53 protein-coding genes, 7 tRNA genes and 1 riboswitch (1 of these 61 only partly in view) are annotated in these 57,198 nt (G+C 56.2%); of the genes, 36 read left to right on the top strand and 24 right to left on the bottom strand.

The genetic code is table 11. The features are described from left to right. The 15 genes from tolQ to pnuC all read left to right on the top strand — a co-directional run. Positions 1-163, top strand: partial view of a Tol-Pal system protein TolQ gene (gene tolQ / locus ACLGE8_RS06840; protein ID WP_185669329.1) — the end only. The gene continues 530 nt to the left of window position 1, outside the view; the window shows 163 of its 693 coding nt (coding positions 531-693); its start codon lies off the left edge, out of view; its stop codon occupies positions 161-163. 3 nt (positions 164-166) lie between these two features. Further along, positions 167-595: a colicin uptake protein TolR gene (gene tolR, locus ACLGE8_RS06835; protein ID WP_234503530.1), complete on the top strand. Its 429-nt coding sequence runs from the start codon at positions 167-169 to the stop codon at positions 593-595. Positions 596-692: 97 nt separating this feature from the next. Beyond that, the gene (gene tolA, locus ACLGE8_RS06830) at positions 693-1,973 is read left to right on the top strand and encodes a cell envelope integrity protein TolA (protein WP_410997415.1); all 1,281 of its coding nucleotides are present in this window, start codon (positions 693-695) and stop codon (positions 1,971-1,973) included. A gap of 132 nt (positions 1,974-2,105) precedes the next feature. After that, the gene (gene tolB, locus ACLGE8_RS06825; RefSeq protein WP_410997540.1) at positions 2,106-3,398 is read left to right on the top strand and encodes a Tol-Pal system beta propeller repeat protein TolB; all 1,293 of its coding nucleotides are present in this window, start codon (positions 2,106-2,108) and stop codon (positions 3,396-3,398) included. 34 nt (positions 3,399-3,432) lie between these two features. Continuing rightward, on the top strand, positions 3,433-3,954 hold the full coding sequence (gene pal / locus ACLGE8_RS06820) for a peptidoglycan-associated lipoprotein Pal (protein WP_185669327.1): 522 nt from the start codon (positions 3,433-3,435) through the stop codon (positions 3,952-3,954). A gap of 9 nt (positions 3,955-3,963) precedes the next feature. Beyond that, positions 3,964-4,767, top strand: a complete 804-nt coding sequence (gene cpoB / locus ACLGE8_RS06815) for a cell division protein CpoB (RefSeq protein ID WP_333495007.1) — start codon at positions 3,964-3,966, stop codon at positions 4,765-4,767. 165 nt (positions 4,768-4,932) lie between these two features. Next, positions 4,933-5,008 (top strand) — tRNA-Lys (locus ACLGE8_RS06810). Positions 5,009-5,034: 26 nt separating this feature from the next. Next, positions 5,035-5,110: transfer RNA gene (locus ACLGE8_RS06805), tRNA-Val, on the top strand. A 2-nt stretch (positions 5,111-5,112) separates the two neighbouring features. Continuing rightward, positions 5,113-5,188 (top strand) — tRNA-Lys (locus tag ACLGE8_RS06800). A 51-nt stretch (positions 5,189-5,239) separates the two neighbouring features. Further along, positions 5,240-5,315 (top strand) — tRNA-Val (locus tag ACLGE8_RS06795). Between the two features lie 3 nt (positions 5,316-5,318). Then, positions 5,319-5,394 (top strand) — tRNA-Lys (locus tag ACLGE8_RS06790). A gap of 47 nt (positions 5,395-5,441) precedes the next feature. Next, positions 5,442-5,517: transfer RNA gene (locus ACLGE8_RS06785), tRNA-Lys, on the top strand. Positions 5,518-5,552: 35 nt separating this feature from the next. Beyond that, positions 5,553-5,628: transfer RNA gene (locus ACLGE8_RS06780), tRNA-Lys, on the top strand. A gap of 282 nt (positions 5,629-5,910) precedes the next feature. Beyond that, complete coding sequence (nadA, locus tag ACLGE8_RS06775; RefSeq protein ID WP_410997538.1) at positions 5,911-6,954, top strand: quinolinate synthase NadA; 1,044 nt, start codon at positions 5,911-5,913, stop codon at positions 6,952-6,954. Between the two features lie 23 nt (positions 6,955-6,977). Continuing rightward, a complete protein-coding gene (pnuC, locus tag ACLGE8_RS06770) occupies positions 6,978-7,697 on the top strand; it encodes a nicotinamide riboside transporter PnuC (RefSeq protein ID WP_410997413.1) in 720 nt (239 codons plus the stop codon). Here pnuC and zitB read toward each other — a convergent pair. Then, positions 7,694-8,638, bottom strand: a complete 945-nt coding sequence (gene zitB, locus ACLGE8_RS06765; protein WP_410997411.1) for a CDF family zinc transporter ZitB — start codon at positions 8,636-8,638, stop codon at positions 7,694-7,696. The two genes, pnuC and zitB, sit on opposite strands and share 4 nt — an antisense overlap. A gap of 333 nt (positions 8,639-8,971) precedes the next feature. Between zitB and aroG the strand changes: the two genes are divergently transcribed. Continuing rightward, positions 8,972-10,024: a 3-deoxy-7-phosphoheptulonate synthase AroG gene (gene aroG / locus ACLGE8_RS06760; RefSeq protein ID WP_410997410.1), complete on the top strand. Its 1,053-nt coding sequence runs from the start codon at positions 8,972-8,974 to the stop codon at positions 10,022-10,024. 142 nt (positions 10,025-10,166) lie between these two features. Here aroG and gpmA read toward each other — a convergent pair whose 3' ends face one another. From gpmA to modE, 7 genes are all read right to left on the bottom strand, one after another. Then, a complete protein-coding gene (gene gpmA / locus ACLGE8_RS06755) occupies positions 10,167-10,919 on the bottom strand; it encodes a 2,3-diphosphoglycerate-dependent phosphoglycerate mutase (RefSeq protein ID WP_035892201.1) in 753 nt (250 codons plus the stop codon). 286 nt (positions 10,920-11,205) lie between these two features. Next, complete coding sequence (gene galM / locus ACLGE8_RS06750; RefSeq protein ID WP_410997409.1) at positions 11,206-12,246, bottom strand: galactose-1-epimerase; 1,041 nt, start codon at positions 12,244-12,246, stop codon at positions 11,206-11,208. Then, positions 12,240-13,388 (bottom strand): galactokinase, encoded by a 1,149-nt coding sequence (gene galK / locus ACLGE8_RS06745; RefSeq protein ID WP_410997408.1) that lies wholly within the window; start codon positions 13,386-13,388, stop codon positions 12,240-12,242. Before galK ends, galM begins: the two co-directional genes overlap by 7 nt. Before the next feature lie 2 nt (positions 13,389-13,390). Continuing rightward, complete coding sequence (gene galT / locus ACLGE8_RS06740; RefSeq protein WP_410997407.1) at positions 13,391-14,437, bottom strand: galactose-1-phosphate uridylyltransferase; 1,047 nt, start codon at positions 14,435-14,437, stop codon at positions 13,391-13,393. A gap of 10 nt (positions 14,438-14,447) precedes the next feature. Next, a complete protein-coding gene (gene galE / locus ACLGE8_RS06735; protein WP_410997406.1) occupies positions 14,448-15,464 on the bottom strand; it encodes a UDP-glucose 4-epimerase GalE in 1,017 nt (338 codons plus the stop codon). A 272-nt stretch (positions 15,465-15,736) separates the two neighbouring features. Next, complete coding sequence (gene modF / locus ACLGE8_RS06730; RefSeq protein WP_410997405.1) at positions 15,737-17,215, bottom strand: molybdate ABC transporter ATP-binding protein ModF; 1,479 nt, start codon at positions 17,213-17,215, stop codon at positions 15,737-15,739. A gap of 67 nt (positions 17,216-17,282) precedes the next feature. After that, entirely contained in the window at positions 17,283-18,071 is a 789-nt protein-coding gene (gene modE, locus ACLGE8_RS06725) for a molybdenum-dependent transcriptional regulator (RefSeq protein WP_410997404.1), read from the bottom strand. 130 nt (positions 18,072-18,201) lie between these two features. Here modE and ACLGE8_RS06720 point away from each other — a divergent pair, with 130 nt between their 5' ends. The 4 genes from ACLGE8_RS06720 to modC all read left to right on the top strand — a co-directional run bounded on the left by ACLGE8_RS06720 (position 18,202) and on the right by modC (position 21,051). After that, positions 18,202-18,351, top strand: coding sequence for an AcrZ family multidrug efflux pump-associated protein (locus tag ACLGE8_RS06720; RefSeq protein WP_185666726.1), 150 nt, complete (start codon positions 18,202-18,204; stop codon positions 18,349-18,351). A gap of 176 nt (positions 18,352-18,527) precedes the next feature. Then, entirely contained in the window at positions 18,528-19,301 is a 774-nt protein-coding gene (modA, locus tag ACLGE8_RS06715) for a molybdate ABC transporter substrate-binding protein (RefSeq protein ID WP_220438420.1), read from the top strand. Next, entirely contained in the window at positions 19,301-19,990 is a 690-nt protein-coding gene (gene modB, locus ACLGE8_RS06710; protein ID WP_410997403.1) for a molybdate ABC transporter permease subunit, read from the top strand. Before modA ends, modB begins: the two co-directional genes overlap by 1 nt. A 2-nt stretch (positions 19,991-19,992) precedes the next feature. Then, positions 19,993-21,051 (top strand): molybdenum ABC transporter ATP-binding protein ModC, encoded by a 1,059-nt coding sequence (gene modC / locus ACLGE8_RS06705; protein ID WP_410997401.1) that lies wholly within the window; start codon positions 19,993-19,995, stop codon positions 21,049-21,051. Here the strand turns inward: modC and ACLGE8_RS06700 are convergent, their stop codons facing one another. Then, positions 21,052-21,870, bottom strand: coding sequence for a pyridoxal phosphatase (locus ACLGE8_RS06700; RefSeq protein ID WP_410997399.1), 819 nt, complete (start codon positions 21,868-21,870; stop codon positions 21,052-21,054). Between the two features lie 129 nt (positions 21,871-21,999). Between ACLGE8_RS06700 and pgl the strand changes: the two genes are divergently transcribed. Further along, complete coding sequence (gene pgl, locus ACLGE8_RS06695) at positions 22,000-22,995, top strand: 6-phosphogluconolactonase (RefSeq protein WP_410997397.1); 996 nt, start codon at positions 22,000-22,002, stop codon at positions 22,993-22,995. A 113-nt stretch (positions 22,996-23,108) separates the two neighbouring features. Here pgl and ACLGE8_RS06690 read toward each other — a convergent pair whose 3' ends face one another. The 6 genes from ACLGE8_RS06690 to bioA all read right to left on the bottom strand — a co-directional run bounded on the left by ACLGE8_RS06690 (position 23,109) and on the right by bioA (position 30,814). Continuing rightward, the gene (locus ACLGE8_RS06690; RefSeq protein ID WP_410997395.1) at positions 23,109-24,392 is read right to left on the bottom strand and encodes a putative acyl-CoA thioester hydrolase; all 1,284 of its coding nucleotides are present in this window, start codon (positions 24,390-24,392) and stop codon (positions 23,109-23,111) included. A gap of 207 nt (positions 24,393-24,599) precedes the next feature. After that, on the bottom strand, positions 24,600-25,157 hold the full coding sequence (locus tag ACLGE8_RS06685) for an MltR family transcriptional regulator (RefSeq protein WP_410997536.1): 558 nt from the start codon (positions 25,155-25,157) through the stop codon (positions 24,600-24,602). Positions 25,158-25,323: 166 nt separating this feature from the next. After that, positions 25,324-26,478 (bottom strand): mannitol-1-phosphate 5-dehydrogenase, encoded by a 1,155-nt coding sequence (locus ACLGE8_RS06680; protein WP_410997393.1) that lies wholly within the window; start codon positions 26,476-26,478, stop codon positions 25,324-25,326. 54 nt (positions 26,479-26,532) lie between these two features. Further along, complete coding sequence (locus ACLGE8_RS06675) at positions 26,533-28,518, bottom strand: PTS mannitol transporter subunit IICBA (protein ID WP_410997391.1); 1,986 nt, start codon at positions 28,516-28,518, stop codon at positions 26,533-26,535. A gap of 459 nt (positions 28,519-28,977) precedes the next feature. Beyond that, complete coding sequence (locus tag ACLGE8_RS06670) at positions 28,978-29,454, bottom strand: kinase inhibitor (RefSeq protein WP_410997389.1); 477 nt, start codon at positions 29,452-29,454, stop codon at positions 28,978-28,980. Positions 29,455-29,524: 70 nt separating this feature from the next. Continuing rightward, positions 29,525-30,814, bottom strand: a complete 1,290-nt coding sequence (bioA, locus tag ACLGE8_RS06665; RefSeq protein ID WP_410997387.1) for an adenosylmethionine--8-amino-7-oxononanoate transaminase — start codon at positions 30,812-30,814, stop codon at positions 29,525-29,527. 83 nt (positions 30,815-30,897) lie between these two features. Between bioA and bioB the strand changes: the two genes are divergently transcribed. The 5 genes from bioB to uvrB all read left to right on the top strand — a co-directional run bounded on the left by bioB (position 30,898) and on the right by uvrB (position 37,153). Next, positions 30,898-31,938: a biotin synthase BioB gene (bioB, locus tag ACLGE8_RS06660; RefSeq protein WP_410997385.1), complete on the top strand. Its 1,041-nt coding sequence runs from the start codon at positions 30,898-30,900 to the stop codon at positions 31,936-31,938. Continuing rightward, complete coding sequence (gene bioF / locus ACLGE8_RS06655; protein WP_410997383.1) at positions 31,935-33,092, top strand: 8-amino-7-oxononanoate synthase; 1,158 nt, start codon at positions 31,935-31,937, stop codon at positions 33,090-33,092. The genes bioB and bioF overlap by 4 nt, the downstream gene beginning before the upstream one ends. Continuing rightward, on the top strand, positions 33,076-33,831 hold the full coding sequence (gene bioC, locus ACLGE8_RS06650) for a malonyl-ACP O-methyltransferase BioC (RefSeq protein ID WP_410997381.1): 756 nt from the start codon (positions 33,076-33,078) through the stop codon (positions 33,829-33,831). Before bioF ends, bioC begins: the two co-directional genes overlap by 17 nt. Continuing rightward, the gene (gene bioD, locus ACLGE8_RS06645) at positions 33,824-34,501 is read left to right on the top strand and encodes a dethiobiotin synthase (protein ID WP_410997379.1); all 678 of its coding nucleotides are present in this window, start codon (positions 33,824-33,826) and stop codon (positions 34,499-34,501) included. The genes bioC and bioD overlap by 8 nt, the downstream gene beginning before the upstream one ends. A 627-nt stretch (positions 34,502-35,128) precedes the next feature. Further along, complete coding sequence (gene uvrB, locus ACLGE8_RS06640; RefSeq protein ID WP_220438402.1) at positions 35,129-37,153, top strand: excinuclease ABC subunit UvrB; 2,025 nt, start codon at positions 35,129-35,131, stop codon at positions 37,151-37,153. 358 nt (positions 37,154-37,511) lie between these two features. On the opposite strand, the gene pmrB is transcribed toward uvrB, so the two are convergent. From pmrB to yvcK, 4 genes are read right to left on the bottom strand one after another with little or no spacing between them, the layout of a single operon-like run. Then, the gene (pmrB, locus tag ACLGE8_RS06635; RefSeq protein ID WP_410997377.1) at positions 37,512-38,591 is read right to left on the bottom strand and encodes a two-component system sensor histidine kinase PmrB; all 1,080 of its coding nucleotides are present in this window, start codon (positions 38,589-38,591) and stop codon (positions 37,512-37,514) included. Positions 38,592-38,594: 3 nt separating this feature from the next. Continuing rightward, entirely contained in the window at positions 38,595-39,269 is a 675-nt protein-coding gene (pmrA, locus tag ACLGE8_RS06630) for a two-component system response regulator PmrA (protein ID WP_410997375.1), read from the bottom strand. Positions 39,270-39,279: 10 nt separating this feature from the next. Continuing rightward, positions 39,280-40,911: a phosphoethanolamine transferase EptA gene (eptA, locus tag ACLGE8_RS06625; protein ID WP_410997373.1), complete on the bottom strand. Its 1,632-nt coding sequence runs from the start codon at positions 40,909-40,911 to the stop codon at positions 39,280-39,282. Between the two features lie 59 nt (positions 40,912-40,970). Next, positions 40,971-41,894 (bottom strand): uridine diphosphate-N-acetylglucosamine-binding protein YvcK, encoded by a 924-nt coding sequence (gene yvcK, locus ACLGE8_RS06620; protein ID WP_410997371.1) that lies wholly within the window; start codon positions 41,892-41,894, stop codon positions 40,971-40,973. Between the two features lie 240 nt (positions 41,895-42,134). Continuing rightward, a riboswitch (molybdenum cofactor riboswitch) is annotated at positions 42,135-42,271 on the top strand. Here yvcK and moaA point away from each other — a divergent pair. From moaA to ACLGE8_RS06585, 7 genes are all read left to right on the top strand, one after another. Then, positions 42,259-43,248: a GTP 3',8-cyclase MoaA gene (gene moaA, locus ACLGE8_RS06615; RefSeq protein ID WP_333500148.1), complete on the top strand. Its 990-nt coding sequence runs from the start codon at positions 42,259-42,261 to the stop codon at positions 43,246-43,248. (Overlaps the previous riboswitch by 13 nt.) 22 nt (positions 43,249-43,270) lie before the next feature. After that, complete coding sequence (gene moaB / locus ACLGE8_RS06610) at positions 43,271-43,783, top strand: molybdenum cofactor biosynthesis protein B (RefSeq protein WP_035892242.1); 513 nt, start codon at positions 43,271-43,273, stop codon at positions 43,781-43,783. Between the two features lie 3 nt (positions 43,784-43,786). After that, positions 43,787-44,272 carry a cyclic pyranopterin monophosphate synthase MoaC gene (gene moaC, locus ACLGE8_RS06605; RefSeq protein WP_333500147.1) on the top strand — a complete coding sequence of 162 codons (486 nt, stop codon included), beginning with the start codon at positions 43,787-43,789 and terminating at the stop codon, positions 44,270-44,272. After that, on the top strand, positions 44,265-44,510 hold the full coding sequence (gene moaD / locus ACLGE8_RS06600) for a molybdopterin synthase sulfur carrier subunit (protein WP_410997369.1): 246 nt from the start codon (positions 44,265-44,267) through the stop codon (positions 44,508-44,510). The genes moaC and moaD overlap by 8 nt, the downstream gene beginning before the upstream one ends. 1 nt (position 44,511) lies before the next feature. After that, entirely contained in the window at positions 44,512-44,964 is a 453-nt protein-coding gene (moaE, locus tag ACLGE8_RS06595) for a molybdopterin synthase catalytic subunit MoaE (protein WP_035892247.1), read from the top strand. A gap of 53 nt (positions 44,965-45,017) precedes the next feature. Next, positions 45,018-45,722 carry a Bax inhibitor-1 family protein gene (locus ACLGE8_RS06590; RefSeq protein WP_035892249.1) on the top strand — a complete coding sequence of 235 codons (705 nt, stop codon included), beginning with the start codon at positions 45,018-45,020 and terminating at the stop codon, positions 45,720-45,722. 310 nt (positions 45,723-46,032) lie between these two features. Further along, on the top strand, positions 46,033-46,443 hold the full coding sequence (locus ACLGE8_RS06585; RefSeq protein ID WP_035892252.1) for a YbhQ family protein: 411 nt from the start codon (positions 46,033-46,035) through the stop codon (positions 46,441-46,443). Here ACLGE8_RS06585 and ACLGE8_RS06580 read toward each other — a convergent pair. The 5 genes from ACLGE8_RS06580 to cecR form a co-directional block, all read right to left on the bottom strand. Then, a complete protein-coding gene (locus tag ACLGE8_RS06580; RefSeq protein WP_410997366.1) occupies positions 46,405-47,511 on the bottom strand; it encodes an ABC transporter permease in 1,107 nt (368 codons plus the stop codon). The genes ACLGE8_RS06585 and ACLGE8_RS06580 overlap by 39 nt on opposite strands. 99 nt (positions 47,512-47,610) lie before the next feature. Continuing rightward, complete coding sequence (locus ACLGE8_RS06575) at positions 47,611-48,744, bottom strand: ABC transporter permease (RefSeq protein WP_410997364.1); 1,134 nt, start codon at positions 48,742-48,744, stop codon at positions 47,611-47,613. After that, positions 48,734-50,473 (bottom strand): ATP-binding cassette domain-containing protein, encoded by a 1,740-nt coding sequence (locus tag ACLGE8_RS06570; RefSeq protein ID WP_410997362.1) that lies wholly within the window; start codon positions 50,471-50,473, stop codon positions 48,734-48,736. The genes ACLGE8_RS06575 and ACLGE8_RS06570 overlap by 11 nt, the downstream gene beginning before the upstream one ends. Then, positions 50,466-51,461: a secretion protein HlyD gene (gene hlyD, locus ACLGE8_RS06565; RefSeq protein WP_410997360.1), complete on the bottom strand. Its 996-nt coding sequence runs from the start codon at positions 51,459-51,461 to the stop codon at positions 50,466-50,468. The genes ACLGE8_RS06570 and hlyD overlap by 8 nt, the downstream gene beginning before the upstream one ends. Continuing rightward, positions 51,458-52,135 (bottom strand): transcriptional regulator CecR, encoded by a 678-nt coding sequence (gene cecR, locus ACLGE8_RS06560; protein WP_410997358.1) that lies wholly within the window; start codon positions 52,133-52,135, stop codon positions 51,458-51,460. Before cecR ends, hlyD begins: the two co-directional genes overlap by 4 nt. Positions 52,136-52,364: 229 nt before the next feature. Between cecR and rhlE the strand changes: the two genes are divergently transcribed. The 3 genes from rhlE (at position 52,365) to ybiB (ending at position 57,031) form a co-directional block, all read left to right on the top strand. Beyond that, positions 52,365-53,750 (top strand): ATP-dependent RNA helicase RhlE, encoded by a 1,386-nt coding sequence (gene rhlE, locus ACLGE8_RS06555; RefSeq protein WP_410997356.1) that lies wholly within the window; start codon positions 52,365-52,367, stop codon positions 53,748-53,750. 96 nt (positions 53,751-53,846) lie between these two features. Continuing rightward, the gene (gene dinG / locus ACLGE8_RS06550) at positions 53,847-56,000 is read left to right on the top strand and encodes an ATP-dependent DNA helicase DinG (RefSeq protein ID WP_410997354.1); all 2,154 of its coding nucleotides are present in this window, start codon (positions 53,847-53,849) and stop codon (positions 55,998-56,000) included. 62 nt (positions 56,001-56,062) lie between these two features. Beyond that, on the top strand, positions 56,063-57,031 hold the full coding sequence (gene ybiB / locus ACLGE8_RS06545) for a DNA-binding protein YbiB (protein ID WP_410997352.1): 969 nt from the start codon (positions 56,063-56,065) through the stop codon (positions 57,029-57,031). Positions 57,032-57,198: the final 167 nt, after the last annotated feature.

Here is a 57,198-nt window from a genome sequence, read left to right as displayed (position 1 = left end):
CACCGCGATTGGTCTGTTTGCGGCAATTCCAGCGGTTATGGCGTACAACCGCCTGAACCAACGCGTGAATAAACTGGAACTGAACTACGACAACTTTATGGAAGAGTTCACCGCCATTCTGCACCGTCAGGCTTTTACCGTCAGCGAGAGCAACAAGGGGTAAGCCATGGCCAGAGCACGTGGACGCGGGCGTCGCGAACTGAAGTCCGAAATTAACATCGTTCCGCTGCTGGATGTGTTGTTGGTACTGCTGCTGATCTTTATGGCGACAGCGCCGATCATTACGCAGAGCGTGGAAGTGGATCTTCCTGATGCAACTGAATCGCAGGCGGTGAGCAGTAACGATGAACCGCCGGTTATCGTTGAAGTGTCCGGTGTCGGACAGTACAGCGTGAACGTCGGTCAGGAGAAGATGCCGCAACTGCCACCTGAACAGGTTGTTGCAGAAGCGCAGCGCCGGTTAGAGGCGAATCCGAAAACGGTCTTCTTAATTGGGGGCGCGAAAGACGTGCCTTACGATGAAATAATTAAAGCGCTTAACCTGTTACACAGCGCCGGGGTGAAATCGGTCGGGTTAATGACTCAGCCAATTTAACCTGCGATATGCCGCGCAAACGCGCAGGGTGACAGGCCGCCTCCGGCCTGTTACGCGCGTTGCTAAGTAACGGGTGAACAGTTTTTGGGAACCGAGAGTGTCAAAGGCAACCGAACAAAACGACAAGCTTAAACGAGCGATAATTATTTCAGCAGTGCTGCACGTCATTCTATTTGCGGCGCTGATCTGGAGCTCGTTCGATGAGCATATAGAGGCTTCTGCGGGCGGCGGTGGCGGTTCGTCCATCGACGCCGTCATGGTCGATCCCGGCGCGGTCGTTGAGAACTATAATCGTCAACAGCAGCAGCAATCCAGCTCGAAACGTGCGCAAGAGCAACGTGAAAAGCAGGCTCAGCAGCAGGCTGAAGAGTTACGTGAAAAACAGGCTGCCGAACAGGAACGTTTAAAAGCGCTGGAAAAAGAGCGTTTACAGGCTCAGGAAGCGGCCAAAGAAGCACAACAGCAGCAGAAGCAGGCTGAAGAGGCTGCAGCGAAAGCCGCGGCCGATGCAAAAGCGAAGGCAGATGCCCAGGCGAAAGCCGCCGCTGATGCGGCGGTGAAAGCGGCCGCTGATGCTAAAGCAAAAGCGGATGCTCAGGCAAAAGTGGCAGCGGAAGCTGCGAAAAAAGCCGCTGCCGATGCGCAGAAAAAAGCAGAAGCGGAAGCGGCGAAAGCTGCAGCCGATGCTAAAAAGGTCGCCGAAGCTGCCGCCGCGAAAGCGGCTGCGGATGCCGAGAAGAAAGCGGCAGCTGAAGCCGCGAAGAAAGCAGCTGCTGAAAAAGCTGCGGAAGAGAAAGCCGCCGCAGCCGCCGAGAAGGCTGCTGCTGCCGCTGAAAAAGCTGCTGCTGATAAGGCCGCCGCTGCTGCTAAAGCGGCTGCAGATAAGAAAGCTGCCGCTGCTGAAAAAGCCGCGGCGGACAAGAAAGCTGCAGCTGATAAAGCAGCAGCCGCGAAGAAAGCTGCCGCTGAGAAAGCCGCTGCTTCTTCCGGCGTTGACGACCTGCTGGGCGACCTCAGTTCTGGTAAGAATGCACCGAAAACCGGCGGCGGAGCGAAAGGTAACAATGCTTCCGCAGCAGGGAGTGGTAATACTAAAAATAATGGCGCGTCAGGCGCGGATATCAGCAACTATGCTGGGCAGATTAAATCTGCTATTGAGAGCAAGTTCTACGACGCTTCGTCCTATGCAGGCAAAACCTGTACGTTGCGTATAAAACTCGCCTCTGACGGCCTGTTGCTGGACATTCAGTCTGAGGGTGGCGATCCCGCACTTTGTCAGGCCGCACTTGCTGCAGCCCGTCAGGCGAAGATTCCAAAACCACCGAGCCAGGCAGTATATGAAGTGTTTAAAAATGCACCGCTGGACTTCAAGCCGTAAGCATAATTTTCCCCGCTCCGGCGGGGGAAAAGTATCTTCGGACGCCGGTGGGTTTTGGTAGTTTTGTGTATTTTAGTTTGTTAACATTCTGCTAAATTATCGTGGGCTTTCCGCCTGGATAAGGGAGAAATGATGAAGCAGGCATTACGAGTTGCGTTTGGTTTTCTGATGCTGTGGGCAGCCGTGCTGCACGCAGAAGTACGTATCGAGATCACCCAGGGGGTGGACTCGGCACGCCCAATTGGCGTTGTTCCTTTCCAGTGGGCGGGGCCAGGTGCTGCGCCTGAAGATATCGGCGGCATTGTGGGCGCCGACCTGCGTAACAGCGGGAAATTTAACCCATTAGATCGTTCACGTCTGCCACAGCAGCCGGGCAGCGCTCAGGAAGTTCAGCCAGCCGCATGGTCTGCGCTGGGCATTGATGCCGTTGTTGTGGGCCAGGTAAGCCCTAACGCTGACGGCAGCTATAATGTCTCTTATCAGCTGGTGGATACCGGCGGTGCCCCAGGTACCGTGCTGGCACAGAACACCTATAAAGTTAACAAGCAGTGGCTGCGCTATGCCGGTCATACTGCCAGTGACGAAGTGTTCGAGAAGCTGACGGGCATCAAAGGCGCTTTCCGTACCCGTATCGCTTACGTTGTTCAGACCAACGGCGGTCAGTTCCCGTATGAGCTGCGCGTTTCTGACTACGACGGCTACAACCAGTTCGTGGTTCACCGTTCTCCGCAGCCGCTGATGTCTCCAGCATGGTCTCCAGACGGTTCTAAAGTGGCTTACGTGACATTCGAAAGCGGTCGCTCAGCGCTGGTGGTGCAGACCCTGGCTAACGGCGCGGTGCGTCAGATTGCCTCGTTCCCGCAGCACAACGGTGCGCCAGCGTTCTCGCCTGATGGTTCTAAACTGGCGTTCGCACTGTCGAAAACCGGTAGCCTGAACCTGTACGTGATGGACCTGGGCTCTGGCCAGATTCGTCAAGTGACCAACGGTCGCAGCAACAACACCGAACCAACCTGGTTCCCGGACAGCCAGAACCTGGCCTTCACCTCTGACCTGGCAGGTCGTCCGCAGGTGTATAAAGTTAACGTCAACGGCGGTGCTCCGCAGCGTATTACCTGGGAAGGTTCACAGAACCAGGATGCTGATGTCAGCAGCGACGGCAAGTTTATGGTAATGGTCAGCTCGGCTAACGGCCAGCAGCACATTGCTAAGCAGGATCTGGTAGCGGGTGGCGTACAAGTACTGTCGTCAACGTTCCTGGACGAAACGCCAAGTCTGGCACCTAACGGCACTATGGTTATCTACAGCTCTTCTCAGGGGATGGGATCCGTGCTGAATCTGGTTTCTACAGATGGGCGTTTCAAAGCGCGTCTTCCGGCAACTGATGGACAGGTCAAATTCCCTGCCTGGTCGCCGTATCTGTAATAATAATTAATTGATTACTAAAGGAATCATAGAAATGCAACTGAACAAAGTGCTGAAAGGGCTGATGATCGCTCTGCCTGTTATGGCAATCGCGGCATGTTCTTCTAACAAGAACGCTAGCAATGACCAGAGCGGCGAAGGCATGCTGGGTGCCGGCACTGGTATGGATGCGAACGGTAGCGGCAACATGTCTTCTGAAGAGCAAGCTCGCCTTCAGATGCAGCAGCTGCAGCAGAACAACATCGTTTACTTCGATCTGGACAAGTACGATATCCGTTCTGACTTCGCTGCGATGCTGGATGCTCACGCTAACTTCCTGCGTAGCAACCCATCTTACAAAGTCACCGTAGAAGGTCACGCGGACGAACGTGGTACTCCTGAGTACAACATCTCCCTGGGTGAACGTCGTGCAAACGCTGTTAAAATGTACCTGCAGGGTAAAGGCGTTTCTGCTGACCAGATCTCCATCGTTTCTTACGGTAAAGAAAAACCTGCAGTACTGGGTCACGACGAAGCGGCTTACTCCAAAAACCGTCGTGCCGTACTGGTTTACTAAGAGAATTGCATGAGCAGTAACTTCAGACATCACATGTTGAGTCTGTCGTTACTGGTTGGCATAGCGGCCCCTTGGGCCGCTTTTGCTCAGGCGCCAATCAGTAGTGTCGGCTCAGGCTCGGTCGAAGACCGTGTCACCCAACTCGAGCGTATTTCTAACGCTCACAGTCAGCTTTTAACCCAACTCCAGCAGCAACTCTCCGATAATCAGACTGATATTGACGCTCTCCGCGGACAGATCCAGGAAAGTCAGTACCAGCTGAATCAGGTCGTCGATCGTCAAAAGCAGATTATGCTGCAGATTGACAGCCTGAACGGCGGCGGCAGTGCGGCTCCAGCAACGGGCGACCAGAGCGGTGCAGCGCCTGCAGCGGCGGCTCCAGCAGCATCTGCGGGCGGTAATGCCCCTGCAGCAGCTTCTGGTGTGCCGGTACAGACGGGTGATGCCAATACCGATTACAACGCGGCTATCGCCCTGGTGAAGGATAACGCTCGCCAGGATGATGCCATTGCTGCGTTTCAGAACTTCGTCAAAAAATACCCTGATTCAACCTATCAGCCGAACGCAAATTATTGGCTGGGCCAGTTGAATTACAACAAGGGTAAAAAAGATGATGCGGCGTACTATTTTGCGTCGGTGGTGAAAAACTATCCGAAGTCGCCAAAGGCGGCAGACGCCATGTTTAAGGTCGGGGTCATCATGCAGGACAAGGGTGATACTGCAAAAGCGAAAGCGGTATACCAGCAGGTTGTCAGCAAATACCCTGGCACTGACGGTGCAAAGCAGGCGCAAAAACGTCTTAGTGGGCTGTAATGCGCGAAGTAAGACCAGAAATTGTTTTATTTCTGGTCTTGCCGCATGAAACATAAGCAGTTAAGTGATCTTTGTCGAAATATTTGTTGCGCTGAATTCTGAATTCAGTAATATATGCCGCCGTTGCCAAGGGATATCAAACATCCTGAAAGTGGCGAAAAAAGTGGGTCGTTAGCTCAGTTGGTAGAGCAGTTGACTTTTAATCAATTGGTCGCAGGTTCGAATCCTGCACGACCCACCACTTAAAGCAGTATCCAGCGTAGTATCGGGTGATTAGCTCAGCTGGGAGAGCACCTCCCTTACAAGGAGGGGGTCGGCGGTTCGATCCCGTCATCACCCACCACCGGGGCGTTAGCTCAGTTGGTAGAGCAGTTGACTTTTAATCAATTGGTCGCAGGTTCGAATCCTGCACGCCCCACCATCATTTATGGTGGGCACGGTGAAAGCAGTAGGTAGTATCCAGCGCAGTATCGGGTGATTAGCTCAGCTGGGAGAGCACCTCCCTTACAAGGAGGGGGTCGGCGGTTCGATCCCGTCATCACCCACCACTCGGGGCGTTAGCTCAGTTGGTAGAGCAGTTGACTTTTAATCAATTGGTCGCAGGTTCGAATCCTGCACGCCCCACCATCTTAATGGTGGTCTCGAGTAAAAAATCTTTCAGGCGGCACCCTAATGGGGCGTTAGCTCAGTTGGTAGAGCAGTTGACTTTTAATCAATTGGTCGCAGGTTCGAATCCTGCACGCCCCACCATCCTGAAAAGATTTACGCAGTAACCCTTACCCAAGGGGTCGTTAGCTCAGTTGGTAGAGCAGTTGACTTTTAATCAATTGGTCGCAGGTTCGAATCCTGCACGACCCACCAATGTAAAAAAGCGCCCTAAAGGCGCTTTTTTGCTATCTACGATTTGATACCTGTCTTAATTTAAATTTTAGCGTCGCTGATGCTCGGTCGGGCTACGGTTGCGTTTGTCTGTAGCCCGGCCGAGGTGCAACTTACCGACTCCGGGGAAGGGCGCAAAATTCACCACGACTTTTCTCATGGAATCGGCTATCTTGTTTAGCATATAAAACATATTGCCGTGGTAACGGCGAATCTTCGCCGAATAACCGTTTATTTCGTTAAGCCAGTAAAACGAGAAGCATGATGAGCGTGATGTTTGACCCAGAAGCCGCAATTTATCCGTTCCCGACGAAGCCTGTTCCGTTAAGTTTCGATGAGAAGCAATTTTATCGCGAGAAAATCAAGCGGTTGCTTAAAGAACGTGATGCCGTCATGGTGGCACACTACTACACCGATCCCGAAATCCAACAACTGGCGGAAGAGACCGGCGGCTGTATTTCTGATTCATTGGAGATGGCGCGCTTCGGGGCAAAACACCCGGCCTCAACGCTTCTGGTGGCAGGCGTCCGTTTTATGGGCGAAACCGCAAAAATTCTCAGCCCGGAAAAAACGGTTCTGATGCCGACGCTGAATGCTGAATGTTCGCTCGACCTGGGCTGTCCTATTGACGAGTTCAATGCTTTCTGCGATGCCCATCCTGACCGCACCGTGGTGGTCTATGCCAACACCTCGGCGGCGGTGAAAGCACGTGCTGACTGGGTGGTGACCTCAAGTATCGCCGTTGAGCTTATCGAACACCTCGATAGCCTGGGTGAGAAAATTATCTGGGCACCTGATCGCCATCTGGGCCGTTACGTGCAAAAACAGACTGGTGCAGACGTGCTGTGCTGGCAGGGGGCGTGTATCGTCCATGACGAGTTTAAAACCCAGGCGTTGAGCCGTATGAAATCGCTGTATCCGCAGGCAGCGGTGCTGGTACATCCGGAGTCCCCGCAGGCGATTGTTGATATGGCCGATGCCGTCGGTTCGACCAGCCAGTTGATTAATGCCGCCAAAACGCTGCCGCACCAGCAGCTTATCGTGGCAACCGATCGCGGTATCTTCTACAAAATGCAGCAGGCCGTGCCGGATAAAGAGCTGTTCGAAGCGCCAACCGCCGGTGAAGGGGCAACCTGCCGCACCTGTGCACACTGCCCGTGGATGGCGATGAACGGCCTGAAGGCCATTGCTGAAGGTCTGGAGAACGGCGGCCATGCCCATGAGATCCACGTCGATGAACAACTGCGTCAGGGCGCACTGGTTCCGCTGAACCGGATGCTGGATTTTGCGGCTACACTACGAGGGTAAACCTCTAACGCGCTGGAGTTAAAATGGATTTCTTTAGTACGCAAAACATTCTGGTTCATATACCGCTGGGCGCGGGAGGCTACGACCTCTCGTGGATAGAAGCGGTAGGGACGGTTGCCGGGCTGCTCTGTATCTGGTTGGCAAGCCTTGAAAAGATCGTGAACTACCTGTTTGGCCTGATCAACGTCACGCTGTTTGCGATCATCTTTTTCCAGATTCAGCTCTACGCTAGTCTGCTGTTGCAGCTGTTCTTTTTTGCGGCCAACCTTTACGGCTGGTACGCGTGGTCGCGTCAGACCAGCCAGAATGAAGCTGAGCTACAAATCCGCTGGCTGCCATTGCCGAAGGCTCTGGGCTGGCTGGCAGCGTGCGTAGTCGCGATTGCGCTGATGACGCTCTACATTGACCCCGTTTTCGCCGTGCTCACGCGGGTTGCGGTTAACGTGATGCAGGGAATGGGCATGAATGTGGTGATGCCAACGCTGCAGCCGGATGCGTTCCCGTTCTGGGACTCCAGCATGATGGTGCTGTCGATTGCCGCGATGGTGCTGATGACCCGCAAATACGTCGAGAACTGGCTGCTGTGGGTGATCATTAACGTTATCAGCGTGGCGATTTTTGCCTTGCAAGGGGTTTACGCTATGGCGCTGGAATATCTGATCCTGACCTTCATCGCGCTCAACGGCAGCCGGATGTGGATGAATAGCGCACGTGAACGGGGTTCTCGCGCGCTGTCCCATTAATGGTGGTAATGATGCCCGTGTTCGGAATGCGCCTCGTTAAGGTGGCATTCCGGGCCGCTACAGGGCTGGTATTCCATCTGCACCGTTGCATGATCGATTTGATAGTGCTCTTCGAGAAAATGATGAATACGATCCAGCAGTGCATCATGATCGTGTGGCGGTACCACCTGAACGTGTAGCGTCATCAGCGGTTTTTCACCGACCAGCCAGACGTGTACATGGTGCACGTCGCGCACTTCAGGCAGTGAACGGCGCATATTACGCTTTAACGCCGCCACGTCGATTGACTGCGGCGCCCCCTCCAGCAGTTCGTTCATACTCTCTTTCAGCAACGACCAGGCGCTACGTAGTACCAGGCAGGAGACCAGCACCGAGAGAATCGGATCGATGGGCGTCCAGCCGGTGGTCATGATAACCACTGCCGCCACAATCGCACCCACTGAACCCAGTAAATCCCCCATCACATGCAGCGCCGCTGCGCGCACGTTCAGGTTTTTCTCTTCGCTACCGCGATGCAAAATCCAGAAGGCCAGAATATTTGCCAGCAGGCCTGCGACCGCAATGACCATCATGGTGACGCCTGCTACCGGTTGCGGATGATAGAAGCGCTGCACGGCCTCCCAGACAATCAGGATGATGATAAACAGCAGGGCGATGGCGTTGACGAAGGCGGCGAGGGTGGTGAGACGCAGCCAGCCGAAGGTGTGACGCCCGCTCGGTGGCCGGCTGGCAAAGCGCACTGCCAGCAGCGCGAACAATAACGCGGCTGAATCGGTCAGCATATGCCCGGCATCGGCGAGCAGCGCCAGCGACCCGGAGACAATCCCGCCAATCGCCTCGACGACCATAAAACCAGCGGTTACCCCAAAAGCCAGCAATAAACGATGGGCGTTGCCATCATTCTGCGTACTGTGCGAGTGTGAATCATGCCTATGCGCCATGACGCTCATCCTTCCCTATTTGAGTGTGACTATCTGACATCATTGCAGATCTTTTCTTTTTCCGCACAGAAATACGCAACGAAATCCCACGGGCAAAAATAGCGTCTGATGCGATATGTGATATTGAAATATATTGTTTTTAAATTAATTTGCAGTTTATTAATTTGATAATTGCCGTTGAAACGCCTATTAGGTGCTATTAAATTCTAAATTGTAGGGTTTTTTTAGTTATTATCCGGCTAAAGTGTAAAAGCCAGTTTACACTTTTTGGCTGACGATATAGATTGAAGGGATTGCACTCAATTGTATAAGTATGGCAACACTGGAACAGTCATGAATTATCAGAACGACGATTTACGCATTAAAGAGATCAACGAGTTATTACCTCCTGTAGCACTCCTTGAAAAATTCCCAGCCACTGAAAATGCCGCCAATACGGTGTCTCATGCCCGTAAGGCGATCCATCAGATCCTGAAAGGGGATGACGATCGTCTACTGGTCGTGATTGGTCCTTGCTCGATTCACGATCCGGCTGCTGCCAAAGAGTATGCACAGCGCCTGCTGAAAATTCGTGAGGAACTGCAGGGCGAGCTGGAAATCGTCATGCGCGTCTATTTTGAAAAGCCGCGGACCACCGTTGGCTGGAAAGGGCTGATTAACGATCCGCATATGGATAACAGCTTCCAGATTAACGACGGCCTGCGTATCGCACGTAAGCTGCTGCTCGATATTAACGACAGCGGCCTGCCAGCGGCGGGCGAGTTCCTGGATATGATCACCCCGCAGTACCTGGCAGATCTCATGAGCTGGGGCGCGATCGGTGCGCGTACCACCGAATCTCAGGTTCACCGCGAGCTGGCGTCTGGTCTGTCTTGCCCGGTTGGTTTCAAAAACGGTACCGATGGCACCATTAAAGTGGCCATTGATGCCATCAATGCTGCCGGTGCGCCGCACTGTTTCCTGTCCGTGACCAAATGGGGCCACTCAGCGATTGTGAACACCAGCGGTAACGGCGATTGCCATATCATCCTGCGCGGCGGTAAAGAGCCAAACTATAGCGCCTCCCACGTGGCCGCGGTGAAAGAGGGTCTGGCGAAAGCAGGTCTGCCGGCGCAAATCATGATTGATTTCAGCCACGCTAACTCCAGCAAGCAGTTCAAAAAGCAGATGGAAGTTGGCACTGATGTTTGCAACCAGATTGCCAACGGCGAGAAAGCCATTATGGGCGTGATGATTGAAAGCCACCTGGTGGAAGGTAATCAGAACCCGGACAGCGGCGAACCGCTGGTGTATGGCAAGAGCATCACCGATGCCTGCATTAACTGGGAAGATACCGATACTGTCCTGCGCCAGTTAGCGAACGCGGTTAAGGCACGCCGCGGTTAATTTGTTCCCCGGGGTCGGTGCTACGCATCTCGCTCGGGCTACGTTTAGAAAGTAGCCCGGCCAAGCGAAGCGCCGCCGGGAATGCAGCAGAAATAAAAAAAGCGTGGAATATTCCACGCTTTTTTTTTACCGGTCAGCGAAATTATTTCGCTTTACCCTGGTTTGCTACCGCCGCCGCTTTTGCAGCGATTTCGTCAGCGTTACCCAGGTAGTAATGTTTGATTGGCTTGAAGTTCTCGTCGAACTCATAAACCAGCGGTACGCCGGTTGGGATGTTCAGTTCGAGGATCTCGTCTTCGCCCATGTTGTCCAGGTATTTCACCAGCGCACGCAGAGAGTTACCGTGAGCCGCGATGATCACGCGCTCACCGCTTTTCAGGCGTGGCAGAATGGTTTCATTCCAGTATGGGACAACGCGTTCGATGGTCAGCGCCAGGCTTTCGGTGGTTGGCAGCTCTTTATCGGTCAGCTTCGCGTAGCGCGGGTCGTGGCCCGGATAGCGCTCGTCATCTTTGGTCAGCTCTGGTGGGGTTACCGCGAAGCCGCGACGCCACTGTTTAACCTGCTCGTCACCGTATTTTTCAGCGGTTTCCGCTTTGTTCAGACCCTGCAGCGCACCGTAGTGACGCTCGTTCAGCTTCCAGGATTTCTCAACCGGCAGCCAGGCCTGATCCAGTTCATCCAGCACGTTCCACAGAGTGTGGATGGCACGTTTCAGCACGGAGGTATAAGCAAAATCAAAGCTGAAGCCTTCAGCCTTCAGCAGTTTACCTGCCGCTTTTGCTTCGCTAACGCCTTTCTCAGACAGATCAACGTCGTACCAACCGGTGAAGCGGTTTTCGTTGTTCCACTGACTTTCACCGTGACGAACCAGTACCAGCTTAGTTACAGCCATACTCTCACTCCTCAAGCTTTATTGAATGATAACAATTCTCATTATATTGCCGCGATAGGCTCGACGGCAACGCTTATGCATAACCATAGCGAAAATAGTGTCCCAGTGTAAGGTGCATGTGAACCAGGCGTTATGATTTTGTCTTTGCGTGACGTAATTTTCAGCGATATGGCTAAAACTTCGACGAGGTAGAGAAAGGGAGTCGCCCGGTTGCGCGAAGTGACGCCGGGGAAAACCCGGAGTCGGTGCTATCGCATCTCGTCCGGGCTACGTGTAAGTCACGTGATTAGAGGGCGGTAAACTGATATTCCGTCAGGCTGACGTACTCTTCGCCTGGGCGCAGCACGCAGTCCGGCTGCGGCCACTCTGGATGATTCGGGCTATCCGGCAGGAACTCGCTTTCCAGTGCCAGGCCTTGCCAGGCGGCGTAAGGCTGCGGGCTGCGGGACAGCGTACCGTCCAGATAATTACCGGAGTAGAACTGAATGGCCGGTGCGGAGGTGTAGACCGTCATCCGCAGTTTTTCATCCTGTGACCAGACATAGCCGACTGGCTGAGTCGCATCGCCTTTTGCCTGCAGCAAGAACGCGTGGTCGTAGCCTTTCACCTTTTTCTGGTCATCGTCGCTCAGGAAATCCTGCGCCACGCTTTTCGGTTCACGGAAATCAAAGCTGGTGTTGGCAACGTCTTTCAGCCCATCGTGTGGGATCCCGCTCTCATCAACCGGCAGATATGTATCTGCCAGCAGTTGGAGCTTGTGGTTGCGCACATCTGTCTGATCGCCGTCGAGGTTGAAATAGACGTGGTTCGTCAGATTCACCGGACAGGCTTTATCGACGGTTGCGCGATACTCAATGGCGATGCGGTTATCTTCGGTCAGGCGATAGATAGCCGTCGCCTGAAGCTCGCCCGGGTATCCCTGGTCGCCATCAGGCGAAGTGAGGGTGAAAACGGCCTCTGTTGGGTTCTGCGTGGCAATCGCCCAGCGACGTTTGTCGAAGCCTTCTGGCCCGCCGTGCAGTTGGTGTTTGCCCTGGCTTGGCGCGAGTTCAACCGTCTGCCCATCGAGCGTATAGCGGCTGTTGGCGATGCGGTTGGCGTAACGGCCAATCGATGCGCCGAGGAACGCCGCCTGCTCGGTGTACTGCTCCGGTGAAGCGCAGCCCAGCAGCGCTTCACGCACGCTGCCGTCTTTCATTGGGATGCGCGCAGATAACAGCGTCGCGCCCCAGTCCATTAACGTCACCACCACGCCATTGGCGTTGCGTAACGTAATCAGTCGATACGGCTGGCCATCTGCGGCCAGCGCAGGCGTTTCTCTTAGCACTGTCCTGCTCCTTGTGACGGTTTGCAGACGTAGAACGTCTCTTTAATGCCAGTTTTGGCTTCGTACTGCTCGGCCACGGCCTGTTTCACCGCAGGTACCAGTGCTTCTGGGATCAGCGCCACGATGCAACCGCCGAAGCCGCCACCGGTCATGCGCACGCCGCCCTGGTCGCCGATGGTCGCTTTCACGATCTCAACCAGCGTATCAATTTGCGGCACGGTGATTTCGAAATCATCACGCATGGAAGCGTGGGATTCTGCCATCAACTGGCCCATGCGCAGCAGATCGCCTTTTTCCAGCGCCGCCGCGGCTTCAACGGTACGCGCGTTCTCGGTCAGCACGTGACGTACGCGCTTCGCGACAATTGGGTCCAGTTCGTGGGCCACGGCGTTGAATTCATTGATGGTCACGTCACGCAGCGCCGGGCGCTGGAAGAAGCGCGCACCGGTTTCACACTGCTCGCGGCGGGTGTTGTACTCGCTGCCGACCAGAGTGCGTTTAAAGTTGCTGTTGATGATCACCACCGCGACGCCTTCCGGCATGGAGACGGCTTTGGTGCCAAGCGAACGACAGTCGATCAGCAGCGCGTGATCTTTCTTGCCGAGCGCGGAGATCAGCTGGTCCATAATGCCGCAGTTACAGCCGACAAACTGGTTTTCCGCTTCCTGACCGTTCAGCGCAATCTGTGCGCCATCCAGCGGCAGATGATACAGCTGCTGGAAGACGGTACCGACCGCGACTTCCAGAGATGCCGATGAGCTCAGGCCCGCACCCTGCGGCACGTTGCCGCTGATAACAAGGTCTGCGCCGCCAAAGGCGTTATTGCGTTTTTGCAGATGCTTCACCACGCCGCGCACATAGTTGGACCACTGCTGGGTATCGTGACTCACAATCGGCGCATCGAGAGAGAACTCGTCGCTTTGGTTATTGTAGTCGGCTGCAATCACCCGAACCAGGCGGTCATCACGCGGCGAGCAGCTGATCACCGTCTGGTAATCAATGGCGCATGGCAGAACGAAACCGTCGTTGTAGTCGGTGTGTTCACCAATCAGGTTAACGCGGCCCGGAGCCTGAATGACGTGGGTAGCAGGGTAGCCGAATTTATCAGCGAACAGGGTTTGGGTTTTATCTTTCAGACTCATTGTTATTCTCCGGACTCGCGAAAGTGGATGTCGCTGACCGCACGCAGGCGCTCAGCCGCTTGTTCTGCCGTCAGGTCGCGCTGGGTTTCTGCCAGCATTTCATAACCAACCATAAATTTGCGCACGGTAGCGGAGCGCAGCAGCGGCGGATAGAAATGAGCATGCAGCTGCCAGTGTGCGTTTTCTTCGCCGTTAAACGGTGCGCCGTGCCAGCCCATAGAGTAGGGGAAGGAGCACTGGAACAGGTTGTCGTAACGGCTGGTCAGTTTTTTCAGCGCCAGCGCTAAATCGTCGCGCTGGGCCTTGGTTAAATCGGTAATCCGCAGCACGTGCGCTTTTGGTAGCAGCAGCGTTTCGAACGGCCACGCCGCCCAGTACGGTACCACCGCCAGCCAGTGCTCGGTTTCTACTACGGTACGGCTGCCATCAGCCAGCTCACGGTTAACGTAGTCGACCAGCATTGGCGATTTCTGCTCGGCGTAGTACTCGCGCATCAGGCGGTCTTCACGCTCGATTTCGTTCGGCAGGAAGCTGTTAGCCCAGACCTGTCCGTGCGGGTGCGGGTTGGAGCAGCCCATCGCCGCGCCTTTGTTTTCGAACACCTGTACCCACGGATACTGCTGGCCGAGCTCAGCGGTTTGCTCTTGCCAGGTTTTCACCACGGCTTTCAGTGCATCGACGCTCAGTTCCGGCAGCGTTTTGCTGTGATCAGGCGAGAAGCAAATCACCCGGCTGGTACCGCGCGCGCTTTGACAGCGCATCAGAGGATCGTCGCTTTCCGGCGCGTCCGGCGTGTCGGTCATCAGCGCGGCAAAGTCATTGGTAAAAACATATGTGCTGGTGTAGTCGGGGTTTTTATCGCCCGTCACCCGAGTATTACCCGGGCATAAAAAACAATCCGGATCGTGCGCGGGCAGCGTCTGTTTTGCTGGTGTCTCTTGCGCCCCTTGCCATGGGCGCTTTGCACGATGCGGTGATACAAGGATCCACTGGCCGGTTAACGGATTAAAACGGCGGTGTGGATGGTCGACGGGGTTAAATTGCGTCATGACAAAATCCTTAGTCTGGATATCCCTGAGGATGACGGGACTGCCAGTTCCAGGTGTCCTGCGCCATTTCGTCAAGGTTACGGGTTACGCGCCAGTTCAGCTCTTTGTCGGCTTTGGTTGCATCGGCCCAGTAAGCGGGGAGATCGCCATCGCGACGTGGAGCAAAATGGTAGTTAATCGGTTTGCCACAGGCTTTGCTGAACGCGTTGACCACGTCCAGCACGCTGCTGCCGACGCCTGCGCCCAGGTTGTAAATATGCACGCCGGCTTTGTTCGCCAGTTTTTCCATCGCGGCAACGTGGCCGTCAGCGAGATCCATCACGTGGATGTAGTCGCGCACGCCGGTACCGTCAGGCGTTGGGTAGTCATTACCGAAGATGGCCAGCGATTCGCGGCGGCCCACGGCAACCTGCGCAATATACGGCATCAGGTTGTTCGGGATGCCCTGCGGGTCTTCACCCATATCGCCCGACTGATGCGCGCCTACTGGGTTGAAATAGCGCAGCAGCGCAATGCTCCACTCCGGCTGCGCTTTTTGCAGGTCGGTCAGGATCTGTTCAACCATCAGTTTGCTCTTGCCATACGGGCTTTGCGGTGTACCGGTTGGGAAGCTTTCGACGTAAGGGATTTTCGGCTGATCGCCATAGACGGTTGCGGAGGAGCTGAAGATGAAGTTTTTGACGTTGGCAGTGCGCATGGCGGCAACCAGACGCAGGGTACCGTTGACGTTGTTGTCATAGTACTCCAGCGGCTTTTGCACGGACTCGCCCACGGCTTTCAGGCCCGCGAAGTGAATCACCGCTTCAATGGCGTGTTCCTTGAGGATCTCAACCATCAGCGCTTCGTTACGAATATCGCCTTCGACGAAGCTCGGCTGTTTGCCGCCCAGGCGGGCAATGACCGGTACAACGCTGTGCTTGCTGTTGCACAGGTTATCGAGGATGACGACATCGTGGCCCTGTTGCAGCAGTTGCACACATGTGTGGCTTCCAATGTAACCGCTACCACCTGTAACCAATACTTTCATTTTTAGCTCCGTTAAGCTTATGGCATGGAATAACCTTAGCATAACAGAGAAGCCAAAAGTGTGACATGGGCTAAATTAGTGGAATCGCTTACACTACTTGAATTAGTGCAATAACCTGAGCAGATTGCATTATAAATCAAAGGGGTTAGCGGAGTGGGGTGAAAAAAGTCTGAAAAAGGTGAGGTGATAATGGGGGGCATGTTGTGTAAACCCGGCGGCGCTTTGCCTGGCCGGGCTACATTCCGAGAGTAGGCCTGATAAGCGAAGCGCTATCAGGCAATAGTGATGGGTCCAACTTCGTAACGATAACTATCGCCGTCAGCAACAAACTCAAGCCGATGGGTGATGCACTCCGGCGCGTCTTCCGCATGGTGCGATACGAACAGTAACTGCGTTTTACCTTCGCTAATCAGCACGTCCACAAAGCGGCGAACCACCTGGCGGTTAAGCGGGTCCAGCCCTTGCAGCGGTTCATCGAGAATCAGCAGCGTCGGGTGCTTCACCAGCGCGCGCACGATCAGCGCTAGCCGCTGTTGCCCCCAGGAAAGGCTGTGGAACGGCGCGTCGGCGGTGTGCGGGTCCATGCCGAGGATTTGCAGCCACTTATCGACCAGCTTGCGCTGTTTATCCGAAACCGCCTGATAAATGCCGATGGAGTCGAAGTAGCCAGAGAGGATCACGTTGCGCAGTGTGGTGCTCACCCGGTAATCCAGATGCAGGCTGCTGCTGACGTAGCCGATATGTTTTTTAATATCCCAGATGGTTTCACCACTGCCGCGACGGCGACCAAACAGCGTCAGATCGTTGCTGTAGCCCTGCGGATGATCGCCGGTGACCAGGCTCAGCAGCGTTGATTTACCCGCGCCATTCGGGCCGACAATTTGCCAGTGTTCGTCTGGGGCGACCGTCCAGCTTAAATGGTCGATGATCGCGCGATCGTTATAGGAGACCACGCCGTCGTTCAGCACGATGCGCGGTAGATCGTCGGCAATGGACAACCGCGCGGACGGCGCATCTGGCTCTGGCAGGGTCATGCCGGAGAGTTTTTCGCTGTGTGCCAGTTGCGCAATCAGCGTTTGCGCAAGCAGCGCTTTTTTTTCACCGGTTTCCGTCAGGGTACAGTCGGCCAGTACTCCGGCAAACGGTACAAACTCAGGAATATCATCAAAACGGTTAAGTACCAGCACCAGCGTATAACACGCTTTATGCAACTCTGCCAGATGTTCCGCGAGCTGGCGGCGAGAGGCCACGTCCAGGCCGTCAAAGGGCTCATCAAGGATCAACAGATCCGGCTGCGCCATCAGCGCCTGACAGAGCAGAGTTTTACGGGTTTCACCGGTGGAGAGGTATTTAAAGCGGCGATCCAGAAGATGACTGATGCCAAACTGCGCGGCAAGCCGAGCACACAAGGCCGCGTCTTTCACTTCATCCTGGATGATTTGCTCGGTGGTACGCCCGGTATCGTCTTCGTCAGCGCTCAGCATATCGGTGTTGTTGCGCTGCCACTCGTCGCTGACCAGCTTTTGCAACTGCTCGAAGGAGAGGCGAGCAATGCGGGTGAAGGTAGCGTCACGGCTGCCAGAAAGCAGCGGCAGCTCGCCTGCCAGCGCGCGGGCCAGCGCCGATTTGCCGCTGCCGTTGCTGCCGACAAAAGCCCAGCTCTCCCCGGCATGCAGCGTCAGATGCTCAACTTTTAATGTTTTTGTGTCGCTAAGACGAAACGTGCCTTGCGAAATTTGCAATGATGACATGATGTATCCCGTTTTTTGCAGCATTATGCATCAGGGATACGTCTTCCTCAGCGCAAAGTCAATGCCATCAGCACAACGTGGCAAGAATGATGCGATCGGCGTTAAAGAATGCTGTGACGTCAGCACCTTCTTCCAGCCCTGCGGCCTCAGCCAGCGGCAGAGTCGCACAAAGTGTCTGCCCATCCGGCAGCGCCATCAGCACTTCGCACTGCTCTTCGCCACGTTGGATATGGCTGATACGGCACGCAAGCTGGTTGTCTGCCGCTGCGGCAACCTGCGGATCGCGGGTGACGCTGACCCACGGCGCTTTCAGCAATACCAGCACCTCTTTGCCTTCATCCAGCCCTAAACGCTCGCCGCTCTGGGCTGTGATGGCAACTTTGAGGCGCGTACTGCCGTCGGCCAGCAGAATATCCACGTGCTGTTGCACCTGCTGGTGGTCGCGTTGGGTCACCGTACCAAACCACTGGTTGCGGGCGCTGGTTTGCAGGGAGAAGCGCGAAATGGCGGCGAGCAGGCTGTCTAACGGCAGCGCATCGTCGTCGCTCAGCACATCAAAGGCTTTTTGCTGGATCTGCGCCAACAGGTCGTAGAGTTGAATCAGGCGCTGACCGTAGCGGGTGAGCACCGCGCCGCCGCCGCCTTTGCCGCCAGTCGCCCGGTCAACCAGCGATTGCTCGCTAAGCTGGTTCATTTCATTAATTGCATCCCATGCGCTCTTATAACTGATGCCCGCATTTTTTGCTCCCTGGCTGATGGAGCCGGTCTGTGCTATTTGTTTGAGGAGTGAAATGCGGCGCGGATCGGCGAACAGGCGCTGCTGGAGCTTGAGGGTAAGAAGGATTTCAGCCTGCATAAGAGTATCCTGGCAATAAAAAGGGTATTTTGACCCAAATGTTAGCAAGCGGAAAGCACACCGCACAAAAGGGAGTGTATTTCTGCGATATCCGGTTACAATAACCGCATCACAATGTCTGGAGTAAACCATGTTAGAGCTGTTGAAAAGTCTGGTTTTTGCCGTAATCATGGTACCCGTAGTGATGGCTATCATCCTGGGGTTAATTTACGGTCTGGGTGAAGTGTTTAACATTTTCTCCGGTGTCGGTCATAAAAACGGCAACCAGCAAAATCACTGATTTCCCCCAAACGCCCGGTTTAACCGGGCGTTTTGCTATGAAGTTCTTCACACTCCTGCCGATAACACCCCGTAAACACAGCAATAATTCATGTATCTGTAATGCATTAATCTAAGAAAGCCCCTATACTCTGCGCTGTATTTTTCGATATACAACGGCACACACAGGAGTTTCAAATGACAGGTTCATGGTTACGTTTGTTTGCAGGAGCGACTTTAACGCTTTCCGTTGCAGGTCACGCGCTGGCGGACGAAAGCAAAATCACCGTATTTGCGGCAGCATCGCTGACCAACGCAATGCAGGATATCGCGAAAGAGTATAAAAAAGAGAAGAACGTTGATGTGGTTTCTTCCTTTGCTTCCTCTTCTACTCTGGCCCGCCAGATTGAAGCTGGCGCCCCGGCTGACCTGTTTATCTCCGCAGACCAGAAATGGATGGACTACGCGGTAGATAAGAAAGCCATCGACACCGCGTCTCGTGAAACCCTGCTGGGCAATAGCCTGGTCGTCGTGGCGCCAAAAGCTAGCGCACAGGGCGACATCACCATTGATGCGAAAACCAACTGGACCAGCCTGCTGAAAGGCGGCCGTCTGGCGGTTGGCGACCCGGACCACGTACCGGCGGGCATCTATGCGAAAGAAGCGCTGCAGAAGCTGGGCGCATGGGACACCCTGTCACCGAAACTGGCTCCGGCTGAAGACGTGCGCGGTGCGCTGGCGCTGGTTGAACGTAATGAAGCCCCGCTGGGTATCGTTTACGGTTCCGACGCAGTCGCAAGCAAAGGTGTTAAAGTGGTTGGCACCTTCCCGGAAGACTCGCACAAGAAAGTGGAATACCCAATTGCCATTATCGATGGCCATAAAAACGCAACCGTCTCGGCATTCTACGACTACCTGAAAGGGCCGCAGGCATCCGAAATCTTTAAACGTTACGGATTTACTACGCACTAATGATATTGACCGATCCCGAATGGCAGGCGGTTCTGCTGAGCCTTAAAGTGTCATCCCTGGCCGTGGTGTTGAGTTTGCCGTTTGGGATCTTCTTCGCCTGGCTGCTGGTCCGCCGCAGCTTCCCCGGTAAAGCGCTGCTCGATGGTCTTATTCATCTGCCGCTGGTGCTGCCGCCGGTAGTGGTGGGGTACCTGCTGTTGATTGCGCTGGGGCGTCGAGGGTTAATCGGCTCCTGGCTGTATGATTGGTTCGGCCTGACCTTCGCGTTTAGCTGGCGCGGCGCGGTGATTGCCGCAGCGGTGATGTCGTTCCCGCTGATGGTTCGCGCCATCCGCCTGGCGCTGGAAGGGGTAGACGTCAAGCTGGAGCAAGCGGCTCGTACGCTCGGCGCAGGGCGCTGGCGAGTGTTTTGCACCATAACGCTACCGCTGATGCTGCCCGGTATTATCGTCGGCACCGTTCTGGCCTTTGCCCGTTCGCTTGGTGAGTTTGGCGCGACCATTACCTTCGTATCCAATATTCCTGGTGAAACCCGCACCATTCCTTCCGCGATGTATACCCTGATCCAGACTCCTGGCGGCGAAAGCGCGGCGGCGCGTCTGTGTCTGATTTCCATCGTACTGGCGCTGATTTCCCTGATGATCTCTGAATGGCTGGCCAGCATTAGCCGTCGTCGGATGGGGGCGTAACCATGCTGGAGCTGAATTTTAGCCAGACGCTCGGTACGCACTGTCTGCAAATTGATGAATCGCTGCCGGCTTCCGGTATCACCGCCGTATTTGGCGTCTCCGGGGCGGGAAAAACCTCGCTGATTAACGCCATCAGCGGCCTGACCAAGCCGCAGCAGGGGCGCATTGTGCTCAATGGTCGCGTGCTGAACGATGCGGAACAGGGCGTCTGCCTGGCGCCGGAAAAACGCCGCGTCGGTTACGTGTTCCAGGATGCGCGGCTGTTCCCGCACTACAAGGTGCGCGGCAATCTGCGTTACGGTATGGCGAAAAGCATGGCCGACCAGTTCGATAAACTGGTGGCGCTGCTGGGTATTGAACCTCTGCTCGATAGGCTGCCGGGCAGTCTCTCCGGCGGTGAAAAACAGCGCGTGGCGATTGGCCGTGCGTTGCTAACCGCCCCTGAGTTGCTGCTGCTTGATGAACCGCTGGCCTCGCTTGATATCCCACGTAAACGTGAGCTGCTGCCTTATCTGCAGCGCCTGGCGCGGGAAATTAATATTCCGATGCTCTACGTTAGCCACTCGCTGGATGAAATTCTCCATCTGGCGGATAACGTGCTGGTGCTGGAAAACGGCAAGGTGAAAGCCTTTGGCCCTCTGGAAGAGGTATGGGGCAGCAGCGTGATGCACCCGTGGCTGCCGCAGGATCAGCAGAGCAGCATTCTGCGCGTGACGGTGCTAGAGCATCATCCGCATTACGCCATGACCGCGCTAGCGCTGGGCGACCAGCATATCTGGGTCAATAAGCTGGATAAGCCGCTGCAGAGCGCGGTGCGGGTGCGTATACAGGCCACCGATGTGTCGCTGGTGCTGCAACCATCGTTACACACCAGTATCCGTAACGTGCTGCACGCGAAAGTGGTGCAGTGCTACGACGATAACGGGCAGGTGGAAGTACAGCTGGACGTTAGCGGACGCACGCTGTGGGCGCGCGTCAGCCCGTGGGCTCGCGATGACCTGGCGATTAAACCAGGCCTGTGGCTCTATGCTCAGGTGAAAAGCGTGTCGATCACCGCCTGATTACAGCAGGTGTTTATTGATGTAGTCGGCGATGGCATCGGTGGTGTTGTCGCCAATCACCACGTTGGCGCGGGCTTTTACCGCGTCATCGGCATTGCCCATCGCCACGCCGGTTCCGGCAGCTTCCAGCATACTGATATCATTAAAGTTATCGCCAAACGCCACTACGTCCTGCATCGACCAGCCCTGGTCGGTGATAAACTGGGTCAGGCGTTTGCCTTTGCTGTTCCCCTGACGGGCGATATCAACCTGATCGTGCCACGACCATTCGCACTCCAGCTGCAGCGTTTTTTCGACATGCTCGGCGAATTCGCGCAGCTTCTGCCCATTTTCGTCGGTCAGCGCAAACTTCCAGACGTTCTCCACTTCGTGAGCGGCCTGCGACAGTGAATCAACCTGGGTGAACGATGGGCGCTGGGCTTCCGGCAGGCTCTGCGCCCAGTTGCTGGTGCGTACCACGTGGCCGGTTGGGTACTGATACATCATGGTATCGTCGACGTACATCAGGCCATGCACCTGATGTTCATCCAGCAGCGTAATCAGTTGTTGGGCTTTTTCGACCGGCATTGGGTCGGCGGTCAGTACTTTTTTATTTTGATAATCATAAAGATAAGTACCATTACAACAAATTGCAGGTGTATCTAACGCCAGTGCCTGATAAAAAGGATGAATGGCAACGTGATGTCGACCGGTAACAATCATTAATTGATAGCCAGCCGCTCTGGCACGATTCAGCGCTTCAAGTGAAGAGGGAAGCAGAGTTTTCTTTGGCGTCAGGAGCGTTCCGTCCAGATCCAGGGCAATCACACGTGCAGTCATAGTGTTGTCTCGAGTTAAAGAGAAAATTCGCTGTTCAGGATGGTACACCGAGATACCTGTTCGGCAAAATTGTGTGGACCAGGCTGCGACTCGTCGCCGCCAATTCAATGTTTTCAGAAAGGAGTAGTCATGAAACAGACCGTTTATACCGCCAGCCCGGAGAGCCAGCAGATCCACGTCTGGACGCTGAACCATGACGGCAGCCTGACGCTGGTTCAGGTGGTGGATGTCCCGGGTCAGGTACAGCCAATGGTTGTCAGTCCTGATAAACGCTTTCTGTACGTCGGCGTACGCCCTGAATTCCGCGTGCTGGCTTACCGCATTGCCCCGGACGACGGTGCACTGACCTTTGAAGCCGAAGCGCCGCTGCCGGGTAGCCCAACCCATATCTCTACCGATCGTAAAGGCAATTTTGTCTTTAGCGCCTCCTACAACCAGGCCAACGTCAGCGTCATTCGTCTGGAAGATGGCCTGCCGCGTGACACCGTGACGGTTGTAGAAGGGCTGGACGGCTGCCACTCAGCGAACATCTCCCCGGATAACCGAACCCTGTGGGTACCGGCGCTGAAGCAGGATCGTATCTGCCTGTTCACGCTGAGCGATGACGGTTTCCTGTCCGCGCAGACTCCGGCGGAAGTGACCACCGTAGAAGGCGCAGGCCCGCGTCATATGGTGTTCCACCCGAACGAACAGTATGGTTACTGCGTCAACGAACTCAACGGTTCTGTCGATGTGTGGGAGCTGAAAGATCCGTACGGCAAAATTGAGTGTGTGCAGACGCTGGACATGATGCCTGCTGATTTCACCGATACCCGTTGGGCGGCAGATATTCATATCACCCCAGACGGTCGTCACCTGTACACCTGTGACCGTACCTCTAGCCTGATTACCATCTTCAGCGTGTCAGAAGACGGTAGCGTGCTGTCACTGGAAGGCTTCCAGCCAACCGAAACGCAGCCGCGCGGCTTTAACGTCGATCACAGCGGGAAATACCTGATTGCCGCCGGGCAGAAATCGCACCACGTTGCGGTGTATGAAATTGCCGGTGAGCAGGGGCTGTTGCAGGAGAAAGGGCGTTACGCGGTAGGCCTGGGCCCAATGTGGGTGGTGGTTAACGCGTATTAATCGACGTCGCCATTCGGCAATGTCGGCATAATGCCTGATGGCGCTACGCTTATCAGGCCTACGTGATAAAAAAAGGCCCATGATCTCATGGGCCTTTTTCACATCATCATTAATTACTTCTTAGGTTCAGCCACTACGTGACTTCCCACGCCGCGGTTGTTGAACTCCCACATGCGGTTGAAGTTACGGTCGTTCAGATCGCGTTTCAGCTGACCTTTCTCGTCCTGTGCGCCGGTATTACCGCTGAATGGGCGTTTAGATACCGCGGCATCAGCCCACGGTTTCGCCACGTTGAAGCCTTCGTTAATCACGCTATCGCGAATAACGACCTGACCGTTGGTATTGCCATCTACATCCAGAGAACGACCCAGTTGCGCCACGCCGTCACCGGTTGCGGTGAAGCGGCTGTCGGTCGCCAGGAAGCCGAAGTTGATGGTGGACAGGGTCGCTGGTGCGAATACGTAACCCTCCTGCTGGGTGCGGGAGTTCACCACGCGGAAGTCGGTGTTCTCAAACACCACCGCGCCGCGGCCGGAAACGATATCCACGTCGCCTTCCAGATAGCTGTCGGTGACCTGCGTACGGGTCTGACGGTTGTTCTGCAGACGGTTATCGACGCCGCTGTTGGTCACGAAGAAGGTGTTCTGACGACCCAGGATGTTCACTTTGTTAATCTGGGTTTTATCGCCATCGGTACGCAGGGCAACCGCTTGATGCGTACCAGCATCTACGCTGTCACCGAGACTGTTTTCGATGGTCAGATTCTGCAACTGCAGACCGTTGTTCTGCGACCAGACAACGGCAGAACACATCACGCCGACGGTGGCGGCACGTTTGCTCTGACAGCTGTCAAACATATACCACGCCGGTTTGCCAGGCATGTATTTGCCGCCTGGGTTCACCTGGCGACGCCAGCTGGTTGGGTCCATTTCGGAGTCGATAGCCAGACCGATTTTCACGTCGATCGCTTTCTCGCCGGTACCGTAAATGGTCACGCTGCCTGGAGCTGCAGGAATATAAACGGTGCCCTGGTATTCACCCGGCAGAACCGCGATATACAGACGTGAGCTGCTGTGGCGAGCAATGGCGGCGTCAACCGCAGCCTGAATGGTGGTGTGGGTAACGCCCTGCGTACCCGCAGGCCCGACGACGAAGTCGGCTTTGGCCGGAACGGCGATGGAAGACGGAGACCAGGCGGCAGCGTTAGGATCGAGCGATGAGAAATAACGCGCGGCGACAAAGTTCTGCGCTTCATCAGCTGACAGCACCGGACGAGAAGCCGTACCAGGGGCTGCCTGGTCAGAAGGACGTTGATCCGCTGGGGTTGAGCTGCAAGCCGTCAGTGTCACGCCAAAAGCCAATGCCAGCGCCAGACGAGAAACCGAGAAAGTGTTCATGTTGCTCCAGGCTAATTTAAGTGAATGTGAATCCCGTAAAAGCAGCCTTTTTATACTAAGTTGAGCGAAACGGGAAGATGTGCTGGCAAAAAAATCGCCTGTTTTTTTGCCGACTTACCGTTCTGGAAGGAAAGGGGAGGTCTCTGGCGGAGGTGACCGCCATTTGCCAGACGCGTTCATATAGACAATGTAAATACCATTGCCCTGCTAGAATGCTTTTTTGTGGGTCAGACGAGTAATTAAATCAGTAATGCTCAATACCAGCGCCGAACGCACCATTTGCTGATAGCGCTGCTCCTGCATGGTTCTTAGCGCATCATCCACCACGTCCTCCGGCATATGCAGCGTTGGAGGGGGCGGCAGCGCCGTCATGCTGTGCAGCATGCTAATCGGGCCGAGGATTTCATCATCGGTAAAGCTGTAAACGGTCTTCTCCTGCTCCAGCTCGTTGTTCAGCGCTACCAGCAACTCAACGTCTTCGTATTCATCGCGGCTGATCACGCCGAGCGCGTAAATGAGCTTGAGACGGACTGACAGGTTCGCCAACGGGCCGCTCCCTTCGAGCAGCGGTTCAACGGCGTACTTAACGGCATAATCGTCTTTACGAAAGGCCTGAAGAATCAGATGATCGACCGCTTCAGCCAGCAGCAAGACGGCGGTCTGGATAAAACCGCTGAGCGTCTGGCGCGCATTGAGCTTTTCCAGCACGCGGTTCTCTGCGGCCTGGTTTTTATAAAGGTCAGATTCGTCCATTGTCGCCATCATGGTGGTTTCATTGACCGGAGAGCGCGCCTTTAGCGGCGTCGGCTCCTTCGGATGATGTCCTTGTATCTCTGGTTGCGTTGTTAAACGCAGTCGATTTTGTTTCATCTTACCTTCTTATTCTGGAGCTGCTGTCGGGACAGCAGCTCCAACCCTATGGGCAACAACATTATTTCCGTTGCATGGCGTTATACACATTCGCAATCTGGGCGACAAGCGTTGGCTGGTCCTGCAGGCCGCAGACCTGAGTCACGGTGTGGGTGACGCCATTTTCGCTCAACAGGGTTGCCATTTCTTGCGCCTGCGGGTCATCGCCGCTGCGATAGCTTAACGCTGCCGCAATGCCCATCACCAGGTTGTTATGAGGCAGGCCGTATTCCAGCGTGCCGCGCAGCGGCTTGATCAGACGGTCGCCGTCGCTGAGCTTACGCAGCGGCTGACGGCCCACGCGCTCCACGTCATCGTGCAGGTACGGGTTCTCAAAGCGGGTTAGGATCTTCTCGATATAGGCCGCATGCTGCTCGGCATTAAAGCCGTAGCGTTTGATCAGCACATCGCCGCTTTCTACCATCGCCCCTTTCACCACATCGCGAATGGCCGGGTCGAGAATGGCATCGCGGATCGTTTTATGCCCGGCTAGTTGACCAAGATAAGCGGTAATGGCGTGACCGGTATTGAGGGTAAACAGCTTACGCTCGATATAGGCCATCAGATTGCTGGTGGACTCCATACCGGCAATGTCCGGTAACGCACCTTTAAACTGCGTGCTGTCGACAATCCACTCGCTAAAGGTTTCCACGGTCACCTCCAGCGGATCGTCGTTCGCCGCTGAGCCCGGCGGTACGATACGGTCAACCGCGGAATCGACAAAACCGATATGCTCTTCCACCCAGCCGTGCAGCTCGGCGGGCATCGCTTGCAACACGTGCTGCTTGAGCTGGCTGGTACCGCGCACCATATTTTCGCAGGCGATGATGTTCATCGGTTGATGATTACCGTTGTCATGACGGGCAATCAGCCCTTGCGCCAGCGTACTGGCGATTTTGCTCAATACCTGCGGGCCAACGGCGGTGGTGATGATGTCGGCTTCAGCAATCTGCTGGATGGCATCCGGGCTGTTGCTGTGGATGGCACTGACGCGGTTAACCTGCTCGATGCGGGCGTTTTCGCCCACCACGTTGACCTGATAGTGCTGCTGATGCGCCAGCTGATCGACCAGCGGCTGATTAACATCGGCAAAGGTTAACTCCGCCTGCGCGTCGGCCAGCAGTTTACCAATGAAACCCCGACCAATATTCCCTGCACCAAAATGAATCGCTTTCATAAATCTGACCTCGAGAAAAACTTTCCATGTCAGGGGCGGCTCGCCCCTGAAGCCTTAAGCTGCTTGTTCGCCGGACAGGATTTGTAGAATTTCCTGCACGCTGCTGGTCTGCGTCAGACGGTCAATCACGTCTTTATCATCCAGGGCGTTCGCTAAGCGGGCGATAACCTGTACGTGCTCGTTGTTGCGGGCAGCAATGCCGATAACCAGGCGGGCGATATCGTCCGGCTCATCGCCGAATCGAACGCCTTCGGGGTATTGGCAAATGACAATCCCGGTGCGCAGCACGCGGTCTTTGGCTTCTACGGTACCGTGCGGCACCGCAATGGATTCTCCCAGGTAAGTGGTGGTGAGCGCTTCACGCGCCAGCATGGCATCAACGTAGTCCGGCTCAACGTAGCCGCCGGAGACCAGCATCTCACCGGCAAAGCGAATAGCCTGAGCTTTATTCTCTGCGGTCAGGTTGAGGAAGATGTTGTCCGCGCTGAGCTTAAACAGATTCTCATCGCGCTCGGTATCGTCAAAAGCGTCATCGTTCGCCGCAATAATCGTCTGGTTGATGAGACGACTGTCGTTCGCGGCGGCAGGCAGTTTAGCCGCCAGCAGACGGGTGGTCAGGTCGGTATACAGGCCGCTGTCGAGGAAGTTGGAGAGCGACATATGCATCGCCTGCGGCGCAAAGCGCATGGCGCGTTCGGTTAAGTCCTGATGGGTAATCACCAGGTCAACGTCGTCAGGCAGGCTGTTAATGGCGCAGTTGCTCACCGAAATGTGGGTCAGCCCAGCATCTTTAACCTTTTTACGCAGTACGCCTGCGCCGAGTGCGCTGGAGCCCATACCTGCATCACACGCCACGATGATTTTACGCACGTGGTGCAGATCTTTAGACAGGTCGAGCGTTTCGCTGCGCATCGCTGGCTGCGGCAGTTCGCCGGAGGATTTGCCGCCGGATTTAGACTGCTGCTTCAGGCTCTGCATGCGACGGGTGGCTTCCGCCAGGCCGTTGCTCTCTTCATCGCCAACGCGAACGCGTTTCAGCAACATGGAGGCGGTCAGGAAGGAGACCAGCGTTGAGGCCAGAATCGACAGCACCACGCCAATAATAGAGGCCTTCGGCGTCATCAGCAGTACGGCAAAGATAGAGCCAGGAGATGCCGGGGAGACCAGGCCTGCGTTGAACAACGTCAGGGTAAAGACGCCGGTCATGCCGCCCAGAATCACCGCCAGCAGCAGGCGTGGGTTCATCAGCACGTACGGGAAGTAGATTTCGTGGATACCGCCGAAGAAGTGAATAATCGCCGCACCGCCCGCAGACTGTTTAGCGCTTCCTTTACCAAAGAACATGTACGCCAGCAGCACGCCGAGGCCTGGGCCTGGGTTCGCTTCAATCAGGAAGAAGATAGACTTACCGGTTTCGGTGGCCTGCTGAATGCCCAGCGGTGAGAAGATACCGTGGTTGATGGCATTGTTGAGGAACAGAATTTTTGCCGGTTCAACAAAGATAGAGGTCAGCGGCAGCAGGTTGTTCTGCACCATGACGTTAACGCCGGTCGCCAGCGCTTTAGAGAGCAACTCAACCATCGGGCCAATCGCCAGGAAAGCAAGCATCGCTAACAGCATGCCGATGATACCGGCGGAGAAGTTGTTCACCAGCATCTCAAAGCCGCTTTTGATTTTACCGTCAACCCAACGGTCGAAGCGCTTAATCGCCCACCCGCCCAGCGTACCCGCAATCATCGCGCCCATAAACATTGGCATATCGGCGCCTACGATAACGCCCATGGTAGTGATGGCACCGACCACGCCGCCGCGCTCGCCGCCGATAAGACGGCCGCCGGTATAACCGATTAACAGCGGCAGCAGGTAGGTGATCATCGGGCCGACCAGTTTGGCTAACGTCTCGTTAGGCAGCCATCCGGTGGGAATAAACAGTGCAGTAATCAAACCCCAGGCAATGAATGCGCCAATATTGGGCATCACCATATTGCTGAGGAAGCGGCCAAAATTCTGTACCTTGACCTTGATATCTGGTGATAACATAAAAACACCCCTCGTGGTGCGCGTCTTAGATGCTGCGCGTCGTCATAGTTGTGATGGTTTCGCCAAAAACCATCCAGTCGTTCAGTATGCAAAATCGACTCTATCACGGCGTTTTCGTCTCGCGTACCCCGAGGGGTGTTTGTGATCTTGATCACTCTCACCACCCCATCAATAGGTCACTTTTGGTGATCGTTATCACATAAAATGGCTGTAAGTCGGCTACAAAGCGAAAATATGTCCATTCCTGACCTCTTTTTTGTGATTTAAATCACCTTTTGTATTGGCGTGTTTGTTTTTAAATTGTGATCAATTTCACAAGATAAATTTACATTCCCCTCACACTCCTGCGCTTTCCTGTTATGCGCTGGCGTTTACGTTAGAAAATTACAGCGCTTCGTATCAGCCACAAAAAAGCCCTGCGAGGTTTCCCTGGCAGGGCGTGAACGGATTAGGGTGCGATTAGCTGAACAGGGCGGTGATGGATGCGCTGCCGAGGCTATGGAAGTGCACGTTGAAGCCGACCATTGCGCCGCTGGCACCTTCATCAACCTCAATGCTCTCAACGTCCATCGCATGGACGGTGAAGATATAACGGTGGGTTTCGCCTTTCGGCGGAGCCGCGCCGCCGTAGCCCGCTTTACCAAAGTCAGTACGGGTTTGCAGCGCGCCGGCCGGTAACCCGACCAGACCTGAACCCGCTCCGGTTGGCAGTTCGCGGGTGTCGGCTGGAATGTTGGCAACAATCCAGTGCCACCAGCCGGAGCCGGTTGGGGCATCCGGGTCGTAGCAGGTTATGACAAAACTTTTGGTGCCCGCAGGAACGTCATCCCAGGCCAGATGGGGAGAAAGGTTTTCGCCATCGTAGCCCATGCCGTTGAACACCTGGCGATGAGGGAGCTTTTCACCGTCACGCAGGTCGTGGCTGACTAATTTCATCAACTGCCTCCTTTGTTAATCAACTGATTAACAAAGGAGTGTAGCGGTAACGTGGGGAGATTACCGCAGCTTATTGGATAAAAAATGTTTCCTGCTCGACGGCAAGACATACCGCTCGGGTCAAGCGCGTCAGCTGCTGCGGGGTAATCGGGTATGGCGGCATCAGATAAATCAGGCGGCCAAACGGACGGATCCACACCCCTTGTTCGACGAAGAAACGTTGGAGCAGTGCCGGGTTCACCGGGTAGCGCGTCTCAACGACGCCAATGGCTCCCAGCACGCGAACATCGGCGACCAGCGGCGCGTCGGCGGCCGGGGCGAGTTCGCGCTTAAGCTGACGTTCAATCGCCGCCACCTGCGTTTGCCACTCGCCGCTCTCCAGCAGCGCCAGGCTTTCTGTCGCTACGGCGCAGGCCAGCGGGTTACCCATAAAGGTCGGGCCGTGCATAAAGCAGCCCGCTTCACCGTTGCTGATGGTCTCGGCCACCTCACGGGTGGTGATAGCGGCGGAGAGGGTCATGGTGCCGCCGGTCAACGCTTTGCCAAGGCACAGAATATCGGCGCTGATACCCGCATGATCGCAGGCAAAGAGCTTGCCGGTACGGCCAAAACCGGTGGCAATTTCATCGGCAATCAGCAAAATTCCTTCACGATCGCACATCTTACGGATCCGTTTGAGCCACTCCGGGTGATACATCCGCATGCCGCCCGCACCCTGAACCACGGGCTCAAGAATAACGGCGGCAATTTCGTGGCGATGCGCGGCCATCAGGCGGGCAAAGGCCACCATATCGTACTCGTCAAATTCCCCATCAAAGCGGCTATGCGGCGCGGGGGCGAAGAGGTTCTCCGGCAGGTAGCCCTTCCATAGGCTGTGCATCGAGTTATCCGGGTCGCATACCGACATCGCGCCAAAGGTGTCGCCGTGGTAGCCGTTGCGGAAGGTCAGGAAACGCTGGCGCGACTCGCCTTTGGCCTGCCAGTACTGCAACGCCATTTTCATCGCCACCTCCACCGCTACCGAACCGGAGTCGGCAAGGAATACGCACTCCAGCGGCTCCGGGGTCATCGCCACCAGTTTACGGCACAGCGCTACGGCGGAAGGGTGGGTGATTCCGCCAAACATCACGTGCGACATCTGATCGATTTGCGTCTTCATCGCCGCGTTCAGGCGCGGGTGGTTGTAGCCATGAATGGCCGCCCACCACGAGGACATGCCGTCCACCAGATGTTCGCCGCTGGCGAGGTGCAGCTCGCAGCCCTCGGCGGAAACTACCGGGTAGACCGGCAGCGGTTTGGTCATTGAGGTATAGGGATGCCAGATATGGCGGCTATCGAAGGCAAGATCGTCCGTTGTCATAATCGACTTGTAAACCATTTTGAAAAGTTTTAGGTTTACGAGTATAAACCGAACCGAAAATTAACAAAACCCCGGAGAAGCCAATGGCTAACCCTTTACGCTGGACAATGTCGCAGGTCACCGCTCTTTTCGATAAACCGCTGCTCGATTTACTGTTCGAAGCTCAACAGGTTCACCGCCAGCACTTCGACCCTCAGCAGGTGCAGGTGAGCACGCTGCTGTCGATCAAAACCGGCGCATGCCCGGAAGACTGTAAATACTGTCCGCAGAGTTCGCGCTACAAAACCGGGCTGGAAACTGAACGCCTGATGGAAGTCGAGCAGGTGCTGGACTCAGCGCGCAAAGCCAAGCTGGCGGGCTCGACCCGTTTCTGCATGGGCGCGGCGTGGAAAAACCCGAACGACCGCGATATGCCGTACCTGGAACAGATGGTTCAGGGTGTGAAAGAGATGGGGCTGGAAGCCTGTATGACGCTGGGCACGCTGTCCGATAGCCAGGCGAGTCGTTTGGCGACGGCGGGTCTGGATTACTACAACCACAACCTCGACACCTCGCCGGAGTTCTACGGCAATATCATCACCACCCGCAGCTACCAGGAACGCCTGGACACGCTGGACAAAGTGCGCGAAGCCGGGATTAAAGTCTGCTCCGGCGGCATTGTTGGCCTCGGTGAAACCGTCACCGACCGTGCCGGGCTGTTGCTGCAGCTCGCCAACCTGCCAACGCCGCCGGAAAGCGTGCCGATTAACATGCTGGTGAAGGTCAAAGGCACGCCGCTGGCGGATAACGACGATGTCGATGCCTTTGATTTTATTCGCACCATCGCCGTGGCGCGCATCATGATGCCAACCTCTCACGTGCGTCTCTCTGCAGGCCGTGAGCAGATGAACGAGCAGACCCAGGCAATGTGCTTTATGGCCGGTGCAAACTCGATTTTCTACGGCTGCAAACTGCTGACGACGCCAAACCCGGAAGAGGACAAAGACCTGCAGCTGTTCCGCAAACTCGGTCTCAACCCGCAGCAGACCACGGTCACGGCGGGTGATAACGAACAGCAGCAGCGTCTGGAACAGGTGCTGATGACGCCGGACACTGAGGATTATTACAACGCGGCGGCGGTATGAGCTGGCAGCAGCGCATTGAACAGGCATTAAGCGAACGTCGGGAGGCCCAGGCCTTCCGTTCTCGCCAACCGTTAGCGCAGGGTGCGGGCCGCTGGCTGGTGCGCGATGAGCGTCGTTACTGCAACTTTTCCAGCAACGACTATCTCGGCCTCAGCCAGCACCCGCAGGTGATCCACGCCTGGCAGCAGGGCGCGCAGCTGTATGGCGTGGGCAGCGGTGGCTCCGGACATGTCACCGGCTACCACCACGCGCACCAACGCCTTGAAGAGCAGCTGGCTGACTGGCTGGGCTATGACCGCGCGCTGCTGTTTATCTCCGGTTTTGCCGCCAATCAGGCGACGATCGCCGCACTGGCCGGGCGTGAAGACCGGATCGTCGCCGATCGTCTCAGCCACGCGTCGTTGCTTGAAGCCGCCACGCTAAGCTCGGCGCAGTTGCGGCGCTTTCAGCACAACGACAGCCAGCATCTCTCCAGGCTGTTGGCTACTCCTATCGACGGCCAGCAGCTGGTGGTGACGGAAGGGGTGTTCAGCATGGATGGCGACAGCGCTCCGCTGGCGGATATCGCTGCGACCGCGCGCGAAGCTAACGCCTGGCTGATGGTCGATGATGCGCACGGCATTGGCGTTAATGGCGAAAGCGGACGGGGAAGCTGTCAGCAGCAGGGCGTTCATCCTGAGCTGCTGGTGGTGACCTTTGGCAAAGCGTTTGGCCTGAGCGGTGCGGCGGTGTTGTGCAGCCATGACGTGGCGGATTACTTTGTGCAGTTCGCTCGCCATCTGATTTACAGCACCGCCATGCCACCCGCCCAGGCGGTTGCGCTACAGGCGGCGCTGGCGGTGATTCAGAGCGATGATGGACAGCAGCGACGCGAAGAGCTGGCGCAGCACGTGGCCGCGTTTCGCCGCGGTGCGCAGGGGCTGGATTTTGCATTGACAGATTCACAAAGCGCGATTCAGCCGCTGATTGTTGGCGAGAACCAGCAGACGCTCGTTCTGGCAGAACAACTGCGTGAGCAGGGCTGCTGGGTGACGGCAATTCGTCCGCCGACGGTGCCAGCGGGGACAGCGCGTTTACGCTTAACGCTGACCGCCGCGCATGAAGCGCAGGATATCGACTTATTGCTGGAGGTGCTGCATGGCAACCGTCAATAAACAGGCGGTGGCGGCGGCGTTTGGCCGCGCGGCGGCGCACTATCATCAGCACGACGAGTTACAGCGCCTGAGTGCACGACAGCTGCTGTCTCAGCTGCCGGCGCAGGCGTTTGACCGAGTGCTGGATGCGGGCTGTGGACCGGGCAGCTACAGCCGCTACTGGCGCGACAAAGGGAGCCATGTGACGGCACTGGATCTCTCGGCGGAAATGCTTGAGCAGGCGCAGCGTCAGCAGGCGGCAGACCGTTATCTTCAGGCCGATATTGAAGCGATTCCACTGCCCGCAGGGGGCTTCGATCTGGTGTGGAGCAATCTGGCTATTCAGTGGTGTAGCGACCTCCACGTAGCGCTGGAGGGGCTGCATCGCCAGCTTAGCCCCGGCGGCACGCTGGCCTTTACCACCTTAACGGCAGGTTCGTTGCCAGAGCTGAATCAGGCCTGGCGTGCCGTTGACCAGCGCCCACACGCCAACCGTTTTCTTCCCGAGACGGCGCTGCAGGAGGCGCTAGTTGGCTACCACAGCCGCAGCATTGCCACCTCCATCACGCTAGCTTTTCCCGATGCGCTGAGCGCCATGCGTTCCCTGAAAGGCATTGGTGCGACGCATCTTCATGAGGGGCGCAGCCAGCAACCGCTGACGCGCAGCAGGCTACAGCAGCTTCAACTGGCGTGGCCGTCTCAGGCGGGAGTATTCCCGCTGACTTACCATCTTTTTACAGGAGTGATCTCGCGTGACTGAACGCTTTTATGTAACCGGCACCGATACCGAAGTCGGAAAAACCGTTGCCAGCACCGCGCTGCTTCAGGCGGCTGGTTCGCTTGGGCGGCGTACGGCGGGGTACAAACCGGTTGCTTCCGGCAGCAAAATGACCGTCGACGGTTTGCGCAACAGCGACGCACTGGCGCTGCAACGCAACAGCGTGCTGCCGTTACGCTATGAGCAAGTGAACCCGTATACCTTTGCCGAGCCGACCTCTCCGCATATCGTCAGCGCCGACGAACAGCGGCCTATTGAGGCCAGCGTGCTCTCTGCCGGGCTGCGTGTGCTGGAGGCTGAAGCCGACTGGGTGCTGGTGGAAGGTGCCGGTGGCTGGTTTACGCCGCTCTCCCCGACGCTGACCCTGGCGGATTGGGTGCAGACAGAACAGCTGCCGGTCATCCTGGTAGTGGGCGTGAAGCTTGGCTGCATCAACCATGCGGTGTTGACCGCGCAGGCAGTTCAACAGGCGGGGCTGCGGCTGGCAGGCTGGATTGCCAACGATGTGACGCCGCCGGGGCGTCGCCATAAAGAATACCTCAGCACGCTCCAGCGAATGCTTCCCGCACCGCTGCTCGGGGAGATCCCGTGGCTGGGTGATGAGGTTGAATCCCAGCCGCTTGGGCAATACCTTGACCTGAGCGCTCTGTAAGTCGTTTTTCTGGCACGCCTTTTCCTTCTTCATTCGTAAGCACTAACCCGCAGATAACGTAAGGAAATCGCCCATGTTGATGGACAAAATGGGCGTGCTTTTTCGCTGATAAATATCAAAATCGGCAATAAAATATTTTTTTGCATTCACGTTGACACGCTGTTGCGCAAATCGCCGGGTGGCGGGGGATAGGGGCTAGCGGCAGTTATCCACTATTCCTGTGGATAACCCTGTGCATTAGAGTTAGAAAACCTGCGGTAAACGAGAGAACATGCGGCCTGCGCCTGAATTGATGCGAAACGCGGCTTTTCGATGTTTTTTATAAAATTCAACAAGATAAATAAAAGCAATGGCGTAACAAAAAGTGCTGCGGATTGCCATAAAACTTTCATGACCTATATTGACAAATGTTAAAAGAGAAAAAATTCTGGGGATAACCTTATCAGGCTGGTGTTTTATCTGGTCAGAGGATAAATTTCAGCCGCTCTTGCTTGCCGTTGCCCCAGGAACACGAAATACAGTAAGTGATTACTGTTTTTATATCCAGTATTTTTTATTGGCAATTCGGCAGGCGGCGAGTAGAATTAATCTCCAGCCCGGCCCATTCGTCATCAGGTAGCGTTGTCCATGAGTAAACCCTTCAAATTGCATTCTGCGTTTAGTCCTTCAGGCGACCAGCCTGCTGCCATTTCACGCCTGAAAGAGGGGCTGGAAGACGGCCTGGCGCACCAGACGCTTCTGGGCGTGACCGGGTCGGGGAAAACCTTTACCGTCGCCAACGTCATCGCTGACCTTCAGCGCCCGACGATGGTGCTGGCACCGAACAAAACGCTGGCCGCTCAGCTATACGGCGAAATGAAAGCGTTCTTCCCGGAAAACGCGGTGGAGTACTTCGTCTCCTACTACGACTACTACCAGCCGGAAGCGTATGTTCCAAGCTCGGATACCTTTATCGAAAAAGATGCCTCGGTGAACGAACATATCGAACAGATGCGTTTGTCCGCCACCAAAGCGCTGCTCGAACGCCGCGACGTAGTGGTGGTGGCCTCGGTGTCCGCTATCTACGGTCTGGGCGACCCTGACCTGTACCTCAAAATGATGCTGCACCTGACGGTGGGTATGATTATCGATCAGCGCTCCATTCTGCGCCGTCTGGCTGAATTGCAGTACACCCGTAACGATCAGGCGTTTCAGCGCGCGACCTTCCGCGTGCGCGGCGAGGTTATCGACATCTTCCCGGCCGAATCTGACGATCTGGCACTGCGCGTTGAGCTGTTTGACGAAGAGGTGGAACGCCTCTCGCTGTTTGACCCGCTGACCGGCCACGTTGATTCGACCATCCAGCGCTTTACCATCTACCCGAAATCGCACTACGTGACGCCACGCGAGCGTATTGTGCAGGCGATGGAAGAGATCAAAGTGGAGCTGGCAGACCGCCGCAAGGTGCTGCTGGCGAATAACAAACTGCTGGAAGAGCAGCGCCTGAGCCAGCGTACCCAGTTTGACCTCGAAATGATGAACGAGCTGGGCTACTGCTCCGGCATCGAAAACTACTCGCGCTTCCTCTCCGGACGCGGGCCGGGCGAGCCGCCGCCGACGCTCTTTGACTACCTGCCGGCGGACGGCCTGCTGGTGATCGACGAATCACACGTCACCATTCCCCAGATTGGCGGCATGTACCGTGGCGACCGCGCGCGTAAAGAGACGCTGGTGGAGTACGGCTTCCGCCTGCCGTCCGCGCTCGACAACCGTCCGCTGAAGTTTGAAGAGTTTGAAGCACTGGCACCGCAGACTATTTACGTCTCGGCGACGCCGGGCAATTACGAGCTGGAAAAATCCGGCGGTGATGTGATTGATCAGGTGGTGCGTCCAACCGGGCTGCTCGATCCGCTGATTGAAGTGCGTCCTGTTGGCACGCAGGTAGACGACCTGCTGTCGGAAATTCGTAAACGTTCGGTGATTAACGAGCGTGTGCTGGTGACTACGCTGACCAAACGTATGGCGGAAGACCTGACGGAATATCTGGAAGAGCACGGTGAGCGGGTGCGCTACCTGCACTCTGATATCGATACCGTGGAACGTATGGAGATCATCCGCGACCTGCGTCTGGGCGAGTTTGACGTGCTGGTGGGGATCAACCTGCTGCGTGAAGGCCTCGATATGCCGGAAGTCTCACTGGTGGCGATTCTGGACGCCGACAAAGAGGGCTTCCTGCGTTCCGAGCGCTCGCTGATTCAGACCATCGGTCGTGCGGCGCGTAACATCAATGGTAAAGCGATTCTCTATGGGGACAAAATTACCCCGTCGATGGCGAAAGCGATTGGTGAAACCGAGCGTCGTCGCGAGAAACAGCAGCGCTATAACGAAGAGCACGGCATCGTGCCGCAGGGGCTGGTGAAAGACGTTGTTGATATTCTGGCGATGGGCGAGGGGCTGGCGAAAACCAGGGCTAAAGGTCGCGGTAAGTCGAAAAATGCGGTCACCATCGTCGAGCCGGATGTTCAGGCGCTGACGCCAAAAGCGCTGCAGCAACAGATTACGTCGCTGGAAGCGCAAATGCTCAAACACGCGCAGAACCTGGAGTTCGAAGAAGCGGCAGAGATTCGCGACCGGCTGCACCAGCTGCGCGAGCTGTTTATCGCCACGTCATAAGTGGGTGCCGCCCCGGCGGCGCTTCGCTTGGCCGGGCTACAGTCTGGCGCGTGAAAATTAAGTAGGCCTGATAAGCGCAGCGCCATCAGGCATGTGTGTAGCCCGGGTGAGGCGTTTACGCCGACCCCGGGGCGGCACGAACGCCTCCCCGGGCACAATTTCTCTGAATTGAGGCAGCCATCACGGGCCGGGAACCAGCCTTAAGGTTCGCTTAATATAATCTACTGATACTATCCGTAAAATCATTGAGGGTAGTGTTATGTCGAATCTGAACGTCCAACAGCTGTTCACCGTGCTTGTCTCTGTTGCCATAGTAGCCTGCTTTGTTTGCCACTGGATGCTCACCTTCTGAAGCGCCTTAGCGCTTCGTCGGTTGAAACTCTACCCATGCCCGCGTCCCGGTTTTGGTGTCGCGGTTTTGTAAAAAGAACGCCGCCTCATGCAGCTGGGCGATGCGCGTAACGATACTCAACCCCAGACCAATACCGCCATACCGGCTGTCCATGCGCACAAACGCCTGGCTCAGCTCGCCCACCTTCGACTCATCGATCCCCGGACCTTCATCTTCCACGACCAGCATCGGCCGCGCATCCTGAACCAGCGACAGCGTAATCGCTGACGTTTTTGGACTATAACGATGGGCATTCTCAACCAGATTGCGCAGCAGCAGGCGCAGCAGCGTGGCGTCGCCCGAAACGGTCACCGTTGGCGTTGGTTCGGCAATCACCAGCGTTTGCGCACGCGTTTCCAGCATCGTTTCCAGCTCGCCCTTCAGTGGCTCAATCACGTCGCTCAACAGATTCACCTGCTGATAGCTCCCCGCGGAGAACGATTGGCCGACGCGGGCGAGCAGCAGCAGTTGCGCCACGCTATCGGTCATTTGATCCAGGCGTTGTACTAACGGGGACAGGTTGAGCTTCTGGGTTTTCTCCAGCAGCTCAAGGTGCAGCTTTAATCCCGCCAGCGGCGTGCGCAGCTCGTGGGCGACGTCGGCGGTAAACAAGCGCTCTCGGTTAAGCGTCTGCGTCAGGTTATCAACAAGCTGGTTGATAGCGTTGGTCACCGCCTCGACTTCCACGGTGGTCTGCTGAAGAAAGATTGGCTGCAAATTCCCCGGCGTACGCGAATCCAGCTCTTGTTGCAGGTCGGCCAGCGGACGGGTGATCCGCTTCACTGCCTGCAGGCAGAGGAAGAGCGCAAGGCCAATAATCAGCATGCTGGGTACCAGCAGGCTGGCAATCGCTTCACGCACCTCGTGGCGGATGTGCTTGGCGTTGTTGTGGTTATGCATCAGCATCGCGACTTCCAGCTCAATCTGCTCTTTGCTCTCATGCCAGAGCCAGAACACGCTAATGAGCTGGAACACCACCAGAATCACGCCGATGGCGAGCAGCAACTGATGGCGCATCGGCCACTTGCGGATGGAAAATAGCGCCATGCCTTACTCCGCTTTGTTTATCGCGTTAACCAACTGGTAGCCAAACCCGCGTACGGTGCGGATCCGCGCTTTACCTACCTTGTCACGCAGGTTGTGGATATGCACTTCCAGCGTATTGGTCGCCGGTTCGTTATCCCAGTTGTAGATATCGTTGTAGAGGATTTCGCGGTGCACCGGGCTGCCCGCTTTCAGCATCAGGCGTGAAAGCAGGGCATACTCTTTCGGCGTCAGTTCCAGCAACTCTTCATTGAGCCAGACCTGACGACGGGTGACGTTAAGGCGCAGATTCTCAACCGTAATTTCGTTATCGCCCTGGTTGAGGTTACGTCGCAGCAGGGCGCGAATGCGGGCATTCAACTCTTCCAGCGCGAACGGCTTCACCAGATAGTCATCTGCACCGGTATCCAGCCCCATCACGCGATCTTCCAGCGTATCGCGGGCGGTCAGAATCAGCACCGGCACGCTTATTTTTTCCTGACGCATACGGTTTAAGAAGTGCAGACCGTCTTCGTCTGGCAGACCTAAATCCAGTACTACCAGGCTGTAATGTCCGTTAGCCAGGCTCAGCGCCGCCTGCTGCGCGGTTTCTACACCATCACAGGCGTATCCTTCGCTCTGCATTGCCAGAATCAGCCCCTGTAATAATAGGGTGTCATCTTCCACGACTAATATTTTCATCTGCTGGCCTCTATTTACAGGTGGCTAATATATCATCCGCTGCGCGATATTCCTGGGTCTCTACGCCGGTTAATCCCAGCATTGTAGAGAACAGATTATCCTGCGAGTAGTCATTTTCTTTGGCCTTTTGCTGCAGGCAGGCGTAATTAACGCCATAGCGTTTCTGATAATCATCAGATAACCATAACAGCATTGGTACATGTTTTTGCGTTTCCGGAGCAATGGAATAAGGCAGTCCGTGTAAATAAACGCCATTTTCACCCAAAGATTCACCGTGGTCGGAAAGGTAAACCAGGCTGGTGGTGAATTTATCCTGTTTGGATTGCAGCAACTTTATTGCTTTATCGACAATATGGTCGACGTACAAAATTGTGTTGTCGTAGCTATTTTTCAGCTGTTCCTGGCTACAGGACTGAATTTCGCTGGTGTCGCAGGTTGGCGTGAAGCGACGGAATTCCGGCGGATAACGGTTGTAATAGGTCGGGCCGTGGCTGCCAATGGTGTGCAATACGATGACGCCATCACCCTGCATGTTATCAATGGTCTTTTCAAGGTCATGGAACAGTACGTCATCGTAGCATTCACCGTCGATGCACTGCCCTGGCAGGTTCAGCGCGGTGACATCCTGGTGCGGCACGCGGTCACAGGCGCCTTTACAGCCGCCATCGTTATCATTCCACTGCACCTGAATCCCGGCGCGCTGAATAATATCCAGCAGCCCTTCCTGGTGGTGCGCTAACGACTCGTCATAACCAGTGCGCGGCATATTAGAGAACATGCACGGAACCGAGACCGCCGTAGCTGTCCCGCAGGAGGCCGTTTTTGGGAAATAGACGACGTTATCTTTTGCCAGCAATGGGTTGGTTTCACGTTCGTAGCCGCCCAGTGAGAAGTTAGCGGCGCGTGACGTTTCGCCGACGATTAATATCGTCAGATTTTTACGCGGGCCGTTTTTCATCACCGCTTTTTGTTTGGCATCTTCGCCAATTTTCACCAGCGGCAAGTTATCCATCTCATGGTGAAAATACCAGGAGTTCATGGCCACAATGCTGTTAGACGGGTTAAGCGATTTCACCAGCTCTTTATTATTGCGGAACAGCGACGCGTAATCTTTATAGAACAGGCCGGCGACCAGAAGGATTAACAGCGCCGATACGAGAACGGTGCCCGCACGCATTATTGTGCCGCGCCACATGCTTGCTGCCGGTTTAATTTTGATCCACCAGGCTAGCGCAATAGCGAGCAGGGCGGTAAAGGCAAATACCATAATCATCTGCCCGGAGAGCAGAGCGTAGCTTTCCGCAGGGGTCGTATCGAGAATATTGGTAATCATCGAACGGTCGACAATGATGCCAAAGTTCATCATGAAATACTGCGCGCTGGCGCTGAGCAAAATAAACAGCGTCGTGGCGACTTTCTCTAAGCGAATCACCGAAGCCAGGGTCAGCAAAATAGCCATCACCGCGAAGGCGACTACCGGCATGGACATGAACACCAGCGCGTTGTGCAGGCCATCGACCGGCAGCAGCGTAAAAGCCTGGCGATAGAAAACGATGTTCAGCGCCAGAGCGATGTACAGCGAAAACAGGATGATGTAGGTCAGTCGACTGACGGCAGGACGATGGCGAAACAGGCGAAGCATAGCGTTGAACCCAAAGAGATTGATGCTCGCTATGCTGCCTGACGTTTTTTAAGACAACCTTAAGATTTTAAGGAAACGCGACCAAAAGCCTGAAGCGCCTCTTCTAGTGCAGCACGTAACAGATGGCGATCGTGGCGATACGGAATGTCGCTGGCCTCCAGCGGTTGCTGAATCACCAATTTCCCTTCTACGCCGCTGACGTCCGTTTTGGGGCCAGCAATCACGGCATCGATAACGGGTTTACCAATGTAGTGCTCCAGCAGCGCAAGGCGGTCGCTGAGGGTCAAGTGGCCTGCAGGGCTATGCTCCCGGCCGAGGTTTTCAATGTAAACCATTTGCGCCGGGGTGCGGCGCAGCGCCTGGGCAATCTCCGGCAGCAGCAGAATGGGCAGCAGGCTGGTGTAAAAACTGCCGGGGCCAATCAAAATCAGATCCGCTTCAGCGATGGCCTGCACCGCCTCGCGGGTGGCGGAAACTGACGGCGTTAACATCAGCTCCTGCGGCGGCAGCGCAAGCTGATCGATATTTACTTCGCCGTAGATTTCATGCCCCTCGCTATCGATCGCCATTAAATCGACCGGCTGCTCGGACATGGGAATCAGTGAAGCCTCAACTTTCAATAGATTTCTTATTAAATTGATAGCCTCTAAAGGCCGCACGCTCAGGTGATCAAGAGCCTTTAACATCAAATTTCCGAGGTTATGCCCAGAAAGTTCACCGTTACCGCCAAAACGATACTCAAACATCGTCGAAGCAACGCTGGGTTCGGTAATTAATTGATTAAGACAGTTGCGCATATCGCCCCAGGCGATGCCGCCTTCCGAGCGGCGGATACGCCCAGTTGAGCCGCCGTTATCGGTGGTGGTGACAATGCCGGTCAGGCGAGAACCAAGGGTGGAGAGAGACGACATCACGCGTCCAAGTCCGTGCCCGCCGCCGAGCGCCACAACGCGGTCGAGATCGGCAAAAGTGCGATTGCGCATACAACTTCCTTATGTCTGAAAAACCTGCTTACATTAGCCTAACTACCTCTAAAAGACGATGCTCCACCCCCAGCAAAATGACGTATATCAATGCAAAAACGTGATTTTTACGTATTCTGTAGGGAAAGTGCACGATAGGCTCGCTATATATAAGTTTATATAGCGTCAGCGAAAATGGCGAAACCTTTATTCTCGCGCTACTATTCGGCATAACATGGTTCAGTCATCCTGCCATGCAGGTTGAACAACACACTCTAGCCTCTGCGCCTAAGTTGAAAAATACGGCGCTTTGGCCGCAACGGCAAACGCTGTTGCCAGGGCGAAGGAAGAAATGATCTCGCCTCCCGTATTTGGAAAGGTGTCTATGGCTTCACAACTCACTGATGCGTATGCACGCAGCTTCTACTATCTGCGTTTGTCGATTACCGACGTATGCAATTTTCGCTGCACCTACTGCCTGCCAAACGGCTACCAGCCTAATGGGGTCACTAATAACGGATTTCTGTCTCTGGACGAAATTCGCCGGGTGACGCGCGCCTTTTCGGCGCTGGGTACGGAAAAAGTACGTCTGACCGGCGGGGAACCCTCTCTGCGTCGCGACTTTACCGACGTCATCGCCGCCGTGAGAGAGAATGCCGCTATCCGCCAGATTGCCGTGACCACCAACGGTTATCGTATGGCGCGTGACGTGGCGGGCTGGCGTGATGCGGGTTTAACCGCGATAAACGTCAGCGTCGACAGTCTGGACGCGCGCCAGTTTCATGCCATCACTGGCCAGGATAAATTCCGCCAGGTAATGGACGGCATCGATGCCGCCTTTACCGCGGGCTTTGAAAAAGTGAAGGTCAACACCGTGCTGATGCGCGATGTGAACCATCACCAGCTCGACACCTTTCTGGCGTGGATCAAACCGCGCCGCATTCAACTCCGCTTTATTGAACTGATGGAAACCGGCGAAAGCAGCGAGCTGTTCCGCAAGCACCATATCTCTGGCATGGTGCTGCGCGATCAACTGCTCAAGCGCGGCTGGATCCATCAAATCCGTCAACGCAGCGACGGCCCGGCGCAGGTATTTTGTCATCCCGACTACGAAGGGGAAATCGGCTTAATTATGCCGTATGAGAAAGACTTCTGCGCCAGCTGTAACCGTCTGCGCGTATCGTCCATTGGGAAGCTGCATCTGTGCCTGTTTGGCGACGGCGGCGTTGACCTGCGTGAACTGCTGGCGGATGACGCTCAGCAGCAGGCGCTGGAAGCACGCATCGCTGAAGCGTTAACCCACAAAAAGCAGACCCACTTCCTGCATCAGGGCAATACCGGAATTACGCAGAATTTGTCCTATATTGGTGGATAATTCCAAATCAAGGAGCACGTAAATGAGTCAGGTGAGCGCTGAATTTATCCCGACACGCATTGCTATTCTTACTATTTCCAACCGTCGCGGCGAAGAGGACGATACCTCCGGTCACTTTCTGCGCGACTCCGCCCAGGAAGCTGGGCATCAGATTGTTGATAAGGCCATCGTCAAAGAGAACCGCTATCAGATTCGCGCCCAGGTTTCCGCCTGGATTGCCCGCGACGACGTACAGGTGGTGCTGATCACCGGCGGTACCGGTCTGACCGATGGCGACCAGGCCCCGGAAGCGCTGCTGCCGCTGTTTGACCGCGAAATTGAAGGCTTTGGCGAAGTGTTCCGCATGCTCTCCTTTGAAGAGATTGGCACCGCGACGCTGCAATCCCGCGCCGTCGCCGGGATGGCGAACCGGACGCTGATTTTCGCGATGCCGGGTTCAACCAAAGCCTGCCGTACCGCGTGGGACAACATTATCGCCCCGCAGCTGGATGCCCGTACGCGTCCGTGCAACTTCCACCCACATCTGAAGAAATAAACCATGTCGCAACTGACCCATATCAACGCGGCGGGTGAAGCCCATATGGTGGATGTCTCCGCCAAGGCGGAAACCGTCCGCGAAGCGCGCGCTGAAGCGTTTGTTACCATGCAGCCGGAAACTCTGGCGATGATTATCGAAGGCAGCCACCACAAAGGCGACGTGTTCGCCACGGCGCGTATCGCCGGTATTCAGGCGGCCAAGCGTACCTGGGATCTTATCCCGCTGTGCCACCCGCTGATGCTGAGTAAGGTGGAAGTTAATCTGCAGGCCGAGCCGGAACACAATCGCGTGCGCATTGAATCGCTCTGTCGCCTGACCGGGAAAACCGGCGTTGAGATGGAAGCGCTGACGGCCGCCTCGGTCGCCGCGCTGACGATTTACGACATGTGCAAAGCGGTGCAAAAAGATATGGTCATTGGCCCGGTTCGCCTGCTGGCGAAAAGCGGCGGCAAATCGGGCGATTTCAAGGCGGATTCCTATGATTAATGTGCTGTTTTTTGCTCAGGTCCGCGAGCTGGTGGGCACCGACTCGCTGGCGCTGGCGCCTGAGTTTGCAACGGTTGAAGCCGTTCGCCAGCATCTGGCGGCGCAGGAAGGGCGCTGGTCTCTGGCGCTGGAAGAGGGCAAGCTGCTGGCGGCGGTTAATCAGACGCTGGTGAGCTTCGACCATCCGGTTACAGACGGCGACGAAGTGGCGTTTTTCCCACCGGTAACAGGAGGCTAAAATGAGCGAGACCCGAATTATCGTCCGCCATGAGCGCTTCAGCGTTGGCGACGAGTACCCGTGGCTTGCCGAGCGCGATGAAGATGGTGCGGTCGTGACCTTTACCGGCAAGGTGCGTAATCACAACCTGGGCGATAGCGTTAAAGCGCTGACCCTGGAGCACTATCCGGGCATGACTGAAAAAGCGCTGGCGGAGATCGTTGATGCCGCGCGCGAACGCTGGCCGCTCGGCCGCGTGACGGTCATCCACCGTATTGGTGAAATGTGGCCTGGCGAAGAGATTGTATTTGTAGGCGTCACCAGCGCGCACCGCAGCAGCGCGTTTGACGCTGGCGAATTTATCATGGATTACCTGAAAACCCGCGCGCCGTTCTGGAAACGTGAAGCCACGCCGGAAGGCGAGCGCTGGGTGGAAGCCCGCGACAGCGATAAACACGCCGCCGAGCGCTGGTAAGCCGTGAATGTGATACGCTTAGAATAAGTTCTACTCACACTCAGGAGAAAGTCATGGAACGATTCCCTCGGTCCGACTCAATTGTGCAGGCACGTAGTGGTCTGCAAACCTATATGGCGCAGGTATACGGCTGGATGACCTGCGGGTTGCTGCTGACGGCGTTTATCGCCTGGTATGCGGCGAATACTCCCGCGGTAATGATGTTCGTCTTTTCCAGCAAAATTACCTTCTTTGGTCTGATCATTGCACAGTTAGCGTTGGTATTCGTGCTCTCGGGCATGGTGCAGCGTTTGAGCGCAGGCATGGCGACTACGCTGTTTATGCTCTACTCAGCGCTCACCGGGCTGACGCTATCGAGTATTTTCATCGTCTATACCTATTCGTCCATCGCCAGCACCTTCGTGGTGACCGGCGGGATGTTCGGTATTATGAGCCTGTACGGCTACACCACGAAGCGTGACCTGAGCGGCTTTGGCAACATGCTGTTTATGGCGCTGATCGGTATTGTGCTGGCGTCACTGGTGAACTTCTGGCTGAAAAGCGATGCGCTGATGTGGGCCATCACCTACATCGGGGTGATTGTGTTCGTTGGCCTGACCGCTTACGACACCCAGAAGCTGAAAAATATCGGCGAGCAGATTGACGTGCGCGATTCGTCGAACCTGCGTAAATACGCCATTCTTGGCGCGCTAACGCTGTATCTCGACTTCATCAACCTGTTCCTGATGCTGCTGCGTATTTTCGGCAACCGCCGCTAACGTGGCATTGAACGTGTAGGCCGGATAAGGCTTTTACGCCGCCATCCGGCAATGCGCGTCGGGGTACCTGATGGCGCTGCGCTTATCAGGCCTACAGGCGCGAATTAGTAGCCCGGCCGAGCGCAGCGACGCCGGGAATCTCACCTAATCCCCTGCATTTTCCTCTTCGTTAAATGAATGTTTAGGCACAATTCATCACCCTGTTGGTGAAAATAGTGACAACAGCGTCACAAAAAGCACCACTATTACGGAATTTTCCGTAGACTTGGGTACTCTGAATAAGCGAATAAAATTCTTCAGGAGAGAAGCCATGAAGTGGCAACAACGAATTCGTGTCGCAACAGGACTGAGTTGCTGGCAGATTATGTTGCATTTACTGGTCGTCGCCGCACTGGTGATGGGCTGGATGGGCGGCGCGCTGGTGCGCGTAGGCCTTGGGCTCTGCGTGCTGTATGCCGTGACCGTCGTATTGATGCTGGCGCTGCAGCGCCACCCTGAGCAGCGCTGGCGTGCCTTCGCCGACGTGCTCGAAGAGTTAACCACCACCTGGTATTTTGGCGCGGCGATGATTGCCGTCTGGTTGCTGTCACGCGTACTGCACAACAATTACCTGCTGGCGCTGGCCGGGCTCGCTATCCTTGCAGGCCCTGCCGTGTTCTCACTGCTGGTAAAAGAGAAAGCCTCAGGCGATCTTGCGGCGAAACATCGCGTACGCCACTGATCCCGTCGTGGCCGCTATAAACAGTAGCGGCCACAAACTTCCCCAGATAATCGACAAACTCGCATCCTTCAAATAGATCTGCTTGGTGATATCGGTAAAGTGCCGAATTGGGTTTATCCACGTCAGATGCTGCAACCACACCGGCATGTTCTCAACCGGCGACACGTAACCCGACAGCAGAATGGCGGGCATCATAAAGACGAATACCCCAATAAATGCCTGCTGCTGCGTTGAACACAGCGATGAGATAAGCAGCCCGAAGCCCACCAGCGACAGCCCGTAAATCACCATCGTAAAGTAGAACAACGCCAGCGACCCGGCGAAGGGGATCTGATAGGCCCATATCCCGACCGCCAGCACGATGCTTGCCTGGAAGGTTGCCACAATCAGCGCAGGCACCGCCTTGCCAACGAAAATTTGCCAGGTGGCCAGCGGGGAGACCAGCAGCTGGTCGAGCGTGCCCTGTTCGCGTTCGCGTGCCACCGACAGCGAGGTAACGATCATCACCCCGATGGTGGTGATCATGGCGATCAGCGACGGCACCACGAACCATTTGTAATCGAGATTAGGGTTGTACCAGTTACGCACCACCAGCTCGCTGTTATTGGGTTTTGCTTTTCCCTCCAGCAGCTCCTGCTGATAGTTTTTGACGATCTGCTGCAGATAGTTAGCGGCAATCTGGGCGCTGTTCGAGTTACGCCCGTCGAGCAAGAGCTGCATCGGTGCGGTCTGGAAGGTATCGAGATTACGCGAGAAATCAGCCGGGAAGCGCACCAGCAGCAGCGCCTTCTGGGTGTCGATGGTTGGCTGGATCTCCTGCGGGCTTTGCAGCAGCAGAACGTGGGTAAACGCTTTGGCGCGAGCGAAGCGCTGGGTCAGCTCTACCGAATGCTTGCCGTTATCTTCGTTATAGACGGCGATGGTGGCGTTGGTCACCTCGAGCGTGGCGGCAAAGGGGAACAGCAGCACCTGGATCAGCACTGGCATTATCAAAATGGCGCGTGTCTGCGGTTCGCGCAGCAGCGACTGTAGCTCTTTGCGGATAAGCGTCCATAAGCGGTAAAACATAGTGCCGTCCTCATGTCGGGTGGCGCTGCGCTAACCCGACCTACCAGGCTCGTAGGCCCGGTAAGCGCAGCGCCACCGGGCAATATGCGAGCACGAAAATTAATCCAATCGACGTTTGGTCTTCATCCACGTCAGGCCAATAAACATCACCGCTGAGGCAATCAAAAACAGCGTGTTGACCATTAGCACTACCGGAATATTCCCCGCCAGAAACAGGCTTTGCAGGGTGCTGACGAAATAGCGCGCAGGGATGATATAGGTCACCACGCGGATGGCCGCTGGCATACTGTCTATCTGGAAAATAAACCCGGACAGCATAATCGACGGCAGAAACGCGGCGTTCAGCGCCACCTGGGCGGCGTTAAACTGGTTGCGGGTGATGGTCGAAATCAGCAACCCCATTCCCAGCGTGCTGAGCAAAAACAGACTGGTGATGAAAAACAGAATCACCAGCGAACCGCGATACGGCACGCCGAGCACAAACACCGACACCAGCATACAGAGCAGCATCGCCAGCATGCCGAGGAAGTAGTAGGGGATAAGCTTACACAGCAGCAGCTCGACGCGGGTCACTTCGGTGGAGAGCAGCGCTTCCATGGTGCCGCGCTCCCATTCGCGGGCGATCACCAGCGACGTCAGGATCGCGCCGATAACCGTCATAATGATGGTTATCGCCCCCGGAATAATAAAGTGCTGGCTGATGGCCGCCGGGTTAAACCAGTAGCGGGTCTGCACGTCGATTAACGGTTCGAAGCTCTGGCCGTTATCTTCCGCGCGCTGTTTTTGCCACAGCTGCCAGATCCCCTCGACGTAGCCCTGCACAAAGTTAGCGGTATTAGGCTCGCTGCCGTCGGTGATCACCTGAATCGGCGCATCGTCGCCGGGGCGGGCCATTTTCTTATCAAAATCCACCGGCACCACCACCAGGCCGCGAATGCGCCCGGCCTGCATCATCTCGATCAGTTGCTGGCGATTGTCGCTAATGGTGGCGTCGATATAGGGCGAGCCGGTGAGGATATGGGTGAAGTCCAGCGCCTCTTTGCTCTGCTGTTCGAGCAGCACGCCAACCCGCAGCTTGCTGGAGTCGAGGTTGATGCCATAGCCGAAAATAAACAGCAGCATCAGCGGGATCACCACCGCAATCAGCCAACTGCTGGGATCGCGAACGATCTGCCGCGTCTCCTTCACGCACAGCGCGCGCACGCGCCGCCACGATAGCCCTTTAGCGCTCATCGGCATGCTCCTTATCCCAGTCGCGAATGAGGGTGATAAACGCCTGCTCCATGGTCGGGTCGGGCTGTTGCTCATCCGCGGCTTTGGCTTTTAAATCGTCCGGCGTGCCGCTGGCAATCAGCTTGCCGCGATAGACCAGACCGATACGGTCGCAGTATTCAGCTTCATCCATAAAGTGGGTGGTCACCATCACGGTGACCCCTTTCTCCACCATGCTGTTGATGTGCAGCCAGAATTCACGGCGGGTGATGGGATCGACGCCGGAGGTCGGTTCATCGAGAAACAGAATATCCGGCTCGTGCATCAGCGAGCAGGCCAACGCCAGACGCTGCTTAAAGCCCAGCGGTAATGCGTCGGTGGTGTGACGAGCGATTTCCTTCAGGCCAAACGCCTCGCTCATGCGCTCAATTTTGTCGTTCTGTACCCGCCCGCGCAGGCCATATACGCCGGAGAAGAAACGCAGGTTCTGTTCGACGGTCAGGTTACCGTAGAGGGAAAATTTCTGTGCCATATAGCCCAAATGCTGGCGGGCTTTGCCGGAACCGGTTTTCAGATCCATATCCAGCACTAACGCGTTGCCGGAGGTAGGAACCAGCAGGCCGCACATCATCTTGAAGGTGGTGGACTTGCCTGCGCCGTTGGGCCCGAGCAGGCCGAAAATCTCGCCGCGTTTGACGGCGAAGTTTACGTGGTCAGTGGCGGCGAAATCGCCGAATTTCTTGGTGAGCTCTCGGGCTTCTATAACCGTCTCATCCGCTGAACCTTCAACGGTGTGCAAAATCGCTCCCAGCGGGGATTCAGACGTGCCCGCGCCGCCGAGCAGGTCGATAAACGCATCTTCAAAGCGTGGCGTGGTCTCTTCAATGACCAGCTCCGGTATGCCCGGCGCGCGTTTGAGATCGTCCGCCGTTGCCGATTTCTTCAGAATAACCCGCACCGAGCGGCCCTGAATCATCCCGTCGCTGACCATCTCCTGCTTCAGCGCGTGCTGTAACAGTCGGCGGTTGTTCTCTACCGGGCTATGCATTAAAAAGCTGCGCCCGGCCATGGTGCGGGTGAGGGCGGTGGGTTCGCCCTGATAGAGCAGCTCGCCTTCGTTCATCAGCAGCACGTCCTGGCACTGCTCGGCTTCATCGAGATAGGAGGTGCTCCAGAGGATCAGCATCCCGTCGCCTGCTAATTCATGCACCATCTGCCACAGTTCGCGGCGGGAGATGGGGTCTACGCCGACGCCGGGCTCGTCGAGCAACAGCACCTTCGGTTCGCCAACCAGCGTACAGGCGAGCCCCAGCTTCTGCTTCATGCCGCCGGAGAGTTTACCGGCCAGACGTGAGGTAAACGGGCCGAGCGCGGTAAATTCCAGCAGGCGAGCGAAGGTTTTCTCGCGCGCTTCGCCGGTGACGCTGCGCAGGTCGGCGTAGAGGTTGAGGTTCTCCATTACCGTAAGGTCTTCGTAAAGGCCGAACTTCTGTGGCATATAGCCCATCACTGAGTGCAGGGCGCTATCGTCACGAATTGGGTCAAGCCCCAACACCACGGCGCTGCCGTCGTCGGGTTTTAATAAACCCGCCAGCATGCGCATCAGCGTGGTTTTCCCCGCACCGTCCGGGCCGACCAGCCCGGTGACGTAGCCGGCGTTAATCGTGCAGTCCAGCTTCGCCACCGCTGGTTTGTTCATGCCGGCGAACTGTTTAACCAGCCCGTGCAGCTGAATCTGCTGTTCACTCATGGCGCGGCTCATCGCTAAAGTGCAGCGTGACCGGCATCCCCTGACGCAGGCTAGCGTCGGCATCGGTCACGATAATGCGCAGACGATAGACCAGGTCGGTACGCAGGTCGGGTGTTTCAACGGTTTTTGGGGTGAATTCCGCGGTTGGCGACACAAAACCAATTTTACCGTGGTACGGCTTATCCGGGCGACCGTCGGTATAGAGCAGAATCTCGCGACCCGGCTGCGCCTGGCTGAGATTTTTTTCATCCACATAGGCACGAACCCACACCGGATGGGTCAGGGAGAGCGTCAACACCGTGCTGCCCGCGCTAAGCATGCTGCCCGGCTCCACGGCGCGGGTGAGCAGCGTACCGTCCGAAGGGGCGGTGAGTACGGTGTCCTGTAAATCGAGTGTAGATTGTGCCAGCTGCGCCTGAGCCTGTTCCAGATTAGCTTTGGCCTGGGCGATTTCCTGTGGACGGTTGCCGGCGCGGTACTGACTCAGTTTATCCTGCGCGGATTTCAGCGTCGCCAGCGCCTGGTCACGAGAGGATTTCGCGTTTTCCAGATCGTTTGCCGACAACAGCCGTTTGCTCCACAGCCCCTGCTGGCGCTGCAAGAAGCTCTGCGCGTAGTCATAGGCGGCCTGCGCTTGTTTGACCGCCGCCGCCGCCTGCGCAATCTCTTCGGCCCGGTAGCCTGCCATCATCAGGTCGTACTGCGCCTGGGCGGTGGCGACGTTGGCTTTTGCCTGCATCAGCGCGTTTTCAAATGGCGCTTTATCCAGTTCGCCCAGCGACTGCCCCTGCTTAATGGCATCCCCCTCGTCAACCGCCAGCGACTGCAGGCGCCCGCCGACACGGAAGCTCATATTAACGGTGCGAATATCGACGTTTCCATATAGGGTCAGGCCGTTATTTTGCCGACTCTGATACCACCATGTTCCGCCGCCAATCAGGGCGACGATGACCACCACGACCAGAATAAGCGCTACCGGTTTTTTCATGACTTCAGGCTCCTTTGCGTCAGTCCTTGCAAAATCAAATCGATGTGGCAGGTCACCACCTGGAAAATCTGCTCGGCCTTATCGGCGTCAAACTGCGACCAGCCGGTGCGCATCAGGATGGTTTCCCGCCCGAGGCGAAAGGCCAGCACTTCGCCGAGCAGCGCGTGGGTATGGAGGATCATCTGCGTACTGTTGGCCTCGCAGCCAGTATAGGCGGCAATCAGCCGGGTGAGGTGCGCGTGCAGCGGGGCGATAACCTGATCGTGAATGCGTTGGTAGGCGGCGGTCGGTGAAAGCTGCTCGCGGGAGATAAATTTGCTGAGGTTCAGGGTGTCGTCCTGGGTTAACAGCAGGATCATGTTCTGGCAGGCGTTAAGAATCAGCGCCCGCATCGCTTCTCTGTCCGGCTCTGGCTGGGCAAAGAGCTTTTCTGCCGCTTCGGCATGCGGGCGGAAGTTCTCGCCAATAAAGTCGGCAATCCACTGCGCGCAGGCCTGGTATAAATCTTCCTTTGAGCCAAAATAGTAGGTAATCGCTGCGATATTCTGCCCGGCCTGGGCGGCGATGTCTCGGGTGGTGGCATGCAGCCCGTACTCGCCAAACTGGGCGAGCCCCGCGGCTATTAGCTGGCTTTTGGCCTGCTCACCTTTACTGGTTATTGGCGTTGCATTCATTGTGCCACCAAAAATTAATCAAACGATTGATTAAGATTATGCCGCGTTTTTAAACTTGTCCAGTCTGGTGAATAATCTTGTTTTCTCCGCCGGAGGGGATAATTTATGCGGTGCATCACAAAAACTGCTACACTCCGCCCCTTCATGACATTGTGGTTTTTGTCATTCCCCCGTTTTTTATCCCCTCGAAAACTACACCGCGTGCGGTCGGGGTGGGTGTGGAGTATGTATGTCTTTTGATTCCCTCGGACTGAACCCCGATATTCTGCGTGCCGTTGCCGAGCAAGGCTACCAGGAACCCACTCCTATTCAGCAGCAGGCGATTCCTGCTGTACTGCAGGGCCGTGACCTGATGGCCAGCGCGCAGACCGGCACCGGTAAAACCGCAGGCTTTACGCTGCCGCTGCTGCAGCTGCTGGTTTCCCGCGAGCCGCACGTTAAAGGCCGCCGCCCGGTGCGCGCGCTGATCCTCACACCAACCCGTGAGCTGGCCGCCCAGATTGGCGAAAACGTCCGCGAATACAGCCGCTACCTGAACATCCGTTCGCTGGTGGTTTTCGGTGGTGTGAGCATTAACCCGCAGATGATGAAGCTGCGCGGCGGCGTTGACGTGCTGGTGGCAACGCCGGGTCGTCTGCTGGACCTCGAACATCAAAACGCCGTGAAGCTGGACCAGGTTGAAATTCTGGTGCTGGACGAAGCGGACCGCATGCTGGATATGGGCTTTATCCACGATATCCGCCGTGTGCTGACCAAACTGCCCGCTAAGCGTCAGAACCTGCTGTTCTCCGCGACCTTCTCTGACGACATCAAAGCGCTGGCAGAAAAACTGCTGACCAACCCGCTGGAAATCGAAGTGGCGCGTCGCAACACCGCTTCCGAGCAGGTGACGCAGCATGTACACATGGTCGATAAAAAGCGTAAGCGCGAACTGCTGTCGCAGATGATTGGTCAGGGTAACTGGCAGCAGGTGCTGGTCTTCACCCGTACCAAACACGGTGCGAACCATCTGGCAGAGCAGCTGAACAAAGACGGCATCCGCAGCGCGGCAATTCACGGCAATAAATCACAGGGTGCGCGTACGCGTGCGCTGGCTGATTTTAAATCCGGTGATATTCGCGTGCTGGTGGCAACCGACATCGCCGCGCGTGGCCTCGATATCGAAGAGCTGCCGCACGTGGTGAACTACGAGCTGCCAAACGTGCCGGAAGATTACGTTCACCGTATCGGCCGTACCGGCCGTGCGGCGGCCACCGGTGAAGCGCTGTCTCTGGTGTGTGTTGATGAACTCAAACTGCTGCGTGACATCGAACGTCTGCTGAAGAAAGAGATCCCACGCATCGCCCTCGATGGTTATGACGTCGATCCGTCAATCAAAGCTGAGCCGATTCAGAATGGTCGCCAGCAGCGTGGCAGCGGTAATGGTGGCAACGGCGGTGGCCGTGGCCGCGGTCAGAGCCAGGGTCAAGGCCAGGGCGCAGGTCGCAGCCAGCAGCCGCCGCGTCGTAACGACGGCGGGGCGCCGAAAGCCAAGCCGCGCAGTGCGGAAGGCAAACCGGCTGGCGATAAGCCACGCCCGCCGCGCCGTCCGCGTAAACCCGCAGCAGCACAGTAAATTGCGAGCCCGGCCGAAAGCCGGGCTTTCTTTTTTGCGGCATCGTGCAGAAAATGCCACAATAGTGGCTGTTTATACAGTATCTCAGGTTTTCTCATGGCTTTGACCGCTGCGCTAAAAGCGCAAATCGCCGCCTGGTACAAGGCGCTCCAGGAACAGATTCCCGACTTTATCCCCCGCGCGCCGCAGCGGCAGATGATTGCTGACGTCGCCAAAACGCTTACCGGGGAAGAGGGGCGGCACCTGGCGATTGAAGCGCCGACCGGCGTCGGGAAAACGCTCTCGTATCTGATCCCCGGCATTGCCATTGCCCGCGAAGAACAAAAAACGCTGGTAGTCAGTACCGCCAACGTTGCCTTACAGGATCAGATCTACAGTAAAGACCTGCCGCTGCTGCGCAAAATTATCCCCGACCTGCGCTTTACCGCTGCCTTTGGCCGTGGGCGCTATGTGTGCCCGCGTAATCTGGCGGCGCTCGCCAGCACCGAGCCGAACCAGCAGGACCTGCTGGCGTTCCTCGACGACGAACTCACGCCAAACAACCAGGAAGAGCAGAAGCGCTGCGCAAAGCTAAAGGGTGATCTCGACGGCTACAAGTGGGATGGCCTGCGCGATCACACCGATATCGCCATTGACGACGATCTGTGGCGTCGCCTGAGCACCGACAAAGCCAGCTGCCTGAACCGCAACTGCCACTACTACCGCGAATGCCCGTTCTTCGTCGCTCGCCGCGAAATTCAGGAGGCGGAAGTGGTTGTCGCCAACCACGCGCTGGTGATGGCCGCGATGGAGAGCGAAGCGGTGCTGCCGGAGCCGAAAAACCTGCTGCTGGTGCTGGATGAAGGCCACCATTTGCCTGACGTCGCCCGTGATGCGCTAGAGATGAGCGCGGAGATTACCGCGCCGTGGTATCGGCTGCAGCTTGATCTCTTTAGCAAGCTGGTAGCGACCTGCATGGAGCAGTTCCGCCCGAAAACTACGCCGCCGCTGGCATTGCCGGAGCGGCTGACCGCCCACTGCGAAGAGCTTTACGAGCTGATTGCTTCACTCAATAACATTCTGAATCTCTATCTTCCCGTCACCCAGGAGGCCGAGCACCGCTTCCCGATGGGCGAATTGCCTGATGAGGTGATGGAGATTTGCCAGCGTCTGGCCAAGCTTACCGAGATGCTGCGCGGGCTTGCCGAGCTGTTCTTAAACGATCTGAGTGAAAAAACCGGCAGCCACGATATCGTGCGGCTGCACCGCATTATTTTGCAGATGAACCGCGCCCTGGGTATGTTTGAGTCCCAGAGTAAGCTGTGGCGGCTGGCTTCGCTTGCTCAGGCGTCGGGCGCGCCGGTGACCAAGTGGGCGACGCGTGATATGCGCGATGGGCAGATGCACGTCTGGTTCCATTGCGTCGGTATTCGCGTGAGCGATCAGCTCGAACGCCTGCTGTGGCGCAGCGTGCCGCATATTGTGGTCACTTCGGCAACTTTGCGTTCACTGAACAGCTTCTCCCGTCTGCAGGAGATGAGCGGTCTGAAGGAGAAGGCAGGCGATCGCTTCGTTGCGCTGGATTCGCCGTTCAACCACGTCGAACAGGGTAAAATCGTTATTCCGCAGATGCAGTATGAGCCGCTTATCGACAATGAAGAGCAGCATATTGCTGAGATGGCAGCCTACTTCCGCGAACAGGTTGAAAGCAAAAAACATCACGGCATGCTGGTGCTGTTTGCCAGCGGGCGCGCGATGCAGCGTTTCCTCGAGTACGTTACCGACCTGCGACTGATGCTGCTAGTGCAGGGCGATCAGCCGCGCTATCGGCTGGTGGAGCTGCACCGTAAACGGGTGGAAAACGGCGAGCGCAGCGTGCTGGTTGGCCTGCAATCTTTTGCCGAGGGTCTGGATCTGAAAGGTGACCTGCTCACTCAGGTGCATATCCACAAAATTGCCTTCCCGCCAATCGATAGCCCGGTAGTCATTACCGAAGGGGAGTGGCTGAAAAGCCTCAACCGCTATCCTTTTGAGGTGCAGAGTCTACCCAGCGCCTCGTTTAACCTGATTCAGCAGGTTGGGCGCCTTATCCGTAGCCATGGCTGCTGGGGCGAAGTGGTTATCTATGATAAGCGGTTGTTGACCAAAAACTACGGTAAGCGTTTACTGAATGCGTTACCGGTTTTCCCGATTGAACGCCCGGAAGTACCGGAAGTAAAGCAAAAAGCCCCCACGGCGAAACCCAAATCGCCGCGCCGTAAAAAACGGTAGCCCGGTCGAGCGTTGTGCCGTCGGGACGAAGCCGCCGAATGAGCATGTAAAAGGAGCAGCACATGGATTATCGCAAAATCATCAAAGAGATCGGGCGCGGTAAAAATCACGCCCGTGACCTGGACCAGGAGACCGCGCGCGGCCTGTATAGCCATATGCTGGACGGCGACGTGCCGGAACTGGAAATGGGTGCGATTTTGCTCTCCATGCGTATTAAGGGCGAAGGCGAAGCGGAGATGCTCGGCTTCTACGACGCGATGCAGCAAAAGACGCTGCGCTTAACGCCGCCGGCAGGCAAACCCATGCCTATCGTCATTCCGAGCTATAACGGCGCGCGTAAACAGGCCAACCTGACGCCGCTGCTGGCGATGCTGCTGCACAAGCTGGGCTTCCCGGTGGTGGTGCACGGCGTGAGCGAAGACCCTACCCGTGTCATTACGGAAACCATTTTCGCCCTGATGGGCATTGAGCCTACTCGCCACGCCGGTCAGGCACAGGCGAAGCTCGAAGGCCATCAGCCGGTCTATATTCCGGTTGGCGCATTGTGTCCGCCGCTGGAGCGACAGCTGAATTTCCGCTGGCAGCTAGGCGTGCGCAACAGCGCCCATACGCTGGCGAAGCTTGCCACGCCGTTTGAAGAGAGCGCCGCGCTGCGTTTGTCCAGCGTGTCTCACCCCGAATACGTGGGGAAAGTGGCGAAATTCTTTGCTGATATTGGTGGGCGTAGCCTGCTGATGCACGGGACGGAAGGCGAGGTGTACGCCAACCCACAGCGTTGCCCGCAGATCACGCTGATCGATGCCGAGGGAGCGCGAGTGGTTAATGAACGTCAGAGCGAGCAGCCCGAGACGGAAGTGGTGCTGCCGTCAAGCAAGGATCCAGAAATCACCGCCCAATGGATTGAGCGCTGTGTGGCGGGCGTTGAGCCGGTGCCGCATTCGCTAAAAATTCAGCTCGCGTGCTGTCTGCTGGCGACGGGTGAAGTGCAGAGTATTGAAGAAGGGCTGACGCGCGTCGCGCAGTCGTATTAAGCCGTCGTGCTTTCCCGGGGGCGGCGTAAACGCCTTGCCCGGGCTACATTACCCGTAACCCGGGCGAGGCGAAGTGACCCCGGGATCAACACCATCCCACCAAATTCCACGCAAAAAAAAGCCCGGCGTGGCGGCCGGGCAAATAAGGGTATCAACAAGTTCAATGA

Source organism: Kluyvera sp. 142486 (assembly GCF_046569695.1).
Taxonomy (GTDB): domain Bacteria; phylum Pseudomonadota; class Gammaproteobacteria; order Enterobacterales; family Enterobacteriaceae; genus Kluyvera.
The sequence above is the reverse complement of the archived record's forward strand: the minus strand, read 5'-3'. Positions and strand labels throughout refer to the sequence as shown.

Coding starts and splice junctions, on each gene's coding strand:
- tolR (WP_234503530.1), top strand. CDS start 167: ATGGCCAGAGCACGTGGACGCGGGCGTCGCGAACTGAAGTCCGAAATT.
- tolB (WP_410997540.1), top strand. CDS start 2,106: ATGAAGCAGGCATTACGAGTTGCGTTTGGTTTTCTGATGCTGTGGGCA.
- pal (WP_185669327.1), top strand. CDS start 3,433: ATGCAACTGAACAAAGTGCTGAAAGGGCTGATGATCGCTCTGCCTGTT.
- cpoB (WP_333495007.1), top strand. CDS start 3,964: ATGAGCAGTAACTTCAGACATCACATGTTGAGTCTGTCGTTACTGGTT.
- nadA (WP_410997538.1), top strand. CDS start 5,911: ATGAGCGTGATGTTTGACCCAGAAGCCGCAATTTATCCGTTCCCGACG.
- pnuC (WP_410997413.1), top strand. CDS start 6,978: ATGGATTTCTTTAGTACGCAAAACATTCTGGTTCATATACCGCTGGGC.
- zitB (WP_410997411.1), bottom strand. CDS start 8,638: ATGGCGCATAGGCATGATTCACACTCGCACAGTACGCAGAATGATGGC.
- aroG (WP_410997410.1), top strand. CDS start 8,972: ATGAATTATCAGAACGACGATTTACGCATTAAAGAGATCAACGAGTTA.
- gpmA (WP_035892201.1), bottom strand. CDS start 10,919: ATGGCTGTAACTAAGCTGGTACTGGTTCGTCACGGTGAAAGTCAGTGG.
- galK (WP_410997408.1), bottom strand. CDS start 13,388: ATGAGTCTGAAAGATAAAACCCAAACCCTGTTCGCTGATAAATTCGGC.
- galT (WP_410997407.1), bottom strand. CDS start 14,437: ATGACGCAATTTAACCCCGTCGACCATCCACACCGCCGTTTTAATCCG.
- galE (WP_410997406.1), bottom strand. CDS start 15,464: ATGAAAGTATTGGTTACAGGTGGTAGCGGTTACATTGGAAGCCACACA.
- modF (WP_410997405.1), bottom strand. CDS start 17,215: ATGTCATCATTGCAAATTTCGCAAGGCACGTTTCGTCTTAGCGACACA.
- modE (WP_410997404.1), bottom strand. CDS start 18,071: ATGCAGGCTGAAATCCTTCTTACCCTCAAGCTCCAGCAGCGCCTGTTC.
- ACLGE8_RS06720 (WP_185666726.1), top strand. CDS start 18,202: ATGTTAGAGCTGTTGAAAAGTCTGGTTTTTGCCGTAATCATGGTACCC.
- modA (WP_220438420.1), top strand. CDS start 18,528: ATGACAGGTTCATGGTTACGTTTGTTTGCAGGAGCGACTTTAACGCTT.
- modB (WP_410997403.1), top strand. CDS start 19,301: ATGATATTGACCGATCCCGAATGGCAGGCGGTTCTGCTGAGCCTTAAA.
- modC (WP_410997401.1), top strand. CDS start 19,993: ATGCTGGAGCTGAATTTTAGCCAGACGCTCGGTACGCACTGTCTGCAA.
- ACLGE8_RS06700 (WP_410997399.1), bottom strand. CDS start 21,870: ATGACTGCACGTGTGATTGCCCTGGATCTGGACGGAACGCTCCTGACG.
- pgl (WP_410997397.1), top strand. CDS start 22,000: ATGAAACAGACCGTTTATACCGCCAGCCCGGAGAGCCAGCAGATCCAC.
- ACLGE8_RS06690 (WP_410997395.1), bottom strand. CDS start 24,392: ATGAACACTTTCTCGGTTTCTCGTCTGGCGCTGGCATTGGCTTTTGGC.
- ACLGE8_RS06685 (WP_410997536.1), bottom strand. CDS start 25,157: ATGATGGCGACAATGGACGAATCTGACCTTTATAAAAACCAGGCCGCA.
- ACLGE8_RS06680 (WP_410997393.1), bottom strand. CDS start 26,478: ATGAAAGCGATTCATTTTGGTGCAGGGAATATTGGTCGGGGTTTCATT.
- ACLGE8_RS06675 (WP_410997391.1), bottom strand. CDS start 28,518: ATGTTATCACCAGATATCAAGGTCAAGGTACAGAATTTTGGCCGCTTC.
- ACLGE8_RS06670 (WP_410997389.1), bottom strand. CDS start 29,454: ATGAAATTAGTCAGCCACGACCTGCGTGACGGTGAAAAGCTCCCTCAT.
- bioA (WP_410997387.1), bottom strand. CDS start 30,814: ATGACAACGGACGATCTTGCCTTCGATAGCCGCCATATCTGGCATCCC.
- bioB (WP_410997385.1), top strand. CDS start 30,898: ATGGCTAACCCTTTACGCTGGACAATGTCGCAGGTCACCGCTCTTTTC.
- bioF (WP_410997383.1), top strand. CDS start 31,935: ATGAGCTGGCAGCAGCGCATTGAACAGGCATTAAGCGAACGTCGGGAG.
- bioC (WP_410997381.1), top strand. CDS start 33,076: ATGGCAACCGTCAATAAACAGGCGGTGGCGGCGGCGTTTGGCCGCGCG.
- uvrB (WP_220438402.1), top strand. CDS start 35,129: ATGAGTAAACCCTTCAAATTGCATTCTGCGTTTAGTCCTTCAGGCGAC.
- pmrB (WP_410997377.1), bottom strand. CDS start 38,591: ATGGCGCTATTTTCCATCCGCAAGTGGCCGATGCGCCATCAGTTGCTG.
- pmrA (WP_410997375.1), bottom strand. CDS start 39,269: ATGAAAATATTAGTCGTGGAAGATGACACCCTATTATTACAGGGGCTG.
- eptA (WP_410997373.1), bottom strand. CDS start 40,911: ATGCTTCGCCTGTTTCGCCATCGTCCTGCCGTCAGTCGACTGACCTAC.
- yvcK (WP_410997371.1), bottom strand. CDS start 41,894: ATGCGCAATCGCACTTTTGCCGATCTCGACCGCGTTGTGGCGCTCGGC.
- moaA (WP_333500148.1), top strand. CDS start 42,259: ATGGCTTCACAACTCACTGATGCGTATGCACGCAGCTTCTACTATCTG.
- moaB (WP_035892242.1), top strand. CDS start 43,271: ATGAGTCAGGTGAGCGCTGAATTTATCCCGACACGCATTGCTATTCTT.
- moaC (WP_333500147.1), top strand. CDS start 43,787: ATGTCGCAACTGACCCATATCAACGCGGCGGGTGAAGCCCATATGGTG.
- moaD (WP_410997369.1), top strand. CDS start 44,265: ATGATTAATGTGCTGTTTTTTGCTCAGGTCCGCGAGCTGGTGGGCACC.
- moaE (WP_035892247.1), top strand. CDS start 44,512: ATGAGCGAGACCCGAATTATCGTCCGCCATGAGCGCTTCAGCGTTGGC.
- ACLGE8_RS06590 (WP_035892249.1), top strand. CDS start 45,018: ATGGAACGATTCCCTCGGTCCGACTCAATTGTGCAGGCACGTAGTGGT.
- ACLGE8_RS06585 (WP_035892252.1), top strand. CDS start 46,033: ATGAAGTGGCAACAACGAATTCGTGTCGCAACAGGACTGAGTTGCTGG.
- ACLGE8_RS06580 (WP_410997366.1), bottom strand. CDS start 47,511: ATGTTTTACCGCTTATGGACGCTTATCCGCAAAGAGCTACAGTCGCTG.
- ACLGE8_RS06575 (WP_410997364.1), bottom strand. CDS start 48,744: ATGAGCGCTAAAGGGCTATCGTGGCGGCGCGTGCGCGCGCTGTGCGTG.
- ACLGE8_RS06570 (WP_410997362.1), bottom strand. CDS start 50,473: ATGAGTGAACAGCAGATTCAGCTGCACGGGCTGGTTAAACAGTTCGCC.
- hlyD (WP_410997360.1), bottom strand. CDS start 51,461: ATGAAAAAACCGGTAGCGCTTATTCTGGTCGTGGTGGTCATCGTCGCC.
- cecR (WP_410997358.1), bottom strand. CDS start 52,135: ATGAATGCAACGCCAATAACCAGTAAAGGTGAGCAGGCCAAAAGCCAG.
- rhlE (WP_410997356.1), top strand. CDS start 52,365: ATGTCTTTTGATTCCCTCGGACTGAACCCCGATATTCTGCGTGCCGTT.
- dinG (WP_410997354.1), top strand. CDS start 53,847: ATGGCTTTGACCGCTGCGCTAAAAGCGCAAATCGCCGCCTGGTACAAG.
- ybiB (WP_410997352.1), top strand. CDS start 56,063: ATGGATTATCGCAAAATCATCAAAGAGATCGGGCGCGGTAAAAATCAC.